Consider the following 56434-nt stretch of genomic DNA (forward strand, 5'->3'; position numbering starts at 1 on the left):
CCTGGCCATTGCACCCGCGCTGGCACGTGCTCGGGGGATGGCGCTTTTCCATGCTCGAGGATCGAACACTGGAGAGCTTTGGCGGTCTACAATATCGCGATTGTTGCTGGAGTGTTAGGGTGCTGGGGCGGTATTTTCGGGAGGAGCCGAACGTCGACGCAGAGCGCTCCATCATGGTGCAGTTCGAACTGCGCGGCCTGGGTTCGCTGGGAGACGACATCCAGGGCTTTCTTGAGGACTCCATCTTCGGATATGGCAGGGGGAGGTAACGGCGTTGAATGACAGGCAAGGCGCGCTTCGGCCAACGGGGCTGGGGCTGATTGTCATGCTGCTCACGGCGGTGCTCCTGACCGGCGCGCCACCTGCGGCCGCACAGACGCTCGAGCGCATCGTCGCCGTGGTGAACGAGGACGTGATTCTGGAATCGGAGCTGCGGGCTGAAGTGGCGAACGTAGAACAGCGCATGCGGGCACAAAACCGCCAACCGCCACCCCAGGACGCGCTGGTGAATCAGGTTATGGAACAGCTGATCATGGAGCGGCTGCAGCTCGCTCACGCAAACCGCATGGGCATTTCGGTGGACGACAACACGTTGAATGCGGCCATGCAGCGGATTGCCCAGCAGAACAACATGACGCTGCTTCAATTCCGCCAGGCTGTGGCCCAGGAGGGCATCGACTTCTCCCGTTTTCGCGAAGATTTGCGGACCGACATCAAACTGCAGCGCCTGCATCAGCAGCAGGTGCAGCGCCAGATCGACGTCACGTCGCGGGACATCGAGGAGTTCCTGGAAAGCCGTGTGGGACGCGAAGACGATACCGAATTCCGCGTCGCCCACATTCTGATCAGCCTGCCCGAGGCTGCCGCGCCGGAGGAGGCCGAGGCGGCGCAAGAGCGCGCGGAGGCGATTGTAAGCCGCTTGCGCGACGGCGAGGACGACTTCGCCAGGGTGGCCGCCGAAGTCTCCGATGCCCAGGATGCACTGGAAGGAGGCGACTTGGGTTGGCGCCAGGCCGGCGAGCTCCCCAGCATGTTTCAGGACGAGGTCATGAGCCTTAGGAGCGGCGAGATCGCGGGCCCGATCCGCAGTTCCAGCGGTGTCCATATCGTGAAGCTGGTGGATACCCGTGCGGCCGACCAGGAGATCGTTGAGCAGACCCGCGCCCGGCATATCCTCATACAGCCCAGCGAAGTCGTCAGCCGGCAAGACGCGCGCACGCGTCTTGAGAATCTGCGCGAGCGTATCGACCAGGGTGAGTCCTTCGGTGATCTGGCGCGCGCCCACTCCGATGATCGCGGCACGGCCTCTCAGGGTGGGGAGCTGGACTGGATCAACCCCGGGCAGCTGGTCCCCGAGTTCGAGGAGGTCATGGACAGTCTGGAGCCCGGCGAGATCAGCGAACCCTTCGAAACGCAATTCGGCTGGCACGTCGTGCAGGTCGAAGAGCGCCGCGAGCACGACGGTACTGCAGAGCGGCGACGAGCCCGGGCCGCCCAGCAGATCCGGGAACGCAAGAGCGAAGAAACCCTGGAGAGCTGGCTGCGGCAGCTGCGCGACGACGCCTATGTGGAAGTTCGTCTTGGTAACTGACCTCTGATGACCCGACAAGCCGTGATCGCATTGACTGTGGGCGAGCCTGCCGGCATCGGTCCGGATCTGGTGGTGATGTTAGCCGCCCGGGGTGGGTTATCCGACGTGGTCGCCGTCGGCGATCCGGACGTGCTGGCCTGCCGGGCTCGACAGCTCGGCATCGGTCACGTGCGGATTCGCACCCTGGCGACACCTGGGGAGGTCGGCGCGCCGGGAGCGCTCAATGTCCTGCCGGTCCCAGTTGCGAACCCGGTGTGTCCGGGGACCCTCGATTCGGCGAACGGACCGGCGGTGGTGGACATGCTCCGCCTGGCCGCAGAGGGGGTCTGGCAAGGCCAGTACGACGCGCTCGTCACTGCGCCAGTCCAGAAAAGCGTCCTCAACGACGCCGGAATCGCCTTCTCAGGCCATACCGAATTCCTTGCTGCCCTCACGGGCGCACCCATGCCGGTGATGATGCTGGCGACGCCGGCGCTGCGCGTCGCCCTGGTTACAACGCATCTCCCATTACGCGACGTGGCCGATGCCATCACCGTGGACCGTCTGACCCAGGTCACCACAATCCTGGCGCGTGATCTGCGCCGGACCTTCGGTCTCGCGCAGCCACGCATTCTGGTCTGCGGTCTCAACCCCCATGCGGGGGAGCACGGGCACTTGGGACGTGAGGAAATCGAGATCATCACCCCCGTGCTGGACGCCCTGCGCAACCAGGGACTGGACCTGAGGGGCCCGCTGCCGGCGGACACACTGTTCACCCCAGACAACCTCGCGCGGGCCGACGCCGTGCTCGCCATGTATCACGACCAGGGGCTGCCCGTGCTCAAGCACGCGGGTTTCGGCGAGGCGGTCAACGTCACGCTGGGACTCCCCATCATCCGCACCTCCGTCGACCACGGCACAGCGCTGCCGCTCGCCGGAACCGGCACCGCGCGCACAGGAAGCCTGCAAGCAGCCGTGCGTATGGCCCGTGAGCTGGTCGAGCGGGCCCGGCACGACAAGGCCATCGAGGCATCGTCATGACCAGCACACACCGGCCCCGCAAGCGGTTCGGGCAGAATTTTCTGCACGACCGCGGCACTATCGGGCGCGTTATCGGCGCGATTGCGCCGATGCCAGACGACCCGCTCGTGGAGATTGGACCAGGCCGCGGCGCGCTCACGGTCCCGCTCTTGCAGGCCTGCGGACGCGTGGAAGCGATCGAAATGGATCGGGACCTGCTCGACGGCTTGCGGGAGGTGTGTGCGCCGCACGGCGACATTGTGCTCCACCAGGGGGACGCCCTCACGTTCGACGTGGCCCAATGCCACCAGGGCGCCGGGTTGAGGCTCGTTGGCAACCTGCCTTACAACATCTCCACGCCGCTGATCTTTCGCCTGCTGGAGCAGGCCGAGCTCATCCGTGACATGCACTTTATGCTACAACGTGAGGTCGTCGACCGCATGATCGCGCCACCCGGGAGCCGGACATACGGCCGCCTGTCGGTCATGACGCAGTACCACTGCCAGGTCAAGCGGCTGTTCACGGTCGCCCCGGGTGCGTTTCACCCCGTACCGGCTGTGGAGTCCGCTATCGTGCGGCTCACACCCCATGCCCCCGGCCTCACCAGCCCCGAGGAAGCGGTGCAGTTGGCTCGCGTGGTTACGGAGGCCTTTGGCCAGCGCCGCAAGACCCTGCGCAAGACCCTCCGTGAGCTTGTGCCGCCCTCGGCATTTCCGGCTTGCGGCATCGACCCCGGTGCACGGCCGGAGCAACTCAGCCTTGCGGCATTCCGCTGCCTCGCGGCGGCACTCCGCGATGCGGACAGCCCAGAGCATTACACTGGTGCATGGAACCGTGACGGGAGATAACGGTGACGCCGTACAACACCATTCTCCTGGCTGTTGATTTTTCGGCGGACGCAAGTCTCATCGCCGCACGCGCGCGCGCGCTCGCCCACGCCAGCGAGGCGACGCTGCACCTGGTGCACGTCGTCGAAACCGTTCCCATCGATGTCGCGGGAGAATTCCTCGGGTCGCCGCAGAGCGACCTCCACGAGGAAATGATGGCAACGGCACGGGAGCGCCTGCGCACGTACACGCACAGCGAGCAACTCGGCCATGCGCAGCAGCACGTGGCCGCCGGTTACACCAAACAGGCGATTCTCGAGCACGCGGAGGCGATCGGCGCCGATCTCATCGTTGTCGGCAGCCACGGCCGCCATGGCCTGGCACTATTGCTCGGGTCCACCGCCAACGCCGTGCTGCATGGCGCCCCGTGCGATGTTCTCGCGGTGCGGCTCAACAACCCGTGATCCGCACCCCGACGCTTCCACCCGAACGAACAGCGGATCGGCCCGCGGGAGACGACCCGAGGGCGCCTGCTGTTACCGAAACAGGCACCCCCAGGGTGGCTCATTGATTGTTTGACGCATTCGGATTTCGAGTTTTGCGACTTGGCGCCGAGTCCCGGCTCTTTTTGGAGGGCGCGCAAACCGTTAGACTAGCGGATGCGGGAATGGCCGGACTTCAATTCCGGGAACCCAATCGCGACACTGATCCATTGAGGCAACAGCGTCCCCATGAGCACGAATTCGCTGAAACAGATTGGCCAGCTCGGGCAGAGCGTGTGGTACGACAACATCCACCGTGACATGCTCGACGCAGGCGAACTCGCACGGATGGTCATGGAAGACGATCTGCGGGGCGTGACGTCCAATCCGACTATCTTCGACAAGGCCATCTCCCGCGGTGACACCTACGATGCGGCCATAGCCCGGGCGCTCCAGGAGGAGCCATCGCTGTCGGCGGGGGAGCTCTTCAATCATTTGGCCGTGGCTGACATCCGCGACGCTGCGGATGTCCTACGCCCGGTATACGACCGCACGCAAGGCGTCGACGGCATGGTGAGCATCGAGGTCTCGCCAGCGCTCGCCCGTGACACCGACGCAACCATTGCGGAGGCGCGGCGGCTGTGGGCCTGGATCGATCGCCCGAATGTCATGGTCAAGGTACCCGCCACCAAACAAGGCGTGCCGGCGATCGAGACGCTGATTGCCCTCGGCATCAACGTCAACGTAACACTGCTGTTCTCAGTGCAACGCTACCTCGAGGTGGTGGATGCCTACCTGGCGGGGCTGCAGCAGCGCGCACGGCGCGGCGAGCGTGTGTCCCACGTGCGCTCGGTGGCGAGCTTCTTCGTCAGCCGCGTGGATAGCGCCATCGACCCGCAACTCGACGACAGCCTGGCCGAGCTGCGCGGCACCGCCGCCATTGCCAACGCACAGCGCGCCTACGCGCATTTTGAAGACATCTTCGATGGCAGGCGTTTCGCCGACCTGCGCGACCTGGGTGCGCGAGAACAACGCCTGCTATGGGCCAGCACCGGAACCAAAAACCCCGACTACAGCGATGTCCTCTACGTGGAGGCGTTGATCGGCGACCGCACGGTCAACACCCTGCCGCCGGCGACCTACGAGGCGTACAAGGACCACGGTGAGCCGCGGGCACGCATTCACGAAGGGATCGATCAGGCACCCCATATCCTCAAGCGCCTGGAGTCGGCTGGCATCGATATGGCTGCCGTGACGGCGCAGCTGGAGCGCGACGGCGTGCAGTCCTTCCTGGACTCATACAACAACCTGCTCCGGAGCCTGGAGGAAAAGGCCAGATCCCTGGCGGCCTGAACCCGGCGGATGAGCTCAATGATGGCGGAAATGACACAACACCAACGCTATAACATTGAAGTGGATGTGGAACCGGCTTACATGGATGACGAATCCGAGCCGGACGAGGAACGCTTCGTCTTCAGCTACACCGTCACCATTCGCAACATGGGCGATGTCTCCGCGCGCCTGATCAGCCGGCACTGGATCATTACGGATGCCAATGGTGACGAGCGGGAAGTCCACGGCGAGGGCGTGGTGGGCGAGCAACCGCATCTGGAGCCGGGCAAGGGCTTTCGTTACACCAGTGGCGCCATGCTGGAGACACCGATCGGCAGTATGCACGGGACTTACGAACTGCTCGCGGACGACGGCGTGACGTTCACGGCGGAAATCCCGCCGTTTACGCTTGCCGGCCCGCGCACGCTGCACTAGGGCCTGTTTGCGACGTGGCCGTATACTGCATTGGAGACATCCAGGGCTGCAACTCCGAGCTACAGCGACTGCTCGCCCAGTTGCGCTTCAACCCGCTGGAAGACGTCATCTGGTTCGTGGGTGACATCGTCAACCGCGGCCCGGAGTCACTCGACGCGCTGCGCTACGTCAAGTCCCTGGGCGATAGCGCCATCACCATCCTTGGCAACCACGATATCCACCTGCTTGCCGCGTGGCGCGGCCATGCCCAGCTCAAGCCGGCCGACACGCTGCAGGAGATTCTGGACGCCCCGGACGCAGATGAACTGCTGCACTGGCTTCGGTACCGGCCACTGCTGCACGAGGACCGCGAGCTCGGCTATGCCATGCTGCATGCCGGTCTGTACCCGCGCTGGACGCTGTCCGAGGCGAGGCCTCTTGCCCGGGAAGCGGAAACCATCCTGCGGGCCCCGGAAGCGGAGTTCGACGCCTTCATGGCCAATCTCTACGGGGATCACCCCAATCGCTGGTCTCCGGAGCTCACCGGCTGGGACCGGCTGCGCTTTATCGTCAATGCCTTGACGCGCATGCGCTACTGCGATGCCGAAGGCCGCTTGCTCATGGATTACAGGGGCTCACCGGAAACCCGCCCACACGGGCACGTGCCCTGGTTCCAGGTTCCCGGGCGCAAACCTGTGGGTGAGCCGCTGATCGTCGTCTGCGGCCACTGGTCCACACTGGGGTTCGCCGAAGGCGAGGGTTTCGTGGCCATTGACACGGGTTGCCTGTGGGGCGGCTGCCTAACCGCGCTGCGGCTCGATGGCAGCCGCGAACGAACCGCCTTCAAGTGCCCCGGCGCTTTGAAGCCCGGCGGTTGACCGGGACCTCGGCAGCGATCATCTCACCACGGCCGGACCTGCAGGGAGGCCTTGTCGCAGCCGCTCCCAGTCGAATGCCGGGCCGGGATCGGTCTTGCGCCCCGGCGCGATGTCACTGTGCGCCACGATGCGTTCCTGGGTGATGGCGGGAAACGCGGCCATGAGCCCCCGGCATAGCGGGCCGAGGACGTCGAACTGGGCATCGCTGTAGGGCGTCTCATCGGTTCCCTCCAGCTCAATGCCTAGGGAGTAGTCGTTGCAGGCGGGACGAGCGTGCCAGCTGGAGTGCCCGGCGTGCCAGGCACGCCGGTGAACAGGCACGTACTGGATCAGGGCGCCGTCGCGGCGCAGAAACAGATGGGCACTGACACGCATGCTGGCAATCCCCGCATAGAAAGGGTGGGCCGCGGGATCCAGACAGTTCGTGAACAGCGCGTGCACACCGCCGCCCCCGAACTCGCCCGGAGGCAGACTAATGCCGTGGAGGACAAGCAGATCGGGGACCACCCCCGCCGGCCGAGCGTCCTGATTCGGTGAGTGGGCCTGCAGTGCCCCGACCACCAGGCCTGTTTCGCGGTTTACCACCAGTCGATTCGGCATGCAGCCACTCCCCCGCTCCGCCGCCCTGTGAAATGTTACCATCCCCATCGAGACCGGCCGCTATGGGAGCGTTGCACCGCCGGCGGAGGATTCATGAGAAGCAGCCAACGCAACCGTCTCGCCGGGGCAACCAGCCCCTACCTCCAGCAGCACGCGAACAACCCCGTGGAGTGGTATCCATGGTGTGACGAGGCGCTGGAGCGCGCGCGCCGGGAAGATCGGCCGATTCTCCTGTCCATTGGCTATGCGGCGTGCCACTGGTGCCATGTCATGGCCCATGAGTCCTTCGAAGACCCCGAGGTGGCTGCGGTGATGAACCGCCTGTTCGTGAACATCAAGGTGGACCGGGAGCAACGCCCGGACCTGGACCGCATCTACCAGATTGCCCATCAACTCCTGACCCGTCGCGGCGGCGGCTGGCCGCTGACGATGTTCCTGACTCCGGACGATCAGGTGCCGTTCTTCGGCGGCACCTATTTCCCGCGGCAGCCGCGCCACGGCCTGCCGGGGTTTGCCGATCTGCTGGAGCGCGTCGCCGCACTCTACCGTGACCGGCGCGACGCGCTGCGCGAGCAGAATGCCGAAGTGCTCGCTGCGTTCCAGAAGATTAACGCCGCACCAGGCTGTGCCGACACCGAACTGGACGCGCATCCGCTCACCGAGGCACGCGAAGCGCTGGCCGCCGAGTTTGATGCCGACCACGGCGGCTTCGGTCAGGCGCCGAAGTTCCCGCAACCGAGCCTCTTGGACCGGCTGCTCAGGGACTACGCGGCGCAGCCGTCCGAGCGCCGGCAATCGCTGCACATGGCCTGCACCACGCTGCGCCGAATGGCCTTGGGCGGGATCAACGATCAGATCGGTGGCGGCTTCGCGCGCTATTCCGTTGACGACTACTGGATGATCCCGCATTTCGAGAAAATGCTCTGTGATAACGGCCTGTTGCTGGCGCTGTATACCGACGCCTGGCAGGCCACCGGCGATCACCTGTTTGCGCGCACGGCCCAGGAGACAGCGGCATGGGCCCTGCGGGAGATGCGCGCCCCCGAGGGGGGGTTCTACAGCGCCCTGGACGCCGACTCCGAAGGCGAGGAGGGCCGCTTTTACGTGTGGACGCGCGAGCAGGTGCGCGGGCTGCTCACGCCCGAGGAGTATGCCATGGTCGCGGCACGCTTTGGACTGAACGATCCCCCGAACTTCGAGGGCCGTTGGCACTTCCACGTGCACGCCTCCATCTCCGAGTTGGCCAAAGAACTGCGCCAGCCCCAGCAGGTGATCCGCGAGCGGCTGGACAGTGCCCGGCACAAGCTCTATCGGTCCCGCGCGAAGCGCGTGTGGCCGCTACGCGATGAGAAAGTGCTGACGAGCTGGAACGCCCTGATGCTCCGCGGGCTGGCCCGTGCCGGCCGACTGCTGGAGCGCGATGAGTACTCCCGCGCAGCCGCGGACGGCCTCGGCTTTATCCGCGTCGCGCTGTGGCGGGATGACCGCCTGCTGGCCAGTTGGCGCGACGGCACGGCAGAGCTGCCCGCCTACCTGGACGACCACGCCTTCCTGCTGGACGCCGTAATCGAGCTGCTCCAGTGCCGCTGGGAGGAAGACACCGCGGCGTTCGGCCACAGCCTGGCGCAACGCTTGCTCGACGGGTTCGAGGACCGCGAGCACGGCGGCTTTTTCTTCACCGCCGACGATCACGAAGCGCTGATCACGCGCAGCCGCCCGCTCACTGACGATGCCCTACCCGCCGGCAATGGCATCGCCGCGCGCGCGTTGCTCCAGTTCGGCCACTTGACCGGCCACCCCGAGTACATCACCGCCGGCGAGCGCGCCGTTCGCGGTGCCTGGCCGGCCATCAGCCGGCTACCCCACGCCCACGCAACCCTGCTCAGTGGCCTGGAGGCCGTGCTGCAGCCGCCGCGCATTATCGTTCTGCAGGGCGACGCTGACACCTGTCGCCGCTGGCAACAGGATCTCGAGCGGTCCTATGCCCCGAACCGGCTGATCGTCTGCGACCCGGGCGATCCGGGAACAGCGGTGACGGCGCAACTGTGTGAAGGATCGGTCTGCCAGGCGCCCATCACATCACTGGAGAGCCTCCGTGAGCGCCTGCACGGCCCGGAGGCGTACTAGCTTCCGTTCACTCAGGTTCCCTTTGTTGGCGAATGCCTGAGGCGTTAAGGCGAGCTGCCATCGCGATCGATGGCGCGATGGCCGATGTCGCGCCGATAATAAACGCCGTCCCAGTGGATGGCTTCCGCCAGCCTATAGGCGTGGGCCTGAGCATCCTGCACAGTCGCTCCGAGCGCACAGGCAGACAACACCCGGCCACCGCTGGTCACGATGTTGCCGGCGGCGTCGCGGGCTGTACCGGCGTGGAACACCTTGGCACGGGGCGATTCCCGCTCCGGCAACCCCTGAATTAAATCACCTTTGCGATAGCGACCTGGGTATCCGCCGGCCGCAAGCACGACGGCCAGGCTCGCCTCGGGCGTCCACTCCGGCGTTACGGTGTGCAGCCGGCCATCAATGGCCGCATCGCAGAGCTCCGTGAAGTCCGAGCGGAGCCGCATCAGCAGCGGCTGGGCTTCCGGGTCGCCCAGGCGGCAGTTGAACTCCAGCACCCTGGGCACGCCGTCGGGCGTAATCATCAGCCCGGCGTAGAGGAAGCCCGTGTAGGCATGGCCCTCCCGGGCCATGCCTCGAACCGCCGGTTCTATGATCTCCCGCATGACCCGCTGGTGCACCGCCGGAGTAATCACCGGCGCCGGCGAATAGGCGCCCATACCACCGGTGTTCGGACCGACATCGCCGTCATCCCGCGCCTTGTGGTCCTGTGACGTAGCCAGGGGCAGCACGTGCTCACCGTCCACCAACACGATGAAGCTCGCCTCCTCGCCCTCCAGAAAGTCCTCCACCACCACGCGCGCGCCGGCATCACCGAAGGCGTTCGCGTCCAGCATGCGCTCCGCCGCCGCGAGGGCGGCATCAATGGTATGCGCCACCACGACCCCCTTGCCGGCGGCCAGGCCGTCCGCTTTTACCACCAAGGGCGCATCACGCTCGGCGATGTAGTGATGCGCCTGCGTGGAATCGGTGAAGGTGGCAAACTGCGCCGTGGGGATATCGTGGTGGCGAAGGAATTCCTTGGCGAACGACTTGGACCCCTCCAGCTGGGCCGCCGCCGTAGTGGGGCCAAGGCACCGCAGCCCGGCATCGCGGAACGCATCCACCACACCCGCAACCAGCGGCGCCTCCGGCCCGACCACCGCCAGATCCACGGCGTAGTCCCGGGCCAACGCCACGAGTGCCGGCACATCCTCGGCGCCCACCTGGACGTTGGTGCATTTCGGCTCCAAGGCCGTACCCGCGTTCCCGGGTGCGACGTACACCCGCTCCACACGCTCCGAACGGGCCGCCGCCCAGGCCAAGGCATGTTCACGACCGCCACCGCCGATAATGAGTATGTTCATAGAGCGCCTGCGTCTACTTGCTCGATGGGTTCCGTACGCTTCGGCGGTCAGTGCCGAAAATGACGCATGCCGGTGAACACCATGGCCAGGCCATGCTCATCCGCCGCCGCAATGACCTCATCATCGCGCACGGAGCCGCCAGGCTGGATGACCGCGCGGATACCCGCCTCCGCCGCCTGATCGATGCCGTCGCGGAAGGGGAAGAAGGCGTCCGAGGCCATGACCGCGCCACGCACCTCGAGCCCGGCATCCACGGCCTTGTCACGCGCCAAGCGTGCGCTCCAGACGCGCGACATCTGCCCGGCACCAATACCGATGGTCTGTCCATCGCGGCCGTAGACAATCGCGTTGGACTTGACGAACCGCACCACCTCCCAGACGAAGCGCAGGTCGCGCAATGTATGGGCGTCGGGCCCCACCTGGCTCACCACCTGCAACTGCGCATCGGCTACGCGGGCACTATCACTATCTTGCACCAGCAGCCCGCCCGTGACGCGCTTGAAGTCCTGCTGCCCTTGGCGTTGCGCCGGCCACTGGGCGCAGCACAGCAGGCGCACATTCTTGCGTGCGGCGACGATTCCGGGCACATCATCGGCGACCCCCGGGGCGATGATCACCTCCACAAACTGGCGTTCGACGACCAGCCGGGCGGTGTCAGCATCGAGGGGCCGATTGAAGGCAATAATACCGCCGAAAGCGGATGTCGGATCGCAGGCGAAGGCGCGCCCGTAGGCGGTGCGCACATCCGTCGCCTCGGCGACCCCACAGGGGTTGGCATGCTTGACGATCACGCAGGCGGGCTGCTGAAAGCGCTTAACACACTCCAGCGCCGCGTCCGTGTCGGCGACGTTGTTGAAAGACAGCGCCTTGCCCTGGAGCTGACGCGCCGTGGCAACGCAGGGTTCAGCGGGCAGCTGCTCCCGGTAGAAGGCAGCGCGCTGGTGCGGGTTCTCGCCGTAGCGCATCTCCTGCGCCCGCAGGAACCGCAGGTTGAGCGTGGCAGGGTAAGCCTCCGGCGCCGGCTCCCGGTTCAACCGGGCCAGATAGGCGGCGATGGCGCCGTCGTACCCGGCCGTATGCTCGAAGGCCTTGACGGCGAGCTCGAAGCGCAGCGCAAAGGTCAGGCCGTCGTCGCGAGCCAGCTCCTCCAGCACCCGGTCATAGTCCCCCGGGTCCGTCACCACGGCGACGCCGTCATGGTTCTTGGCCGCTGCGCGGACCATGGCCGGTCCGCCGATATCGATGCTCTCCACGGCGTCGGCGAGGCTGCAGTCCGGCTGCGCCACGGTCTGCTCGAAGGGATACAGATTCACCACCAACAGGTCGATGGCAGCGATGCCGTGCTCGGTCATAACGGCGTCATCCGTCTCGCGGCGACCGAGTAGCCCCCCGTGGATCTTGGGATGCAGCGTCTTGACCCGGCCGGCCATGATCTCAGGGAAAGCGGTGACGTCCGCGACGTCCCGCACGGCCAGCCCGGCCTCCCGCAGGGCGCGGGCCGTGCCGCCCGTCGAGATGAGATCCACGCCGCGGCGAACCAGGGCACGGGCGAAATCGACAATGGCGGTCTTGTCGGAGACGCTGATCAGGGCGCGGCGGACGGGGCGCAGACGGGGAGAAGCACTCATTCCCAACGGAGTCCTCGCGGGTTGAACAGCACGGGGGTTGCAGTATAGCCGATCCGCAGGCGTCGGAATCAGGTGCTGATGTCGTAGTGCAGAAGCTTCTTACGCAGGGTGCCGCGGTTCAAACCGAGCAGCCGCGCAGCGCGCGTTTGATTGCCGTGGCAGTATTCGAGAACGGCCCGCAGCAGCGGTGGCTCCACTTCCGCGAGCACGAGATTGTGCAGATCGCTGCATTCATGCCCATCAAGCTGGAAGAGATAATCCCGTACCGCGCCATCCACACATGCCTGGATGGGCCCGACGCCGAGTTCCTCGTCGGCTTGCGCGTCGCCCTGCTGGAATCGACTGAGCTGCTCGTTCATTCCATCCATCACCTTGGATCACACTCTCGGCTCGTGAGCCTAACGGGGGTCCGCATCATACCCCAAAGGCCTGCCCCGAGAAATGGCCGGCCACCCTCCGGGGCATGCGGTCCAACATCAGCGCAGGTCGAACACGTACTGGTGTGCACCACTGCCCGGGTCTTCGAGCACCACTCGAACGCGCACCGCCACCCCTGGTACCATTCCGCGATGCCACCGATCGCGTTGCTCTGAATCCCCGAGGTAGTCCTCAGGATGGTACCAGCCTTCCCCGGCGACCTCCCGGCCATCATCCAGAAGCGTCAGCCCAAGCAACGGATAAGGTTGGCGGAAATCCGCTGCGTTGACCAGTGAGGCCGTGGCCACCAGCGCGCCCTCAATCTCCGCATGGGCGCTGACCTGCCCGTGCAGCAGCCGCAGCTGACCCACGTCCCGCATGAGGGGCAGTTGGCAGCCGGCCACCGTGCAGAGTGTGTCCACCCAGGGCCGCCAGCGTGGATCCATGGCCAGATCCTCGCGTTTGATGTAGGCCGCCTGCACAGCCAACGTGACCAGCAGCGCAACAATGCCCGCCAGCCAGAGCGGGTACCACCAGAGGCGACGCGGCGAGGCCGCAACCGGGGCGGCTTCGATCTCCTGGCGGTACAGCTCCTGCCAGTCCTCGGCGAGCCGGGCAGCGGTGTGCGCCGGCGCCTCCATAGGGTCATCGGCGGCCACAGCAGGGGCCGGCACGTCCGGCGTCTGGCCTGACGAGATGCGCGACGTGTCATCGGTACCGGGCGTGGCAGCCACACCGCGGCGGTGCGCATCGGCGTCACGCTCCTGCGGCCGGGGGGTTGAAGGCTGCGGGGGAGGCGCGCCGCGAGGGCGCCCGGGGACCACAGGTACCGGACCGGAGGTCCAGTCAATCTGCCGCTGCGGCCGGCGTTCGCGTGTCGCTGCCGGCTGCGGCAACCCGTCTTTCCCCGGCTCGGACCCCGGCTCGGAGGGGCCTGCTACCAGCCGGTCGCGGGCATCGAAGCGTTGTCGACAATGCCGGCAGCGCACCTGCGCGCTGGCCCCGGTGACCGCATCGTCCTCGATCCGGAACACCGTGGCGCACGATGGGCACTGCGTATACATACTAGTGTCCTGTAACCGCCCCGCTCGACCCGCGCCCGGCTACATTGCCCCGCTTCGCCGCACGCCCGGCAGTAATGTCCAGCCGTCCTTGAACCGAGGCCTGTCGAAGTCCACATGGTCGGCGTATGCGGCGGTGACGGCACCCGTCTGCTGTTCGAGAATACCGGACAGCGCCACCCGGCCACCGGGTCGTATGAGGGCCGTCAGGCGCGGCGCGAGTTCTATGAGCGTGCCCGAGAGGATGTTCGCCACCAGGACCTCCGCCACCGGCAGAGCAGGCTCCTCGGCACCGTGCAGAAACAGACGCGCCGAAACACCATTGCGCTGCGCGTTGTCGCGACTGGCCAACAGGGCCTGGCGATCGTTATCCACGCCATGGGCTTGCGCAGCGCCCAGGAGGAGTGCCCCGATGGCGAGGATGCCCGAGCCGCAACCGTAATCGAGCACGCGCGCACCCTCAAGCTGCTGGCGATCGAGCCAACTGAGGCATAGGGACGTGGTGGGATGGCTCCCGGTGCCGAAGGCCAGCCCGGGATCCAGCCGGATGGTGATGGCTTTAGGGTCGGGGGGCGAATGGGTGCTGGGGCAGACCCACAGCCGCTTGCCAAAGCGCATGGGCTCGAAGGCATCCATCCAGGCACGTTCCCAGTCCTGATCCGGAATTGTCTCTTCGCGCCAGTCCCTGATGATACCGTCGCCGAGGGTCTCTTCGAGCCGGGAGCGAATATGCGAGACGTTGGCGTCACCGTCGAATAATGCCATCACCACCACGGTATCCCAGAGGGGATTAGTGCCGAGATCGGGCTCCAGGATGGGCTCGCCGCCCGGATCCTGCAAGGTCACCGCATACGCACCCTGGTTGAGGAGCACGGGTTCGACGAAGGCACAGGCCTGCGCGGGCAGCGTGCACCGAATCTGGCGATGTTGCATGGACCGTCCTATTCGCCGCGTGCCACCAGATCCGCCGCCTGGGCGCGGGTAAAGAATTCGCCCTCGCGCTCGAAACCCGCCTCGAGTGAGGCCTTGACGCAGGTCACGTGGCCGCTGCTCCCACGCTCTGTCACGACCTCCGCCGGAAGCCCGTCGAGGCAATGAAACGGGCAGGGCGAACCCTTGGCGTTCAGCGAAGGATAGATCTCCCCCGTTTCGCCGTCCTTGAATGCAGGACGAAACCCCAGGCCGCGGTTGTTCTCGCTCACGCCGCCGGTGGCTCGATACGCCCGGTTTTCCTCTTCAAGACGCCGCTTGCCCATGACCTCTGCTGTTGCCATGAAGCCAACTCCGCCTACCGAATTGTGGGGCCGTGAGTCCATTTGAAGCCTTTAATCACCATCAATATGTTGCACTGCACGATGGCGCCAATTATAGGCTTGCTATTGCTCATGTCCACCCCCTGCGAAACTTTGTTCGCAGAACCTTCACCTCCCATGGCACCACAGCCGGCGACACAATGCACCCCCTCGATGGGGTCAATCACGCTCACTCGTGACCGCGGCCACAAATCGCAAACGGGCCCGTGGGCCGCGCACGGCCCTACCCGGCCTTGCTGTTGTGGCGCTCCACGGCGTCACGCAGCTCCTGGCGGGCCGCTTCGGCGCCCTTCCAGCCCTCAATCTTCACCCACTTGCCTTTCTCCAGGTCCTTGTAGTGCTCGAAGAAGTGCGCAATCTGATCCAGCACCAGCGGTGGCAGATCGGAGGGCTCCTTCACGTGGTCGTACAGCGGCGTGAGCTTGCTCACGGGCACAGCGATAATTTTCGCATCCTCGCCTGCCTCGTCGCTCATCTCCAGCACGCCCACCGGGCGAGCGCTGATCACCGAGCCCGGGATCAGGCCGAACGGTGCAATCACGAGCACGTCGGCGGGGTCACCGTCGCCACATAGCGTGTGCGGCACGTAGCCATAATTGCACGGATAGTGCATGGCCGTGTACATGAACCGGTCGACGAGCAGCGCGCCGCTGTCCTTGTCCACCTCGTACTTGACTGGATCAGCGTTCTGCGGAATTTCGATGATCACGTTGATGTCGTCCGGGACGGACTTGCCAGCGGGGATATTGTCAACATTCATAAGCGATTCCCTGTTGCGTCGTTGTCTCTAAGATGTGGACTGACGGCATGACCGTGGCAATTAACGAGTATTGTACAAAAAACTCAGATGTCGAATGGTGTCCCCAGCCGTTTGGGCACGGACACATTCTTAAGCGTAACGTATTCAGGCAGACCGTCCCGGTATGGCGGGTAGTCCTCGCCCTGGATGAGCGGCTGCAGGTAACGGCGCCCAGCCTCGGTAATGCCAAAGCCGTCCTGGCGGATGTAGGAGGCGGGCATCTTGCGTTCGACGTTGGCCACCTCGCTCAATGGCACCTCACCGATGTCCCACTGGTACGGGTGATCGGCCATGCGCACGATGGTGGGCATCACTGCATTGCGTCCGGCCAGCGCCATTTCCACGGCAGCGCGCCCGACGGCATAGGCCTGATCCACGTCCGTCTTGGAGGCAATATGGCGCGCCGCGCGCTGCAGGTAATCGGCGACGGCGCAGTGATGCTTGTAGCCGAGGGCATCTGTGCACATCCGCGCGATGACCGGGCCAACTCCACCCAGTTGGGTGTGGCCAAAGGCATCCTGGCTGCCGGCGTCGGAAATGAACCGCCCCTGCTCGTCCCGCAGCCCCTCCGAGACGACCACCACGCAATAACCAAAGCGCTCCACGCTATTCTTGACCGTGGCCAGGAAGGCATCGCGATCAAAAGGCACCTCGGGCAGGAGAATCACATGGGGCGGATCCCCCGGCTCCTGGGCGGCCAGCCCGGCAGCGGCCGCGATCCAGCCGGCATGGCGCCCCATAACCTCAAGCACGAAGAGCTTCGTCGAGGATTCCGCCATGGAGCGCACGTCCAGCCCAGCCTCACGGGTCGAGACGGCCACATACTTGGCGGCAGAACCGAACCCGGGGCAACAATCGGTGCCGGCCAGGTCGTTGTCCACCGTTTTGGGAATACCCAGGCAGGTGATCGGATACCCCATGTGCTCGCCGAGCTGTGAGACCTTGAGCGCAGTGTCCTGAGAGTCCCCGCCGCCGTTATAGAAGAAGTAGCCGATGTCGTGGGCCGCGAACACCTCGATCAGGCGCTCGTATTCCAGCCGGTTTTCCTCCAGGCCCTTCAGCCTGTACCGGCAGGATCCGAATGCGCCGGCGGGTGTGTACCGAAGCGCGGCAATGGCTTCGACGGATTCCTGACCGGTGTCGATCATGTCTTCCCTAAGGGCACCCATGATCCCGTAGCGGCCCGCGTATAGGTGACCGATCTGGTCCGGATGCTGACGTGCGGCTTCGATCACGCCGCAGGCACTGGCATTCACAACGGATGTGACGCCACCGGACTGGGCGTACAAGGCATTCCTTGGAGGCATAGGCTGGCCCTCGCTGGCTTAAACTGAGCGAACTCTCCCTGGGCGCCACAACAAGCTCAGGCATCCCACGTACGACCTTAGCATGGCAGCGTCGCGAGCATGAGTGGTAGCCCCGCAGACACTGGAAGCGCCGCAAGGATAGCTCAAACCGCAGCCTTGTCGAAATCCGGCCGGTCAAGCCATTAGCGGCTACGCTCTTGAGCAAAGGCCGGCACGATTCCGGGACACCGCCCGCGAACACTGCAGACGGCCCGTGAGAAGGTCGCCGAAAAGACGTCAACCGGGAACCGCAATGATGCAACTTGTCCACACCCTGATCCGTATTTGTCTGTTTCAGGAAGGACCGCAGGCCCTTCCCGCTGCCGCTGGCCTGTTGGCGGCGCTGGTCGCGCTGGGCTGGACCGCCAGTGTGCTGCTGCTCGACCAACTGGTCCCGGAAGGCATGGTGGCGGTGGAGGTCACCCTGGCGACGGGCTTCGCCCTGCTGTTCACGTGGCTGGCGCTAAGCCTGCGTGGCGGCACAGCGCGGTTTGTACAAACGGCGTCCGCGCTGTTTGGCACCGACCTGGTGGTGCTCCTGCCGGCGGCACCGCTGTTGCTCGCGACCGCCGATGGTGATTCGCCGGCCCTCCAGTTGGCGCTGCTGATTCTGTGGCTGTGGAGCATCGCCATCAAGGGGCATATCTTCCGCCATGCGCTGAACCTGCCCTTGGCCGGAGGTGTGCTGGTGGCGGTTGTCTATACCATGCTGTCACTGCTGGTCACCGGCCGCTGAGCCCGCCCTTGCGGGCGCTCTACCCAAGGCATGACAGCTCCGGTAGCCTCTAACACGGGCGGCGACGAGCTATTTTTGCCGGCGCGCCACAGGCACCTCATGACGCCCAGGCTTGATGCACCCAATGCCACGGAGGCACGCTCCCCGATGCACGTACACATTCTGGGCATTTGCGGCACGTTCATGGGCAGCCTGGCGCTGCTCGCGCGGGAGGCCGGGCATCACGTGAGCGGTTCCGACCGGGGCGTCTACCCTCCCATGAGCGACCTGCTGGCCACCCAGGGCATTGCCGTTGAGGCAGACGATGATCCGGGACAGCTGGAGCCGGCGCCGGATTGTGTCATCATCGGCAACGTCCTCTCCCGCGGCCATCCTCTGGTTGAGTCCGTGCTGGACCGCCGCATTGCGTATACCTCTGGACCGCAGTGGCTTGCCGACCACCTACTGCGGGGCCGCTGGGTCCTGGCCATTAGCGGCACCCACGGCAAGACCACCACGGCCGGAATCCTGGCCTGGCTGCTGGAAAACGCGGGGCTGGAGCCTGGGTTTCTCATCGGGGGCGTCCCCGGGAATTTCGATGTCTCCGCACGGCTGGGCGGCGGCCCGTTTTTTGTCGTCGAAGCGGATGAATACGATAGCGCCTTTTTCGATAAGCGCTCCAAATTCGTCCACTTCCGGCCACAGACACTGGTGATCAACAATCTGGAGTTCGACCACGCGGACATCTTCCCCGATCTCGCAGCCATCCAGCGCCAGTTCCACCACCTGGTGCGCACCGTCCCGCCGAGTGGCCGCATCATCGCCCCGGTGCAGCATCCCGGCGTGCGCCCCGTGCTGGATATGGGCTGCTGGAGTGAGCTGGAAGCATTGGATGACCCCGCCGGCTGGCACCTGCAAGCCGCGGATGGCGGCTACGCGGTAGCCCAAGGGGAAGTCCTCCACGCCCCGATGCGGTGGTCACTTCACGGCCGCCACAACGCATCCAACGCCCTGGCCGCGCTGCTCGCCGCGCGTCACGCGGGGGTACCGCTCGATCAGGGGCTGAAATCGCTGGCCGGGTTTCGGGGCTTGCGCCGACGCCAGGAGCTGCGCGGGGAGGTCAACGGCATCCAGGTGCTGGATGATTTCGCCCACCACCCGACAGCCATTCGCGCCACGCTGGAGGCGCTTAAGCCGGCTCGGCCGGGCCGCTTGCTCGCCGTGCTGGAACCGCGGTCGAACACCATGCGCCTGGGCACCCAGCGGCGCGCTATTCCGACGGCCATGGCAGCGGCGGACGCCGCCTTTTTGTTTCAGCCGCCGGGGATCGACTGGTCGGTCAGCGAGCTGCTCGACGCCATGCCGATGCCCACAGCCTGGGCCACGGAGCTGGATACCCTGGTGATGCACATCGTCGACGCGGCGCGACCGGGCGATACCATCGTCGTCATGAGCAACGGCAGCTTTGGCGGCATCCACAACAAGCTCCTGGATGCCCTGGCCGCGTATCACCAATTGCCAGTGGAGCACTGCGGATCATGAGGCTGCGCGAGCACGGCGTAACCCTGGCGTTCACCGGCGCATCCGGTGCGCAGTACGGCTTCCGGTTGCTGGCCTGCCTGCTGGCCGCGGATCGGCCGGTGCAACTGCTCATCTCGGATCCGGCCCGCGTGGTCATCGGCACGGAAACCAACGAACAGCTCCCGGGCCGCAACCGTGACGCCGAACGCCTGCTCACGCAGCGCTACGGCGCCCACGATGGACAACTGCGCGTGCTCGGGCAAAACGAGTGGACCGCCGCCTGCGCCTCCGGTTCCGGCGCACCGCGGCGCATGGTCATCTGCCCCTGCACCACGGGCACGCTGGCAGCCCTGGCCGCCGGCACCAGCAACAATCTCATCGAACGCTCGGCAGATGTCGTCCTCAAGGAACGCGGCGACCTGATCCTCGCTCCACGGGAGATGCCGTTCTCCACCATCCACCTGGAGAATATGCTGCGGCTGAGCCGCGCCGGGGCCACGATCATGCCGCCAAACCCTGGTTTTTACCATCAGCCCCAGCGCATCGAGGATCTCGTGGATTTTGTCGTCGCCCGCATCCTCGACCACTTGCATATCTCCCAGGATCTCATGCCACGCTGGGGCGAGGCACGGGGACCCACGCAGTGACGCTGCAGCAGCCGGTGGTCCGGGACGCGGTGCCCATATTTCCCCTCAGAACGGTGTTGTTCCCCGGTGGCCCGCTGCCGCTGCGCATCTTCGAGGCGCGCTACGTGGACATGGTCAGCCGCTGCCTGCGTCAGGACACCACCTTCGGCGTGTGCCTGATTCGTGAGGGGAGCGAAGTGGGAGAAGCGGCCACGCCGCATCTGCTGGGCACGCTGGCGCACATCGTGGACTGGGAGCAGGGGCAGGACGGGCTGCTGGGTATTCTCGCCCTGGGCACCGAGCGATTTCGCATCAGCCGCACCTGGCTGGCACCTGACCGGCTGCGCCTGGCGGAGGTCCATGTGGCGCCGTCAGCGGCAACCGCGCCGCTACCCCCGCAACCCGAGGACATCACCATGCTCCTGGAGCGCATCATGGCCATGAGCGAGCTGGGCTACGATCACTGTACCCGCAACGATCAGGACGCCGAGTGGCTCAGCGGGCGCCTGGCGGAGGCTATGCCGATCACACTGGGACGCAAACAGCAGCTCCTGGCCATGGACAACCCCATGGACCGTCTGCTTGCGCTGCGAGCGTTGCTCCCGCAGCTCTGCCTGCCGTGAACCGCGGAATCACCCCCGCAGCTGCTGAAACACCTTCGCCGCCATATCCAGCGTCAGCTCAATGACACCGTCGTCATGGGCGGTGGAGACGAAGCTCGCCTCGAACGCCGCCGGCGCCATATACACCCCGTACTCCAGCATGCCATGAAAGAAGCGCCCGTAACGCGCCGTGTCGCTGTCCACCACCTGCTGATAGGTCCGCACCGGGCCATCCTCCGTAAAGAACAGGCCCAGCATGCTGCCCATCTGGTTGACCTGGAGCGCAATCCCGGTCTGCCCTGCCCGTTCCCGCAACCCCTCGGCCAGGGTACGCGTGCTGGTTTCCAACGCCTCGAAGGTGCCCGGCCGCGAGAGCACTTCCAGGGTCTTCAGCCCCGCCGCCATGGCCACGGGATTCCCCGATAGCGTGCCGGCCTGATAGACCGGGCCCAGGGGGGACAACTGTTCCATGATCTCCCGGCGCCCACCGAACGCCCCGACGGGCATGCCGCCGCCGACAACCTTGCCGAGACAGGTCAGATCGGGCGTCACGCCGTACCGGGTCTGGGCGCCGCCCAGATGCACACGGAACCCGGACATGACCTCGTCGAAAATCAGGACGCTACCGTTGCGGGTGCAGTGCGCTCGAATGCCCTCAAGGAATTCCGCCTCCGCCGGTACCAGATTCATGTTGCCGGCAACGGGCTCCAGGATGACGGCCGCGATGCCGTCACCGTATGCCTGAAATGCCGCCTTCACGGAGTCCAGATCATTGTAAGTGAGCGTGATGGTGTCGGCGACCACCGCCGCCGGCACACCGGGCGAGGTGGGGTTGCCCAGGGTCAGCGCCCCGGAGCCGGCTTTCACCAGCAGTGCGTCCACGTGGCCATGGTAGTTGCCCTGGAACTTGATCACCTTGTCACGGCCGGTATAGCCGCGCGCCAGGCGCAGGGCACTCATCGTCGCTTCCGTGCCGGAGCTGACCATGCGCAGCATCTCCATGGACGGGACATGGGCCTTGATCTGCTGCGCCATGCGCGTCTCGGCCTCGGTCGGCGCACCGAAACTCAAGCCGTGCGCCGCGGCCTGCTGCACGGCCTCTACCACTTCCGGATGCGCATGCCCGAGGATCATGGGCCCCCAGGAGCCGACATAGTCGATGTAGCGCTGGTAGTCTTCGTCGTAGAGGTAAGGGCCCTGGGCGCGTCGCATGAATACCGGCGTGCCCCCGACACCGCGGAAGGCGCGCACCGGCGAGTTCACCCCCCCGGGAATGTGCTGGCTAGCGGCCGCAAACAGGGTCTCGGAGTGTTTCATGGGCTTGTCTTCCTCCCGCGCTGCAGCATTAAACGGCGAATCATCGGACCCAGGTCAGCCGGCCCGCTTGCCAAGGGCAGGCGCCCCCGGGAGGTCAGTGTATCAGGCATCGGATCGGGCCTACGGTTCCCGCTGGTACAACGCCGCAATCCGGCAAGCCGCAATCTGGGGATCCGCGGCGGCGAAGACACCGCTGATCACCGCCAGGGCATCGACCCCCAGCGTCACCAGCGGCGCCGCATTGTCCGGCGAAATGCCTCCGATGGCCACCACCGGCTGGGTATAACGGGAGACCGCCGTCGCCAACGCCTCCCAGCTCACGGGCGGCGCATGTGGTTTCGTGGGCGACGGGTACACGCGACCGAATGCGAGGTAGTCGGCGCCGGCGGCCGCCAGTCGATCGGCCCGCTCCAGCGAGCCGTTACAGGAGACGCCGAGGAGCACCCCCCGCCCGAGTCGGGCGCGCGCGGCCGCGAGCGGGGCATCACCCGCTCCGAGGTGCACCGCCCCCGCCCCGATGTCAGCGGCCAGCGCCACGTCGTCGTTGACGACGAACAGCACATCGTAATCCCGGCACAACGCTTGCAACGCCGCCGCCTCTCGAGCGCGGAGGGCGAGGTCCCCACCCTTGTCGCGATATTGCAAGACGGCCGCACCACCACGGAGCACCGATTCCACACGGGCCAACAGATGATCGGGCGGCTGCAGCCTGGCGTCGGTGATCGCGTACAGCCCCCGGATGGCGCTCGCCTCTGCCATGGTTCACCTCGCGCAGTGCCCTGCACCTCGCCCGGGATTGGAGCAAGATGCCGGACCGGGTAGAGTATGCGCCCCTCACCCAAGCATCAGGGCGACAGCAATGGAATACAAGTCTTACATGTGCGTGGTCTGTGGCTGGATCTACGAAGAAGAAGACGGCCTGCCCGAGGAGGGCATTGCAGCAGGCACGCGCTGGGAAGACATCCCCGAGAGCTTCACCTGCCCCGAGTGCGGTGCGGGCAAGGAAGACTTCGAGATGATCGAGATCTGACGCAACCCCAGACGAGCCTGGTCGGGGCACCGTTGAAGACCGTTAAGACATGACTCCGAGATACCAGGCGCTGCCAGCGCCGAGCGCGCCCAACACGGTCAGGAGTGCAGCAACCGCCGGCCAGTGGCTTCGCCGGCGCACCACCGCTTGTCGCGACCTCCTCTCCTGAACCCGCGGCTGACGGGGCACTGGTGCGCTCGCACCCGTCGAGCCCAAGCGCGCCTGCTGCAACTCAGCCTCAGCAACCACAGCCGGTTTTGGCCGCGACGCGGCCACGTGGCGGCGGTGCTCCTCGGCTTGTCGCCGATCCTCTGCTTCCACCTGCTGCTGCAAGCGCTCGAGTTTGTGCCGATCCAGCGAGGTATCGGCCTGAATCAGGCGGAACTCATCGGCGAGATCCGCATCGAAGGCAAACGGACTCCCGGCCCACGCATCGGCCTCGGCCGTGTTGCCACTCTCCGCAGCAGATGACGCCTGCGCGCCACTGAGCACCGCATTGGCTTCGCTGAGGTCCACCTGGACCGGGTTGCTGGTGCCGCCCGAGTGCCCAGTCCGGCCACGGCTGAAGGCAGGCCTGTTCGGGACCTGCGGCTCGGCCTGCATCGTGACGAGTTTTTCGGCGAGACTCACTGCGCGCTTATGGGCCTGCTGGCGCCCGCGCTCGGAGAGGTTCAGGGCTTTCTTCAGGGCCGTCACTTCCCCCAGCAACGCCGCCTGTCGATCCTCTTCGCCCGCCCCTTCCAGGCTCTGCATACTCCCCAGGGTCTCCTCCAGCTGCCTGGAGCGCTCCTGCTCCTGCGCCAGGCCACGCCGCGCCTCCGACAGCTCGGCTTCCATGGCTGCGAGTTCCTCTTCGGCGCTCTGCCAGGCATCTCTGGCGGCGATCCGCGTCTGGGCCACCTGCTCCTCGGCATTCAGACGGGCCGAAGCCTCCAGTAGCTGATACTGCCGATCGAGCTCCTCGTGCCGTCGTCGCAGGCGTTCGGCCTGCTCCCGCACCTGGCGCAATTCGCTCTGGGTTCGCGCAAGCTCATCCTCCACTTCACGGCGACGGGCAACCTCCTGGGCATGAACCCGGAGCTGCTCACCCTGCACACGCTGCCGAGTCGTTTCCGTCTGGGCCCGATAGTAGGCAACCTCCTCCTCCAGGCGTTGCTGCACGGCAGCCAGCTCCCGCTTCAGCCGCTCGACTTCAACTCCGGCGTCCTGACGCCGCGCTTCCCTTGCGCACATACGCCCTCCATTCGCCCGCGCGCGCCCACCCTGCTACCGGGCCGGCATCCACCAACCACCCAACGGGCGGCTGGGTGTTACACCCCACCAATTGCCGCCGTCAATACCCCGCCACGCCGAGGTCCAGCCCGGCGGGCACCTCGTTCAGTCGCTCAACGCCGGTTTGTACGCTGCCATCAGGACTTAGCACCAGCCAACGGTATCCAGGCGGGCGTGGATCGATACGGAAGTCATCGCTTTGCGGCTGAAACTGAACACAGGTACTCGGGCTCGCCAGCAATCTGACGCTGCCCCGCCAGCTGTCAAACTCCTGGTGCACATGCCCCCAGATCAGCGCGCGCACCGGAGTGTGCCGGTCCAAGACCTCGAACAAGGCATCGGCATTATCGAGCCCGATCCGGTCGATCCAGCCACAGCCCACGGGCAACGGCTGGTGGTGCAGACACACCACCGCGTGCCGGTCCGGGTACGCAGCGAGGCATCTGTCCAGGCGCACAAGCCGCTCGGCGGACAGATGGCCGCCGGTGGTCCCCGGCACCGTGGAATCCAGCATGAGGAACAGCCAGTCCCCGGCAATGAAATGATCGCGGCGCTGCACCGGGCCGTTGCGGAATACGCGCGCCAGTCGCTCGGCATCGTCATGATTGCCGGGAATCACCAACCCCGGCACACCCAGCCCATCGAATTGCCGCTTCGCCTCCCGGTAGGCGGCATCCGTTTCCGTGGCACCGTCGTGAACCAGATCGCCAGTGAGCAATAGCAGGTCAGTACACGCGGCGCGCTGACGCACAGCATCGATGACGGCGCGGCATGTCGCCTCCGTATCCACACCGGCCAACCGCCCGCTATCCCCATACAGGTGGGTGTCTGTGATTTGCAGAACCCGCAAGGGCCGACCCCGCGGCAAGTCCGTGGACTCCATACTGGAATTCGCTCTTGGATGCTGCCATGCGCTGAGATTGCTATCATGCTAGCTTCGCGCTGTTTCGGCTAGTTTTCTGCCGCAGCCGTCACATATCGCCTTCCCGGGCCAGACCGCGTGCGCCATTACCAGCGCCAAGTACCGTCACATGACCGAACAAACATTACAGCTGGATTCAACGCTCCATGACTACCTGCTCTCAATCGTGCCGGCTGAGACCCAGGTCGAGCAACGGTTGTGCGCACGCACGGCTCAATACGAGGCGCCGCAGATGCGCATTGGCCTGGAGCAGGCACGCTTCATGCGCGTTCTGGCGCGTGCCATGGGTGTGCGCCGCGCGCTTGAGGTAGGCACCTTTACCGGCTATTCGGCACTGGCGGTTGCCCAGGCATTACCACCGGACGGACGGCTTATCACGCTGGACAAGGATCCGCACAGCACAGCCGACGCCCGCCGATTCTGGCAGGAGGCCGGCGTTGCCGATCGCATCGAGCTGCGGCTCGAAGACGCAGCCGACGGACTCAGGGCCTTGTTGGAAGAATACGGAACGGGAACGTTCGATTTCGCATTTCTCGACGCGGACAAGGAAAACTACACCGTCTATTATGAGCTTGCTCTGGAGCTGATTCGCCCGGGCGGCCTGATCGCCGTGGACAATGTCCTCTGGTCAGGCGCGGTGGCGGACCCCAACGACGACCGGCCCAGCACCCAGGCCCTGCGGCGTTTCAATCAACGCCTGGCGGAGGATCCACGGGTCGATGTCAGTGTGGTACCCATCGGCGATGGCGTCACACTGGCGGCCAAGCTCCCCTGACGCGCCTATGCGACGCTCGATGCCCCAGGCAGGATACAACTCAACGGGAGATGACACGGATGCAAAAGCTGTTCATGGCGCTTATGGCCGCCATGCTCCTCACCGCGTGCGCCGGAACGGGTGCGCCTGGCGATTCCGAGCGATTCAAACAGGGCCGAGACGCCTACCTGAGCGGTGATTACGGTGAGGCCTTCGAACGCCTGATCACAGAAGCCGACGCCGGCAACCCCGACGCCCAATACACGATCGGCTACATGTACTACGAGGGCCTGGGCGTCAGCCGTGACGAAGAGCGGGCGCTGAGCTGGATCCGCCGGGCTGCGGATAACGGCAGCCGCAAGGCGCTCGACGCCTTGGGGGAACTCGCGAGCATGGGCGGCAACCGACCGGGCTCCAGGACTGAACCGGCCGAGGCACCCCCCGAGGGCAAGCAACCACTGCCTTCCGACCCGGTGCCAGATGCAACCGAGGAGGAGATCCGCGATGAGCTACCCCGGGAATTGACCGACGACGAGACCTAAGCCCATTGCCTGACCGCGCGGGATCGTCCCCGTTGCCTTGCGAAAACGCCGACCTACTCCCCGAGCCGCAGTGCCTTGATAAAAACCTGGGACCGGCGTTTCAGATTATACAGTGACTGTCGCTCCACCGGGAGATCCTGCAGCCGGGCAGGCTCGAATCCCCGCTCCCTGAACCAATGGGCAGTGCGCGTCGTCAGCACGAACAGGTGCTCCAGACCCCGCGTGCGGGCCTCCCGCTCCACATGGCGCAATAGCGTATCGCCCCGGTTGCCTCCTCGGTACTCGGGGTGGATGACGAAACATTCCAGCTCGGCCATGCCGGCGCTGCGATGGGGGGACAGCGCCGCGGTGGCGATAATCATGCCGTCACGTTCCACCACCAGGTAGTCACCAATGCGCGTCTCCAGTTCTTCCCGGGAGCGACGCACCAGCACCCCTTCGCGCTCCAGCGGCTCGATCAACCGCAGAATCCCCCCCACATCGTCCGCGGTGGCGGGTCGCAGCGATTCAAACGGATCACCGGCGACCAGCGTGCCGACGCCGTCGCGGGTAAACAGCTCCAGCAGCAGCCCGCCGTCGCGCTCGCGATTAACCAGATGTACGCGTTGCACGCCCTGGCGACACGCACGCACCGCCGCATCCAAAAGGCGCAGCCGTGCGGTACCGTCGCATTGCCTCCGCAAGGCCTCCAGGTGCCATCCGGCCTCTTGGAGGTCCAACTCGCGGATCAACTCGCCGGCCTCGTCGAGCAGCACGTCGCCGTCGGTGAGATAAAGCAGCTTGTCCGCCGCGAGCGCGGTGGCCGAACACAACGCCACGTCCTCGGCGACCAGATTGAACACCTCCCCCGTGGGGGAGCACCCCAGGGGCAGGACGAGCACGATATTACCGGCGGCGAGGCGCTCGCGAATGGCAGTGGTGTCTATGCGGCGGACTTCACCCGTGTGCTGGTAGTCGACGCCGTCGCGCACGCCGAGTGGTTTGGCCGTGACGAAATTTCCGGAGGCGACGCGCAAGCGGAACCCAGCCATGGGCGAATTGGCCAGGCCCATGGACAGCAGTGCCTCGATTTCTACCCGCAGGGCGCCCACGGCTTCCTTGACCGCCTCGAGCGCCGCGGCGTCGGTAATGCGGTAGTCACCGTGGTAGCGCAGCTCCACGTTTCGCAGCCGCAGGCGTTCCTCAATCTGAGGCCGGGCACCCGGCACCAGCACCACGCGAACGCCGAGGCTGTTGAGCAGGGCGATATCCTGCAGGAGCGCCGCCGCCCGCTCGCCTCGCAAGGCACCGCCGCCGACACTGACCACCATTGTGCGTCCGCGGTGGGCGTTGATGTACGGCGAGCTGCGCCGGAACCACTGGACGAAGGCAGCAGTGTCACGCGCCATGCGCCTGGCCTCCGCCAGCGACGCAAAAGCGGCGAATCAGCTGGCGCAGCAATTCCACCGTCGGCTGCAGCCGGTCCACGTCAAGATACTCATTCGGCTGGTGCGCCTGATCGATATCTCCTGGCCCGAGTACCACCACATCCATACCCAACTCGCTGAAATACGGCCCTTCGGTCCCGAACGCCACGGCCCGTGACCGCGCGCCGGTCATCTCCTCGGCGGCCTGTACGATGGCCGCGTCAACCGGCGTTTCCATGGGGGGCAGTCCCGGGAACAGCGATTCCATCTCCACATCCAGCCCGGTTTCCCCGAGGACGCGGGGCAGGCGTTGCGCCAGGATGCCCCGCAGCTCCTCTAGACTCATGCCGGGCAAGGGTCGGATGTCGATATGCAGCTCGCAGTGCGCACAGATCCGGTTCGGATTGTCGCCACCGTGGATATAGCCCAGATTGAGCGTGGGCACGGGCACCTGGAAGCGCTTGTCGACGTTGCGCGACTGCAGCTGCTGACGCCAGGCCAGCACGTCGTTCAGCACCCGGTGCATCCCCTCCAGCGCGCTATTGCCAAGGGCCGGGTCACTGGAATGCCCGGAATGCCCCCGCACCCGGATCGCCTCCATCATCATGCCCTTGTGCAGATGGACCGGCTGCAAACCGGTCGGCTCACCGATCACGGCGTGACGGCCCAGGCGACGCTCGGCATCCACCAACGCCTTGGCGCCGGTCATACCACTCTCCTCGTCAGCGGTTGCCAGCACCACCAGGGGTTGCTGCAAATCCTCCGGGCGCAGGTCCCGCACCGCCTCTACGATCAAGCCCAGGAAGGACTTCATATCCGCCGTGCCCAACCCGTAAAGCCGCCCAGCACGCGCGGTCAGTAAGAAAGGGTCCGTCTGCCAGCCTGTCTCGTCGTAGGGCACCGTGTCGGTGTGACCGGCAAGCACCAGACCGCCCTCACCGCGGCCCAGAGTGGCGATGAGATTCGCCTTTGTCTGCTCGCCCGGCACGGGCTGGATCTCAACACCGAACCCGAGACCATCCAGCCATTCCGCGAGGCGATCAACCACCGCCCGATTCCCCTGGTCCAGCATCGGGTTGACGCTGCTCACCGATGGCAAGGCGATGAGCTCCTCGAGCATCTGCATGAGCCTGGGCGGCTGTTGTGACATGGGCGAATCTCCCGTTCTATTGCCCGATCTGGAGCGGCGCCAGAGCTAGCGACGCCGGACCTCCCCACCCCGGAAGGACGAGCGGCCTGGCACCAATGTTCAGGGCGTCGGCTTCAAGGATGGATTCTGGATAAACGCACGCCGGGGGGCAAACCGGTGAATACGGACGATCCGCGGCCCGATGCCGTCTAGCGTCCCGCTAGAGTCGACCGCTGCTCCAGCTGGATCGTCGACGCCAGCGCAGTCGCGGCAGGATCAGACCGGCGAAGATCCCCGCCGCCAGCACCGACGCGCCGGCCACGAACCAGCGTTGGTCGTCGCGCTCGCGCAAGCGCTCACGCTCGTGCTCGAGATCCTGAATCGTGCGCTGCAAATCGATGACCTGCTTTTTAAGGTCCTCATTTTCCTGGTAGAGATCCAGACCCTGTTCGGCCTGCTCGATCCGCTGCTCAAGGGTCTCGCGCTCAGCCACGGAGGTGGCAAGTCGGCCCTCCAGCTCGTCGACGCGCTCACGGGCCTCGGCGAGACTTGTCTCCAGTTCCCGATTGTCGCTCTGGACATTCTCCAGCGCGCTCTCAGCGCGACTGAGCCGGGCACGGGCACTGGGCTGATCCGAGAGCAGGCGTGTCAACACCCAGCCCTCAAGTCCATTGTCCAACCGGACTTGGGTCCAGCCCGAGTCCTCACCCAGTACCTCCACGGGCGTGCCTGCGGGAACCATGCGCTGTATACGATACTGGTTACCCGGACCGCTACGCAGATCCAGGGCCAGCTCGTCGCTGATGTACCGCTCTTGAGCCATGGCGCCACCGCAGAGCAGCCAAACCATCAGAGCGACAATGGCGCAACATTTCGCAGCAACAGACACGAACCAGTCTCCAGTCAGGGGCAGGTCATTGCGGGCCGAGAATTTTAGCGCCAGCACCCGGATTCACAAGGGGCGCGGGCACACTGCGGAACCCATGGCGGATGTCAGCATAGCAGCATACGCCGGCACCCCCCAGGCCCTCCGACCAGCAAGGCCCTAAGGCGTACCCGCTTGCTGTGCTGTTAGACTCTCGAGCCTGACCAGCCAGGGGGAAGCGGCCCATGACCCAGACACCTTCACCCTTGTTCATGAAACGCGGCGAGGAGCGTCGCCTCCGGGCGGGGCATCTCTGGGTGTTCAGCAACGAGATCGACCGTGCACGCTCCCCGCTCAAGGCGTTCACGCCAGGCGACCAAGTCATCCTGCGCGACCACAGCGGCCGCGCACTGGGAAGCGCCTACGTCAACCCGAACTCGCTGCTGTGCGCGCGCCTGATCAGCCGTGATGCCGAGCGGAACCTGGACACGTCATTGCTGGTGCACCGCCTCAACATGGCCCTGGCGCTGCGCGAGCGGCATTTCCCCACACCCCATTACCGCCTGGTGCACGGCGACGGCGACGGGCTCTCGGGACTGGCGATCGACCGTTACGGCGACACCTGCGTGGTCCAGCCCAATACCGCCGGCATGGACCGGGCCCAGGAGGCGATCGTGGACGCCCTGCAACGGGTGGTTCGTCCGGCACATATCCTGATCCGCGGCGACAGCCCCGTGCGCGGCCTGGAAGGCCTTGATCCCCGCGTGGAATGGGTGGGCGGCAACGGCCCCGATGAGTTGGACATCGTCGAGAACGACCTTGCCTTCCAGGTACCCGCCACCTCCGGGCAGAAAACCGGCTGGTACTTCGACCACCGGGCCAACCGCGCCCGTCTTGCCCCCCACGTCGCCGGGGGGCGCGTACTGGACGTATTCAGCTACGCCGGCGCCTGGGGCCTGCAGGCCCTGGCCGCTGGCGCGCGGCAACTGACCGCCGTTGACAGCGCCTCCCAGGCCCTGGACGCGCTGGCGACCAACGCCAAGCGCAACGGACTGGCCGAGCAGGTAACCGCCATCGAAGGCGATGCCTTCGAAGCGCTCCGCGCCCTGCGGCAGGAAGGCGAACGCTTCAACACCGTCATCCTGGACCCGCCGGCCTTCGTCAAGCGCAAAAAAGACCTAAAGGCCGGGCTGGCGGGCTATCGGCGCCTCAATCAGCTCGCCCTACAGGTCCTGGAGAAAGACGGCACCCTGATCACCGCCTCCTGCTCCGCCCACGTGGAGGAGAGCGCCTTGCTCAAAGAAGTTCTCGCCGCGTCCCGCCACGTCGACCGTTCTCTGCAGCTCGTCGAGCGCGGCGGCCAAGCGCCCGACCACCCGGAACATCCAGCCATTCCGGAGACTCGATACCTGAAAGCCTTTTTCATGCGCGTGGCCCCGGCATGGAGTACGCCGTAGTCTTGCTAACAGCACACGCTCCCCCATTGGACACACGGCCCACGGCCCTCGATGAGGACGTGCGGAGTTCCGATTGCATAGGTACCATCGCAAATCATGTTGACCTATCCTGACATTGACCCGGTCGCCATCAATCTGGGCCCCATCGCCATCCACTGGTACGGGCTTATGTACCTGGTGGGCTTTCTCGGCGCCTGGCTCCTCGGCCGCTGGCGCGCACGCCGCGACGACAGCCCCATCCGCCCCGAACACATGGAAGACCTGCTCGTATTCGGCGCCCTCGGCGCCATCCTCGGCGGGCGCATCGGTTACGTCGTATTTTATGACCCCAACCTGCTCGCCACCGACCCGCTGGCGCTGATCCGCATCTGGGAAGGCGGCATGAGCTTCCATGGCGGGCTGCTGGGCGTGCTGGCTGCGCTGTGGCTATACAGCTGGCGCCGGGGCTGCGGTTTTCTGCGCCTCGCCGACTTCACGGCACCGCTGGTCCCGATTGGCCTGGGCGCAGGACGGATCGGCAACTTCATCAACGGCGAACTGTGGGGACGCACAAGCGACCTGCCCTGGGCCATGGTCTATCCACCCATGGGGCCGGATCCGCGCCACCCTTCACAGCTCTACCAGTTCTTGCTCGAGGGGGTGGTTCTGTTCATCGCGCTGTGGCTGTTCTCACGCAAGCCCAGGCCTACCATGGCTGTCTCGTCCCTGTTCCTGATCCTCTACGGGTCATTCCGCTTCATCGTCGAATTCGTGCGCCTGCCCGATGAACAGATCGGCTACCTCGCCTTCGGCTGGCTTACCATGGGGCATGTGCTCTCGATTCCCATGATTATCCTTGGTGGTGTTCTTTTCTACCTTGCCTATCGCGGGCGTCGGTCGACCCGCTAAGGGGGAGGGGACATTGCAGCACACTCGCCCGGAGTCACGCGCGGCCACCGCGATATCGGCGTGCGCAGGAACAACCGCATCGGGGCTGGCGCACCGTGCGTGTCGCCTTGCGAGCTGGAGGGCGAGGCCATGAGGGCCTACTTGGACTTGTTACGGGATGTGCTGGATAACGGCTCCGACCGCGGCGATCGGACCGGTGTCGGCACACGGTCGGTATTCGGCCGGCAGGTGAGATTCGACTTATCGCGTGGATTTCCCCTCCTGACGACCAAGAAGGTTCACATCAGGTCGGTCATTTACGAACTGCTTTGGTTTCTGCGCGGCGATACCAATACCGGGTACCTGAATGCCCACGGCGTGAGTATCTGGGATGAATGGGCAACCAAGGACGGAGACCTCGGTCCAGTGTACGGCAAGCAATGGCGTTCCTGGGGCGGTCCAAACGGCGAAACCATCGACCAGATTAGCGAAGTCATTCATTTGATCGCCACTGACCCTACGTCGAGACGCCTGCTTGTCGGCAGCTGGAATCCCGCTGAACTCCCCCTCGACGGCCTCGCCCCCCAGGACAACGTCCGCCACGGTCGGATGGCCCTTGCGCCCTGTCACTGCTTGTTCCAGTTTTATGTGGACAACGGCAGGCTGAGCTGCCAGCTCTATCAACGCAGCGCGGACCTGTTCCTGGGGGTGCCTTTCAATATTGCGAGTTATGCCCTTCTAACGCACATGATTGCCCAGCAGTGCAATCTCGAACTCGGAGAGTTTATCCACACGTTCGGCGACCTGCATCTCTACAGGAACCATCTAACCGATGATATCGTCTACGAGCAGCTTCGTCGCGAACCGCGCCCGCCACCGCGCTTGACGATCAAGCGCAAACCCGTGTCGATATTTGACTACGCATTCGAGGATTTCGCGTTTCACGGGTACGATCCGCATCCGGCCATCAAGGCTCCTATCGCCGTGTGACTGACCGGAAGACCGGGGCAGCGTCACCGCCTCAACACCACCGCTGTGCGGGGTTGGATTGGATCGGGCGCCGGTGCCATGCTGTCCCGCCAGCGTAGCCTCTTGCGTCCGCGCCCGCCCGAATCCGGCCAGGATGACGAAGAGCTGCCGGTGCCGCCCGTCGGATCCGGCCACGGCTGGCATACTATCCGTCCAAAACGGATGGTCGCATCAGTATTAGGTAATACCCGCATCAATGTAGGGGAACACTCGTATCAATATGGGGGGATCCCGAATAATGAAACATGGTAGCATCGACGGATACAGGCTGGCGGACACTGCTCCCCTTGGCTTACGGGTGTCGTTCTGATCATCGCGGTGACTGGGCCGCCGGCTTGCGCGGGCAACGGACCGCCCTGGCCCGCAACTCGGCAATCTTGGCGGATGGGACCATGCCGGATAAGCAACGCCCTCTCGACCCGCAACGGCTGTTGGTACTCCGGGCACTGCTCGTATTCACGGTTTTCGGCTGCCTGTTTTTCGCCATACTGAACCTCTCGCGTGGCGTCTACCCGCTCGCTGCCATCGAGCTCGTCATCGCCGGCTTTTCGGCCTGGCTCTACTACTGGATCGAGCGCACGCCCGTTCCCCAGCGGTGGCTGATGATCTATCTGGTGCTGTTTTTCGGCACAATAATGGTCGCGATCGGTACCCCCAGCGGAACAGCGACCATCTTTGTCTGGGTGTTCCTGATTCCGCTCATTGCTCACCTGCTGCTCGGGCGCGCGCGCGGTCTGGCGGTGTCGGTGGTGTTCCTGGCCCTGGCGGCGACCCTCTACTTCTATCGCATGCACGGCCACAGTGAACTGATGGAGGTGATCGCGATCGCCAACGTGGTCATCTGCGCGTTCGTCATCACGGGCTTGTCGTACGCCTATGAAGCGGGGCGGGAGCAAACCGAGCGCCGCCTCCAGGAGTTGGCCTCCACCGACGCGTTGACCGGGTTGCCGAACCGCGGGGCGCTGGAGCCGATCCTGCGGCACAAACAGGCGGAAGCCCTGCGGGATGCGTCGGAGTTTGCCGTGTTGTCCATGGATCTCGACTATTTTAAGGCAATCAATGATGACTATGGTCATCAGGTGGGGGATCGCACCCTGGTGGTATTCGCGGAGCTACTCAGGCAGCGGCTTCGAGCCAGTGATGTGCCGTGCCGCTGGGGTGGCGAGGAGTTCCAGGTGCTGCTCAGTGGCACCGGGCGCGCGGGCGCGGCACGCATCGCCGAAGACATCCGCAATGCCCTCGCCACGACTGAGATCACGGCCGAAGACCACTGTTTTCGCATGACCATCAGCGTTGGCGTTGCCGTCTACCCAGAGGATGCCAGCGACACGCCGGAGTTGCTGCTCGTCGCGGATCGACGGCTTTATCAGGCAAAGACACAAGGCCGCAACCGGGTCGTCGACGGCAGCGCTGATGGACAGGCCAGGTACGTGCGCATGGGTGAGCCCCCTGGTGTCGATGCTCAGCGATCCCGCAAAAAAACCCTCAGGGCCCACTAACCCTTCAATACGTACGGCCAGTCATCAGCCGCCTGGGCGGCCTCTTCACGGGTATAGAATCGGCCCCGGCGGACGAATCCCGCGACAACTGACGCCTTCACGGAAACCACTTTCCCCGTGTCGGAACGTTCCAGGACCCAGTCCTCGGGCAAGCCGTCAAGCAGGTGCATCGGTGCCGGCAAACCGTCCCTGTCGCGCGCGAGCGCCACGACACCCGAGGCCTCGTCCCGGAAGGCAGCCCGGAATCCCTGTTCCCGGTTATTTCCGCTAACGCCACAGCTGCCCATGTACTTGATGTTGTCCTGGATCAGTTGGTCTCCATCCAGCGGGCGAATCGCGGGCTGCGCGTTCTCGGAAGTGTCACATTGTTTTACATGCTGGCTGCCACCCGCACCCAGCGACGTGCTCATGCGCGGTTCTTTCATCGACAGGCCCATGGCAGGCCTCCTCCCACTCACACCGGTAATGCGCCCATGCTGAATATGAAAGCATCACTCATGCCACATGCGTGAGCTCTCAAACCGCGCGCAGCCCCTTCGCGCACGCCCCGTCAACAGCGATCGGGCGGTCTGCCCGGCGCAACGGACCCGAGGCGGGGGGACGGCAACTGCGGTGACGCGACCCACGACTAAGTGGCACATATGATGCTTGTTTTTGTATGTCGCGACTTCATAGGTGGCTTCGTTATGGACAAGACGCAGGACACGATCAAATTGCACGGAGGCGGTCCGAATATGCCGGAGGCCAGGGTTCAGCAATCAGCGTTCGATTTTTTGACGCTCACACTCGAAGTGAACCGGCACTGTATGGACGCTTGGTTCCAGGTGCTTCTATGGCCCTGGGGGTTGCAATGGACGCAACCCGCCGTCCCCGGGGAAAGCGATAATGTTATCAGACCGACCTTTGGTCGCCCCCAGTTCTGGCGACGACCGGGAGTGGCACCGGTGATCCCCTTTCGCTCCAAAACGAATCCGCGTCAAAGCGGTAGGCCTTAAGGGGCCTCGCACCGATCCCTGGCGCCGGCATGCTCAAGCCCCCTCGCTGCGTCAGGGTGTCGGGTGTCCATTGCAGTGCCGCGATGGCGCCGCCCCTCATCACCTGCAACATGTGTGTCGGCGTGCTTTACACCGCAAGGGGTGCCTAGGGCATCCCTTTTTCATGAGGCTTGACGTCAGCGTGGTCGAATGGACCACACCACCACAAGCGCAATCGCTAATGGCTTGGCAAGCGCCGTGAGGATTCGCGAATGGGTGTGGATCCTCCTGTCGGCATGACTCAGGCCTTCGGTTGAACTCGAACATCGGCGCATGCCCGAATAGGCTGACAAAGTGATAGGCTACGTGACGTATTGCGAAAGCCGCGGAAGAGCTGCGAGCGGCGGAAGGGTTGTTTGTGTCTAGTCAATGGCCGTTCGCCGAGGCCGCGGGTTGAGGCGTCGCCGTGGTTGAGCCGTGGTTCGTATGATTTCCATGATTGCCGCACTCACGCCGGGTTACGTCATCGGCCAGGGGAACGATCTGCCCTGGCGCATCCCCGATGATCTGCGTCACTTCAAACGCTCGACCCTCTGCAAACCGGTCATCATGGGTCGCCGTAACTATCGAGCCATCGGCCGGCCGTTACCGCACCGGCAGAACATCGTCATGAGCCGTCAGCCCGATTTCCAGGCCCCCGGCTGCCAAGTGGTTGGCGACGCGCAAGCGGCGCTGGAGGCCACCGCAGAGGCACCCGAGATCATGATCATCGGCGGAGCCGAGATCTACCGCGTGTTTCTGCCGCGGGCGGACCGCCTGTATCTCACTTGGGTGGCCACCGAGCTTGTCGGCGACACCTGGTTTCCGAAGTTCGACCCCGAACTGTGGACCGTCACCGCCGAGCACTGGCAACCTGCCGGGGAGGGCACCCCCTACCCTCTGCATTTTCAGACGCTGGACCGCCGATAGGGGCGCGCGCACCGGGACACCATCGGCGGCGGGTGCACAAGCAGAATAAAGTGATACAATAGCTGTACAATCGGCGTGGCGATTCACCGCGGCGGCCCACAGGAGTGAGCGCATTGAGTAAAGGGCTTTACCCGATACGAACCATTTCATCCATGACGGGGGTGAATCCGGTGACGCTGAGGGCCTGGGAGCGCCGCTACGGACTGATCCGCCCGGAGCGAACACCAAAAGGGCATCGTCTCTACACAGAGCGCGACATTGACCGCATCAAACAGATCCTTGTCCTCCTCGACCGCGGTATCCCCATCAGTCAGGCCCGCCAGGTGCTTGACGCGCACGAGCCCACCACCCCGGAACCCCACACCGGCGCAGGCACCACAGAGGCGGACGAGGATGTCTGGAGCGGGTTTTTGACACACATGCGCACGGCGGCAAGCGTCTACGATGACCAGACGCTCGACGAGGTGCTCGACGAGGCGCTGTCGTTATTCCCGGCGATCCAGGTGCAGCGGCGCCTCCTGGCGCCCCTTCACCGACGCCTCGCCGCTGCCGAGAGCGCGGACGACCGCGCCGTGCATGCATTCTTACTCGGGTGGCTGCGCACTGTGCTGTCCACCCGCTTACACCACCGCAGCCGCCGGGCCACGGGTCCGCGTTTGCTCATCGCCAGCCAGGACACCCCGGGGGACGACATTCCCTTGCTGCTGCTGGCGCTGGAAGCCATTGAACGCGGCTACCGCACGCTGCTGCTCGCCGGGAGCGTATCCGGCGAGGCGCTGAGCGCGGCGGCCCGTGACAGCGGCCCCGAGGGGTTGCTGCTGTGGAGCGAACAGCACGCGCCGCCTGGCGGGGTCTCTGCACCCGCGGTGCCGGAGGGGTTACCGGTATTCCTGGCCGGCGCCGCCGCGCAGTGGCGCCTGAACGCCACCAACACCACGGCCCTGGAAGGGGACACCGCGCAAATGCTCGATGGTGTCGACGCCCGCTATCGCGGCTGTCATACCGTATGACACCGGTGGTGGTGTGGTTTCGCCGCGACCTGCGCCTCGCAGACAATCCAGCGCTGTGCGCCGCTGCCCAGGCAGGGCCTGTCCTTCCCGTCTACATTCACGCGCCGGAAGAGGAGCAACCCTGGCCCCCCGGCGGCGCCAGCCGCTGGTGGCTGCACCACAGCCTGATTGCCTTGGAGCGAAGCCTGGCTGAATACGCTCTGCCACTGATTACCCTGCGCGCCCCATGCAGCCTGGACGCCCTGCGGCGCGTCATCCGTGACACGGGCGCCCAACAGGTCGTCTGGAACCGGCTCTACGACCCGGCCATCACCGCGCGGGACAGCGCCATCAAAGAGAGCCTCCACAGTGAGGGGATCAATGCGAACAGCTACAACGGCGCTCTGTTATGCGAGCCTTGGGAGGTGGGCAAGGTTAGCGGCGGTCACTACAAGACTTACACCCCGTTCTGGCGCACGCTGCGCCGGCTGGTGAATCCCGCAAAGCCCCTGCGCGTGCCCGAGGTGCAACGGCCGGATAGCATCCCGGAACATGTCACCGTCGCCGATCTGGCGCTGCTGCCCCGCATCCCCTGGGACCGCGGTTTTCATCCCGTATGGTCACCCGGCGAGGCCGGTGCCCTGCAGCGCTTGAGCACCTTTCTGGCGGACCGCTTGCGTGGCTACGGCAATAACCGTGAGCTGCCTGCAGTTGCCGGCACGTCCGGTTTGTCGCCGCACTTGCATCACGGCGAGATCAGCCCGCGCCAAATCTGGACGGCAACGCAATCAGCCGCTGCGGCCGGCGAAGGCGATGACGCCGAGACCTATTTGAGCGAACTCGCCTGGCGCGAATTCGGCCATCACCTGCTGTTCCATTATCCGGACATGCCGCACGACCCCATCGATACGCGCTTTCGGGCATTCCCCTGGAGCGCACACGCCGAAGAGGCCCTGGTGGCCTGGCGCGCGGGCCGCACTGGCATCCCCATTGTGGATGCCGGCATGCGCGAGCTCTGGACCACCGGCTGGATGCACAACCGCCTGCGTATGGTCGTGGGCTCGCTGCTTACCAAGAACCTGCGCGTTCCTTGGCAGCTGGGCGAGGCCTGGTTCTGGGATACCCTGGTGGACGCCGATCTCGCCAACAACAGCATGGGCTGGCAATGGATCCAAGGCTGTGGCGCCGACGCCGCGCCCTACTTCCGCATCTTCAACCCCGTGCGCCAGGGCCAACGCTTTGACCCCGACGGCGCCTACGTGCGCCGGTGGCTGCCCGAGCTCGCACACCTGCCGGCGCGGCACATCCACGCGCCTTGGCAGGCGCCGCCGGGCGTCCTCCACCAGGCGGGCGTACGCCTTGGTCGCACCTACCCCCGGCCCACTGTGGACCTGGCGGCGTCGCGAAAGGAGGCGCTGGAGGCATATCGCGCCATCCGGTGACCTACGGCAACCTTGGCGGACCCCACGGCGGTTCCGGTATGATTTGCAAGCAGTCGCCCCTGAGTGGACCCCTGCCATGACGCAGCCGCCCGCGAGGCTCTACGAGACCACACTGCAGAGCCTGCCCATGGTCCGGCGGGGCAAAGTGCGCGACATCTACGCCGTCGGCGACGATCACCTGCTGATCGTCGCCACCGACCGGCTGTCGGCCTTCGACGTCGTGCTGCCGGACCCGGTGCCCGGCAAAGGCGCTGTGCTGACGCGGGTCTCCAGTTTCTGGTTCCGCCGGCTCCGCTCCATAATTCCGAACCATATGGCGGCCGTTCCCCTGGCGGACGCGGTGCCGGACCGGGCAGACCGAGACCAGGTGGAGGGCCGCGCCGTGGTCGTGCGCCGGTTACGCCCGCTGCCGGTGGAGGCCATCGTGCGCGGCTACCTCAGCGGCTCGGGCTGGAAGGACTACCAGCGCAGTGGCGTGGTGTGCGGGATCCGCCTGCCCGATGGGCTGCGGCAGGCCGAACAACTGCCCGAACCCATTTACACGCCCTCGACCAAGGCCGCCGTGGGCGACCACGATGAAAACGTCGCCTTCGACGTCACGGTGGAGGCCCTAGGTCAGCCGCTGGCCGAGCGGCTGCGTGCGGTATCTCTGCAGCTCTACCGTGAGGCGGCCGCCTACGCCGCCTCCCGCGGCATCATTATCGCCGATACCAAGTTCGAGTTCGGCCTGGATGAGAACGATCAAGCGACGCTCATCGACGAGGCCCTGACCCCGGACTCCTCGCGATTCTGGCCGGCGAGCGAGTACCGTGTCGGCACCTCGCCCCCCAGTTTCGACAAGCAGTTCGTGCGGGATTACCTGGAGACGCTCGATTGGGACAAGACCGCGCCCGGCCCGCGGTTGCCGGAGGAAATTATCCGCAAGACAGCGGCCAAGTACCGGGAGGCGCAACGGTTGTTGGTGGGGGAATAGCGGGCGCCACGGACGTCGCAGCACCGTCAGCGCGATCAGTTTGGCGGCGGATCATGCCCGGATCATATGCACGAATCATGGAGGGGTCGTTCGGTAGCGGGGGTGTCCGGGGTGGGCTCCGGCGCTTCGCCTTTTTCCGTCCCTCCGGCCTGGCCGGCTTACAGCACATCCCTGTGCTGGGCGCCGGTGGCCGCATCCCTGCGACCACCCTTCGGGCCGGACGGCCTGCGGGCCGGAGCTCCGCGAGTCGCCCACCCCGGACACCCCCGCTACCGAACGACCGGCTTTGATGGACATGGTGCCTTCGTTCAAATGGTGGTACGGCCACGTAGACATCCTGATCCGCTGCCAAACCGATCGCGGCGACAGCACCCAGCATCACACGGCGGCCCGTTCCTCGAGAATCGCCACCGCCGGCAGCACTTTACCTTCCAGGAACTCCAGAAACGCCCCGCCCCCGGTGGAGATGTAGGAGATCCGGTCAGCAACGCCGTACCGCGCCACGGCGGCCAGGGTGTCGCCACCGCCGGCGATGGAGAAGGCGTCGCTCGCGGCGATGGCCTCGCTCACGGCACGGGTGCCGCCGCCGAACTGCTCGAACTCAAACATGCCGAGGGGGCCGTTCCAGACGACGGTGCCGGCCTGCCGCAGCAGGGTCGCATAGTGAGCCGCGGTCTGCGGGCCGATATCGAGGATCAGGTCGTCATCGTCCACCTGATCGACGCCCTTGGTGGTGGCCTCGGCGTCCTCGGCGCAAGTCTTGGCAGTGACCACGTCCGTGGGTACCGGAATCTCGCCACCCCGGGCGCGGGCAGCGTCCATCAGGCGCTTCGCCTCGTCCACCAAGGCCGCCTCGTACAGGGAGTTGCCGACGGGGTGCCCGGCGGCGGCGATAAAGGTGTTGGCGATGCCGCCACCGACGATGAGCTGATCCACCACGCCGGAGAGGGATCGCAGCACCGTGAGCTTGGTGGAGACCTTGGAGCCGCCGACGATGGCGATCATGGGACGCTCCGGGGCCTCCAGGGCCTTGCCCAGGGCATCCAGCTCCGCGACCAGCAGCGGGCCGGCGCAGGCCACCGGAGCGTACCGCGCGACGCCGTGGGTCGAGGCCTGGGCGCGGTGGGCCGTGCCGAAGGCGTCCATGACAAAGACGTCGCACAGGGCGGCCATGCGCTGCGCCAGGGCATCGTCATTGGCCTTCTCGCCGGTGATAAAGCGCACGTTCTCGCACAACACCAACTCACCGTTCTCCAGGGCAACGCCGTCGAGCCAGTCCGTGGCCAGCCGCACGGGCTGGCCCAGCAGCGCACCCAGACGCTCCGCCACGGGTGCCAGCGAAGCCGCGGGATCCGGCACCCCCTCCTTGGGCCGACCGAGATGGCTCATGAGCATCACCCGCGCGCCGGCGTCGAGGGCATGGCGGATCGTCGTCAGGCAGGCGCGCAAGCGCGTGTCGTCGCTGACGCGCCCGCCAGCGTCGACGGGCACGTTGAGGTCTTGTCGAATCAGGACGCGCTTGCCGGCCAGATCGAGGTCGGTCATGCGGAGCACGGGCATCGGTCATTTCCTTCCAGGTTGCGGTAACACAGGCCAAAGTTCGCCGGGCCAAAGCGCGAAGCGCTGGCGCCTGGCCGGACTCAGCACGCCATGCACCAGCGTTCCGCCACGTCGAGCATGCGGTTGGCGAACCCCCATTCATTATCAAACCAGAGCATCAGGTGGGCGAGATCGCCACTGACCCGCGTCTGCGTTCCGTCGACGATGCCGGAGCGCGGATCGTGGTTAAAATCACACGAGGCATGGGGTTGCTCGCTGTAACCCAGAACGCCTGCGAGCGAGCCCTCCGCGGCGTCATGGAACAGCGCGTTGAGCGCCTGCACATCGCCTCGGGCGCGCAGCTGCAGGCTCACATCCATGGCCGAGACATTGAGGGTGGGCACGCGCAGGTGCTGGGCATGAATGCGCCCGGCCATCTCCGGCATGAACCGCTCGATCCCGCGGGCGAGCCCGGTGGAGACGGGCACGATGGAACCCAGTGCCGAGCGGGTGCGCCGCAGGTCCCGGGCGTGGTAGCCGTCCACCAGCGGCTGGTCGTTCATCACCGAATGCACGGTGGTGACGCTTGCCGCCTCAACGCCGAAGTGATCCTGCATCACACGCAGCACTGGCAGCAGGCAGTTAGTGCTGCACGAGGCGTTGGAGACCAGCCGCTGCCCTGGGCCCAGGGCAGCGCCGTTCACGCCCAGGACCACCGTGAGATCCACGTCCAAGGCATCGCGCATGGGATGGGCGATCAACAGCCGCGGTGCGCCGGCGCCCAGGTGGCGCTCTGCCTCCACCCGCTCATCAAAACTGCCCGAGCACTCCAGGACCAGATCCACCCGGTGCGCCGACCAGTTCGCCCCCTCCGCGTCCCGGGCATGGCTGACGCTGATGCGGTCACCGTCGACCAGCAGATCGCGCCCATCCACGCTCACGGCACCCGGGAACGGGCCGTGGGTTGAGTCGTAGCGGGTGAGATAGGCGATGCTCTCCAGGTCGGCGGGCTCATTGATCGCCACGATGGCCATGCGGTCCCTGCGCGCACCTTCGTGCAGCGCCCGGAGGATGCAGCGCCCGATCCGGCCGTAGCCGTTGATCGCCAGGCGCAGCACATCAACTCCCCAGTACGGTGCGCGCCTGGGCGAGGACGTTCTCGGTGGTAAAGCCGTAGTACGCGAACAGATCGCCCGCCGGCGCGGACTCGCCGAAACCGGTCATGCCCACGACGCGACCCTGGGGGCCGACAAACCGGTACCAGTATTCAGCGGCAGCGGCCTCAACGGCAACGCGTCGGGTGCAGGCCTGAGGCATAACGGCCTCCCGGTACTCCGCGTCCTGCGCCTCGAACACATCCACCGCCGGCATGGAGACAACCCGCGCGGGCACACCGTCGGCGCGCAGCTGGTCCCAGGCCTCCACGGCCAGAGCCACTTCCGCCCCGGTGGCGATCAGCAGCAACTCCGGCGTGGCGTCACAGTCCCGCAGAATGTAACCCCCACGCCGGATGGCCTCCAGCTGCCCGCTGGTGCGCTCCTGGTGAGGAAGGCCCTGGCGGCTCAATACGAGCGCCGTCGGGCCCTCCTTTCGCTCCAGGGCGGCACGCCAGGCGACCACCGTCTCAACCGCGTCGCAGGGCCGCCAAAGACTCAGGTTGGGAATCATCCGCAGCGCGGGGAGGTGTTCTATGGGCTGATGCGTGGGTCCATCCTCGCCCAAGCCTATGGAATCATGGGTGTAGACGAGCACATTGCGCTGTCCCATCAGCGCTGCCATACGTACCGCATTGCGGGCATAATCCGAGAAAACCAGGAAGGTGCCTCCGTAGGGAATAAACCCGCCGTGGAGCGCCAGCCCGCTCTGGATGGCCGTCATGGCAAATTCCCGCACACCGTAGAAGACGTAGTTGCCATCGCCGTCGCGCGCCGTCACAGGGGTACACCCGGACCACTTGGTATTGTTGGAGCCGGTCAGGTCAGCGGAGCCGCCAATGAGTTCCGGCAGGTACGGGCCGAACCCCTCCAGGGCCTGTTGCGAGGCCTTGCGGCTGGCCACGGTTTCGCCGGCGTCGGCCGCCTTGCGCAGGAGCTCGTCGGCATGTTCTCCGAACGTGCGCGGCAGCTTACCCCTCATTCGGCGTTCGAACTCCGCCGCCAGTTCGGGGTGGGCGCGGCGGTAATCCGCCAGCACCTGCCGCCAGGCGTCCTCGGCGGCCACTCCCGCCTCGCGGGCATCCCACCCCCGGTAGATCGCCTCGGGGACCTCAAACGGCGCATGCTCCCACTTGAGAAACTCACGAGTCGCCTGAATCTCGTCATCCCCCAGCGGTGCACCGTGGACGCTGTGACTACCGCAGGCATTGGGCGCGCCGAAACCAATCACGGTCTTGCAACAGACCAGGGAGGGTGTATCCGTGACTTCGCGGGCCGCGCGGATGGCGGTATCGATGGCCTGACTGTCGTGGCCGTCCACATCCGCGATGACATGCCAGCCGTAGGCGCGAAAACGCCCGGGCGTATCGTCCGTGAACCAGCCCTCGACCTTGCCGTCGATGGAGATGCCATTGTCGTCGTAGAAGACCACCAGCTTACCCAGGCCCAGGGTTCCCGCCAGGGAGCAGGCCTCGTGGGAAATTCCTTCCATCAGGCAGCCATCTCCGGCGAAACAGTAAGTAAAATGATCAATCAACGTGTGCCCAGGGCGGTTAAACTGCGCCGCGAGCACCTTCTCCGCCAGCGCCATGCCCACGGCATTGGCGAGCCCCTGTCCGAGCGGGCCGGTGGTCGTCTCCACACCCGGGGTATAGCCGTACTCCGGATGTCCGGGTGTGCGTGAGTGGAGTTGCCGGAACTGTCGCAGGTCATCCAGCCCCAGTTCGTAACCGCTCAGATGCAGCAGACTGTACAGCAGCATGGAACCATGACCATTGGAGAGCACGAACCGGTCGCGATTCCACCAGCCCGGATTGGCGGGATTATGGCGCAGATAATCGTTCCACAGAACCTCAGCGATGTCCGCCATACCCATCGGCGCGCCGGGGTGGCCCGATTTCGCCCGCTGGACAGCATCCATGCTCAGGGCGCGGATGGCATTGGCAAGTTCGCGACGAGAGGGCATCGGTGATGGTCTCCGGGTAGCAAGTAGGGACGGCAGCAGCTGTGGCGGCCGCCGGGCGCTCTGAAAGCCGTGAATTGTCCCGAAATTTGATGGCTCCGGCAAGGCGGCCCCGGGCCCGCCGACCGGCCGCCGGATGGAGTGAAATCTCCATGGCGGATTGGCGTCGCAGGGGCAAAGAAGGTTGAAATCCTCGCAGAACACGATACGTTAGGGGGAAGCAAATGACGCGGAGCAGCACGTAAAGATAGAGATGTCGCAAGCCTTTCGCCCCGCACTGGCGCTCGTCATAGCACCTGACGTCCCGTGCGTGGGCTCAACGCACCGCATTGGCAAGGCAATGGCGTTGCGTGCCTTCGGGCCGCCGGAGTCGGATAACCTGCATCCCCAGGTGTTCTCATCCTTCTCTGCGGCCAACTAACCAAGAGTTCTTGTAGTGCGGTTGGCTTCTAGCATGAAGCACCGTGAAATGTCCGCAGACTGCACACCGCCAGCGCAGTCTGTGCCACGTGCTGTGCAGCTGCTGCAAGGCGAGTCTGCAGGTTGGAGGATGACGAGATGTGCTCCAAACGCTCCGGACCGAGGGCTGGCTACGGGCGCCAAGATCATCGGGACGGCCGGGCTCGGGCGTGCTGCGCGTACTTTATCCCTGGACGGTGGGAGGTAACACCATGGTTTCAACAGCAACAGATCAGTCTTTCGGCCCGAGGCCGGAGGAGTGTCGTGACACAGACCATTACGTTGAAGAGTACAATTACGGCTTCGTCGACAAATGGGATGACCTGATCGACTGGGACAGCCGCGCCGAGAGCGAGGGCGACTTTTTCATCCAGATGCTCAAGGAGCGGGGCGTCAAGCGCGTCCTCGACGTCGCCACCGGCACCGGCTTCCACTCCGTGCGCCTGATCGAGGCGGGCTTTGACGTGGTCAGTGCCGACGGCAGCGCGGAAATGCTGGCCAAAGCCTTCGAGAACGGTCGCCGCCGCGGGCACATCCTGCGGACCGTACAGTCCGACTGGCGCCGTCTCAACCGGGATGTCCACGGCCGTTATGACGCCGTCATCTGCCTCGGCAACTCCTTCACCCACCTGTTTAGCGAGAACGACCGCCGCAAGTCGCTGGCGGAGTTCTACTCCGCACTCAACCACGACGGCGTATTGATCCTGGACCAGCGCAACTACGACTCGATCCTGGATCACGGCTACTCGAGCAAGCACACCTACTATTATTGCGGCAATGATATCTCGGTCTACCCCGAGTACGTCGATCCGGGGCTGACCCGTTTCCGCTATGCCTTCCCGGACGAGTCCGTGTTCCATCTGAATATGTTTCCGCTGCGCAAGGCGTACACCCGCCGTCTCATGCGCGAAGTCGGGTTCCAGGATGTGCAGACCTACGGCGACTTCAAGGAAACCTACCGCGACAGCGAACCGGATTTCTTCATTCACTTCGCCGACAAGAGCTATACGGAGAACGCCTAATGAGTACCCAGAGCTATACCGGTGCCGTCGCCACGGCCCGGGAGTACTACAACAGCAACGATGCCGACCGCTTCTATCACAATGTCTGGGGCGGCGAGGACATCCACATCGGCCTGTACGAGGACGACCAAGAACCCATCGCTGACGCCAGCCGGCGCACGGTGGCCCACATGGCCGATCTGCTGGGCGAGTTGGGGCCGGATCATCGCGTGCTGGACCTGGGTGCCGGCTACGGCGGTTCCGCCCGCTACCTGGCCACCACCTTCGGCTGCCCAGTGGTGGCGCTCAATCTCTCGGAAGTGGAAAATGAGCGCGACCGGGAGATGAACAAGGCGGTCGGCTTGGATCACCTGATCGAGGTGCTCGATGCCAGCTTCGAGGACGTCCCATATGCGGACGGTCACTTTGACGTGGTGTGGTCGCAGGACTCCTTTCTGCACAGCGGCGACCGTGAAAAGGTCGTCCAGGAGGCGGCACGCGTGCTGAAACCAGGCGGCGTGCTGATCTTCACCGATCCGATGCAAACAGACGACTGCCCGCAGGGTGTGCTGCAGCCCATTCTTGATCGCATCCACCTGGAGACCCTTGGCTCACCGGCCTTCTACCGCGAGACGGCGAAGAAGTACGGGCTGGTGGAAATCGGTTTCGAGGATCACTCGCACCAGCTACCGCGACACTACGGGCGCGTGCTGCAGGAAACCAAGGCCCGCGAACCCAGCCTCGAGGGTCTGATCTCCGCGGAGTATATTGAGCGAATGAAGACCGGACTGCAGCATTGGGTCAACGGTGGCAACAACGGTTACCTGGCATGGGGCATCTTCCGTTTCCGCAAGGCGTAATGCCGCGGGGCGCGCCGGTGTTCCGGTGCCGGCGCGCCATGCTGGTTGTTTGTAACGGATCACTCACAAGAGAGGAGCGACAATGAGCAAGTCCTTCATGTTTACCTCGGAATCCGTCTCCGCCGGCCATCCGGACAAGATGGCGGACCAGATATCCGACGCCATCCTGGATGCCATCCTGGAACAGGACCCCCGCGCCAAGGTGGCCTGCGAGACGCTGACCACGACCGGCATGGTGATTCTCGCCGGGGAGCTGAAAACCTCGGCCAATGTGCCTTACGAGGACATCACCCGCGCGACCGTCAAGCGCATCGGCTACACGTCCTCGGACATGGGCTTCGACGCCGAAACCTGCGCCTTTATTAATGCGCTGGGCAAACAGTCCCCGGACATCAACCAGGGCGTTGAGCGCAAGCTCCCCGAGGAGCAGGGTGCCGGCGACCAGGGCATTATGTTTGGCTACGCCTGCGACGAGACCGACGTCTACATGCCTGCGGCCATCAACTATGCCCATCGCCTTGTGGAGCGGCAGGCCAAAGTGATGAGCAACGGCGCGCTTCCGTGGCTGCGCCCGGACGCCAAGAGCCAGGTGACCCTGCGCTACGAAGACGGCAAGGCCGTGGGGGTGGAGGCCGTGGTGCTCTCCACCCAGCACTCACCGGAGGTCAGCGATAACGAGATCCACGAGGGGGTTATCGAGGAAATCATCCGGCCGGTGCTGCCGAGCCAGTGGCTCAGCAAGCACACCCAGTATTTCATCAACCCGACCGGGCGCTTCGTCACCGGCGGGCCGTTGGGTGACTGCGGGCTGACCGGGCGCAAGATCATCGTCGACACCTACGGCGGCATGTCGCGCCACGGCGGCGGCTGCTTCTCCGGCAAGGACCCCTCCAAGGTGGACCGGTCCGCCGCCTACGCCGCACGTTACGTCGCCAAAAACATTGTCGCCGCGGGCCTGGCCGCGAAGTGCGAGATCCAGCTGTCCTACGCCATCGGCGTGGCCGAGCCCACCTCTGTCATGGTCGAGACCTTCGGCACCGCGAAGGTGGATGAGAGCCGCATCGAGCAGATCGTGCGCGATCAGTTCGACCTGCGTCCCTACGGCATCGTCAACATGCTGGACCTGCTGCGCCCGATCTACTCCAAGACTGCGGCCTATGGTCATTTCGGCCGCGAGGAAGAGGAGTTCACCTGGGAGCGCACCGACCGTGCCGCTGCACTGCGGGATGCCGCCGGCCTCTGAGCCGCGGCATTTCGAGCGCTCGCGGCTGCTGTGATGCACTGCCACAAGCGGGCACGCGAAGCTGTTAGTATCAACGTGTGGGGGCTTTGGGACCCCACCATGGACTGACCGGCTGCGCAAGCGGCCGACGATCCGGCTGAGGAGCGTTGCAACAGGCCCATGGTCTGCCAGGCTCAGCCGGATCCCAATTCACATCAACGGCGCTCAGCGAAATCGGAGTCAGCACCAATGAATGCCGTCGTAGAGAGTCAGAACGACTACATCGTGCGTGACATCGGCCTCGCTGAATGGGGCCGCAAGGAAATCGAGATTGCCGAGACCGAGATGCCCGGCCTGATGTCGGTGCGCGAGGAATTCCGTGCCAAGCAACCCCTGAAGGGCGTGCGTATTGCCGGGTCGCTGCACATGACCATCCAGACCGCCGTGCTCATCGAGGCCCTCGTGGAACTGGGCGCGGACGTTCGCTGGGCCTCGTGCAACATCTACTCCACCCAGGACCACGCCGCCGCCGCCATCGCCAAGCGCGGCGTGCCGGTGTTCGCCTACAAAGGCGAGACCCTGGACGAGTACTGGGAGTACATCCACCGCATCTTCGACTTCGACCAGGGCGCGAACTCCATCCTCGATGATGGTGGCGACGCCACAACCCTGCTGACGGTCGGGGCCAAGGCCGAACAGGACCCCTCCTTCCTGGACCATCCGGGGAGCGAGGAGGAAAAGGCCCTGTTCACCAGTATCAAGGCGCGGCTTGAGACCAATCACGGCTGGTACAGCAAGCAGCTGAGCCAGATCCAGGGTGTCACCGAGGAGACCACCACTGGCGTTGCCAAACTGCTGCGCATGGAGCGGGCCAACGCGCTGCCGTTTCCGGCCATCAACGTCAACGACTCGGTCACCAAATCCAAATTCGACAACCTGTACGGTTGCCGCGAGTCGCTGGTGGACGGCATCAAGCGCGCCACCGACGTGATGATCGCGGGCAAGATTGCCGTGGTGTGCGGCTACGGTGACGTCGGCAAGGGCTCTGCGCAGAGCCTCAAGGCCATGGGTGCCACAGTCTGGGTCACCGAGATCGACCCGATTTGCGCCCTGCAGGCCATGATGGCTGGCCTCCAGGTCGTCACAATGGACGACGTCGCCGACAAGGCCGACATCTTTGTCACCGCCACCGGCAACTACCACGTGATCACCCACGAACACATGCTACGGATGAAGCACAACGCCATCGTTTGCAACATCGGTCACTTCGACAACGAAATCGACGTAGCGAGCTTGCGCAACTACGAGTGGGACAACATCAAGCCGCAGGTCGATCACATCACCTTGCCGAGCGGCCACAAGATCCTGCTGCTGGCCGAGGGCCGCCTGATCAATCTCGGCTGTGCCACGGGCCACCCCAGCTTCGTAATGTCCAATTCGTTTACCAACCAGGTGCTCGCACAGATCGAGCTGGCGCAGAATCGCGACAGCTACGAACATAAGGTCTACGTGCTGCCCAAGCACCTGGACGAGAAGGTGGCAGAGCTGCACCTGAAGAAGCTCGGTGCCAAACTGACGCAACTGTCCAAGGAGCAGGCCGAGTACCTTGATCTGGACGTGAATGGCCCGTTCAAGCCGGACACCTACCGGTACTGAGCGAGCGCCTTTCGGTCCTTCGGCCCACCCGGCGCGGCGCTGGTGACAGCGCCCGGGACGGGTGGCGCGCCGGTGCGCGAACAACCCGCCCGCGCACCGGCGGTACTCGCGATACGGGGGTGATGATATGGAATCCCAGAAGAAACACTCACCGGTCTACAGTTTCGAGTTCTTTCCGCCCAAAAATGAGGAGGGCGAGGAGCGGCTGCGCCGGACCCGCGAGCGCCTCACCGCACTGGGGCCGCGGCTGTTTTCCGTCACGTTTGGCGCAGGCGGATCCACGCGCGAGCGTACGTTCGAGACGGTTTTGACCATTCAGAGGCGCTCCGGCATTGATGTGGCGCCGCATCTGTCGTGCATTGACGCCACACCTGCGAGCATCCGTGAACTGCTGCAGCGCTACCGCGACAACGGCGTTCGGAATATCGTCGCCCTGCGTGGCGACATGCCCTCCGGCACCGGCGGTGGCCCCGGCCACTTCAAGTATGCCAACGAGCTCGTGGAGTTCATCCGCCAGGAGCACGGCGACTACTTTCACATTGAAGTGGGCTGCTATCCGGAGATTCACCCGGACGCGAAGGACGCCTTTGCCGATCTCGAGAACTTCCGACGCAAGGTCAATGCAGGCGCCGACAGTGCGATGACCCAGTATTTCTATGCGCCTGAAGCCTACTTCCGGTTTGTCGACAGCTGCGAGAAGATGGGCGTCGACATCCCGATTGTTCCGGGCATCATGCCGATCGTCAATTTCAAGCAGCTGGCGCGTTTTTCCGACGCCTGCGGTGCCGACATTCCGCGCTGGCTGCGCAAGCGGCTGGAAGCGTTCGACGACGACGACAAGGCGTCCATGCAGGCCTTCGGTATCGATGTTGTCACCCAGCTATGCTCGGACCTCCTCGAGGCCGGCGCCCCGGGGCTGCACTTCTATACCCTCAATCAGGCCAAGGCCAGTGAAGCCATTTGGCATAATCTCGGCCTCACCCGGCGAATGGCCAAGGCCGATTGATCCGGCCCTGTCGGGGCGCTAAGGTGCCAGACGCGTTTTCGGGGGACGGCCCAATGCCCCCGAAAACCTCATCACGTTCAGCACCGTGGCGAAGCACGAAGCCGGAGTTGCCGTCATGAACAATCGCGACATCATCGCCCGCGACCTCAATGCCGTCTGGCACCCCTGCACACAGATGAAGGACCACGAATGGTTGCCGCTGGTGCCCATCAAGCGGGGCCAAGGGGTGTGGCTGGAGGACTTCGACGGCAATCGCTACATCGACGCCATCAGCTCCTGGTGGGTCAACCTGTTCGGCCACGCCAATCCACGGATTAATCAGGCCCTCAAGCAACAGCTCGACGAGCTGGAGCACGTCATCCTGGCCGGTTTTTCCCACAAGCCCGTGGTGGACCTCTCAGAGCGCCTGGTCGACATCACGCCCGCGCCGTTGAGCCGCTGCTTCTACACCGACAACGGCTCCAGTGCCGTCGAAGTGGCTTTGAAGATGAGCTACCACTACTGGAAGAATTGCGGCGATGCGGGCAAAACCAAATTCATCACGCTGAGCCAGAGCTATCACGGCGAGACCCTGGGCACACTGGGGGTCGGTGATGTCGCCCTTTACAAGGAGACCTACAAGCCGTTGCTGATGGAGGCCATTACGGTGCCGTCGCCGGACTGCTTCCATCGGGCGGACGGCGAGAGCTGGGAAAGCCATACCCGCCGAATGTTCGAGCTGATGGAGACGGCCCTTGAGGCCCACGCCCATGAGGCGGCGGCGGTTATCGTCGAGCCGCTGCTTCAATGCGCCACCGGCATGCGTATGTACCACCCCGCGTATCTGGAGTTGCTCCGCGAGGCCTGTGATCGCCACGGCGTGCACCTGATTGCCGATGAGATCGCCACGGGGTTCGGGCGCACGGGCACGATGTTCGCCTGTGAACAGGCCGCGATTTGCCCGGACTTCCTGCTGCTTTCCAAGGGACTCACCGCCGGCTACCTGCCGCTCGCCGTGGTGATGACGAATGACACCGTCTACCAGGCATTCTACGATGATTTCGCGACGCTGCGCGCGTTTATGCACTCGCATAGCTACACCGGCAACCCCCTGGCCTGCCGCGCCGCGCTGGCAACCCTGGACATCTTCAAACAGGACCAAGTCATCGCGCGCAATCGCAGCCTGGCGGAGTACATGCGCCAGGCCGTGTCGCACCTGGAGAGCCACCCGCATGTGGGCGAGATCCGCCAGCACGGCATGGTGCTGGCCATAGAGATGGTGAAGGACAAGGCGAGCCGCGAACCATTCCCCTGGCAGGAGCGGCGCGGGCTGCGTGTCTACCAGCACGCGTTGACCCGCGAGGCGTTGCTGCGACCGCTCGGCAATGTGGTCTATCTCATGCCGCCTTACGTCATCCACGAGGCGCAGATTGACCATCTGGCCACGGTCGCCAGCGAGGGTATCGAGCTGGCGACCCGAGATTGAAACGGGTCGTCGTGCTGGTGCTGCTCAACCGCGCCTGGGCGCCGCGCGCCGGCTTCGGCCCGTCACGCCAGATCCCCCCATAGCGTTTGTAACGCGGCGAGGACAGCGACACCGGCGGTCTCGGTGCGCAGCACGCGCGGGCCGAGACGCACGGGCTCGAACCCGTTCTCCCTGGCGCCGGAGGCCTCCCGCTCGTTGAGCCCACCTTCCGGGCCGATCAGCAATGTGCAGCCCGCCTCCCCGGGGGGTGGCAGATCACTGACCCGGCAGCCCCCCTGCGGATTCAGAAACAGCCGCACCCCGCCGGGGAATTCGGCCCATCGCGAGGACAGGGGGCGGGCATCGTCCAGGGCCGGAAGGAGATTCCGGCCGCACTGCTCGCAGGCACTGATGACGATACTGCGCCAATGATCAACCTTTTTTTGCAGGCGGGCGGGTTCGGTGTTGATGACACTGCGGGCCGTGATCACGGGGATGATCCGGCTGACCCCCAGTTCCACCGCCTTCTGAATGGTCCAGTCCATGCGCTCGCCCTTGCTGATGCCTTGGATCAGCACGGTGTGCAGCGGCGATTCCACGCCGCCGTCGCGGGCCCCCGTCAGGAGGATTGCCACGCGCCGCCGCTCCACGGCAATGACCTGGGCATCATGACTGCCACCCCGACCGTCAAAGGCGACCAGGGGGTGGCCGGCGCGCAGCCGCAGTACCCGGAGATGGTTGGCTGCCGCCCCTTCCAGAGTCAGTTCCACTCCTTCCGCGAGCGGCCCCGGCACGTGGATCCGCGGGATTCGCATGGCGTAACCCTAACAGGATGCTGAAAAAAGGCCATCCTGGCGCTGTTCCAGCTCGCTGCGCCACGGCACATGTCCGCGAATTGCTAGTAGGCCTGCTCAAACGGATTCTCAGCGGGCTGCCAGTCGAACAAGGCGCGGTGGGTCTGGGCCTCGATGTAATCCAGATCGGGGATCAGCGCCGGCTCGCCCTCGGCCAACACCGCCTGCCGCACGACCGGACCCTGACCTTCCGCTTCCTCCACCGGCTCCAGAGCCCGCCGATGGACATTCACCAGCCGCGGAATGCTGCGGGTGCGAACGGCGACGTACGGCATACCGGCGCGTCCGCCCACGGCCTTGAGCACCACGGTCCGGGCCCGTGAACCGGCATCCGCGACGGGCAGGCCATTCAGGGCCTCGAGGGCAACGCAGGGCAAGTGCTGCCCCCGCCACGGCACGAGTCCAAGCAGCCAGTGCGGCTGTTCGGCGTCCCTTGAGCCCTTGGGGGTGGTGTAGTCCACCACCTCCGCAACGATCGTCTCGGGGAGCAGCAGGTTGCTGTCTTCCAGGGGCAGCAGCAGACTGCGCATCGAGTCATCTGTGTCCGGCATCGATCCGTCTCTCATACTCTTAGGCCCGTCGTGCGCGCGGACACGCGCAGACGCAATCAGGCCTGTTGCTGTTCCGGGTGCGTGGAGTGCAGCAGCGCCCGGGCCAATTCCTCGGGGTTGCCGCGCCAAGCGACCACTCCGGTTGCGGCAGCGCGATTCGGCATGCTGCTGATGGCACAGCTGGCCGCGTCCTGCGCCCAAACCGTGCCGCCCGCTGCAGCCACGGCCTGCGCCCCCTCGGTACCATCGTCTCCCATGCCGCTGAAAACGATAGCGCCCGCGCTCGGACCATAGACCCGGGCGACCTCTCGCATGACCCCATCGATGCTGGGGCTGCAACGCCGGCCAGGTGCTGGTTCAGCCCGGAGCTCGACCCGCTTCATGTCCGAGAGGTACAGGGCATGGTTCACCGGCATCACGTAGACCCTTCCGAGGTGCAGATCCACGCCCTCAGACAGGGGCTCGACATGTAACCGGGTGGCGCGGTCGAGCTGGGCGGCCAATAGATCGACGAAACCGACACCGATGTGCTGAACCACAATGAGCGTGGCCTCCGGCACTACCGGAAAGGCGCCAAGAAAGCGCTTCACCGCCTGGGGACCGCCGACGGACGAGCCCAGCACCCACAAACGGGGGCCAGCCGCCATTTCCGGTACCGGTGTCTCGAGGGCAATGGCATCGCCGGTCGCGGCGGGCGCGACCATGCCCAAAATTTTTCCAGCAAGCCGGCGAATCCAGACATGCTGGTGATGCGCCGGGGCCTCCTCGTGGAAGAGGACGGGGGGAAGGTCCTCGCCATCCAGCAATGTATTGAGCGCATCCAGATCCCGATCTCCCGCAGTACGCATGTCCACGACAAGGGCCTGAAGGTCCGCTCGGGACAAACCCGCCAGGACGTTCGCGAGATCCGTTTCCAGGGCGACCTCGAGCCCGTGCTGCGCCAGCCCCTCCCGTAGCACGGCGCGCATGGCCACATCCGCGCCGACGAGCCCGACCCGTACCGCACCCCACCCGGGCCTTGCCAATGTATCAGTGGCCCCCATGGCGTGTTGTCAGCAACTCCTCCAGATTTCCGAGAAGATCCGACTCCTGGTAAGGTTTGCCCAGATACCGGTCGACGCCGAGATTGAGCGCGCGTTGGCGGTGCTTCTCGCCGGTGCGTGACGTAATCATCACAATCGGCACATCGCGCAGCCGGGCGTCATTGCGCATGTGCATGACCAGCTCGTAACCGTCCATACGCGGCATTTCGATATCCAGCAACATGGCATCCGGGACCGTGTCCTGCAACTTGGCCACGGCATCCACCCCGTCGCTGGCCGTTACGACCTCCATGTGATTGCGCTCCAGCAACCGCGCCGCCACTTTGCGCATGGTGATGGAATCATCGACCACCATGACGAGTGGCTCCGCAGCCACGTCGAGCGCAGGCAGGCTTTCCGTACCGACATCCTCCAGGGCGTCGTCTGCAAGACCAGCCACCGCACCCTGGCGCATGAGAGCGCTCATCTCAAGAATGAGCACGACGCGACCGTCGGCGAGAATCGTCGCGCCGTAAATGCCGGGCACGGTGCTAATCTGCGGGCCGACCGACTTGACAACAATCTCGCGAGATCCGATCAGCTCATCGACATGCATGGCCAGCCGGTAATCGCCACTGTGGAGCAGGACGAGGGGGACGTGATCGTCGTGCCCGGCCAGGCTGGGTTCGCCGTCGCCGAGCATCAGCGACAGTGCTGTCACCTGGTAGTCGTGACCCAAGTAGTGATACTTGGCCTCCTCGCCCTGGGAAAGATAGGTCCGCATCTGGTCACGGGGCACCCGCACCACACCGCTTATGCTAGTCAGCGGGATGGCGTAGGTCTGCTCGCCGGTGGCACAAAGCAGTGCCTGGTTCATCGCGAGCGTAAACGGCAGGCGGACGATAAACCGTGTACCTTTGCCGCGCTCGGATTCGATCTCGAGGGTTCCGCCAAGCTGCTTGATTTCCGCGTTCACCACGTCCATGCCGACCCCACGGCCGGCTACCTGCGTCACTTCCCGGGCCGTACTGAAGCCTTGTTCCAGGACGAACTGCATCACTTCGCGATCCGTGAGCTCGCCGGCCTCCCGCAGCAAGCCGCGCTCATGCGCCTTGCGCCGGATAGCTTCCAGGTTCATGCCGGCGCCGTCGTCGGCCACCCAAAGCACCACTTCGGCTCCTTCCCGGTCCAAGGTCAAGGTGATCTGACCGGCCTCGGGCTTGCCGGCCGCCTGTCGCTCTTCAGGGGACTCGATCCCATGGGCAACGGCGTTGCGCAGCATGTGCTCGAGCGGCGCCACCACCCGATCCAGCACGCTACGGTCCATCTCCCCTTGCGCCCCCTGGACCCGGATCTCGGCCTTGCGGCCCAGCTCGCCGGCAGTCTGGCGAACGATCCGCCGCAGCCGCGGCACCAGGCTGGCAAAGGGCACCATGCGGGTTCGCATGAGGCCGTCCTGGAGTTCGGTATTCACTCGGGATTGCTGCAGCAGCAGGGTTTCCGACTCGCGCGAGAGCTGGTCCAGCAGGGATTCAATGCTGGACAGGTCGTTGACCGATTCCCCCAGGCGCCGCGAAAGCTCCTGCATGCGCGTAAAACGATCGAGCTCCAGGGGATCGAACCCTTCCTCCTGATCCTGACCGCCCGCC

The 56434-nt window shown here is 65.1% G+C and carries 53 protein-coding genes, 1 pseudogene and 1 riboswitch (1 of these 55 cut by a window edge); of the genes and pseudogenes, 30 read left to right on the top strand and 24 right to left on the bottom strand.

From position 1 onward, the window contains the following. The 8 genes and pseudogenes from QZT63_RS10635 to QZT63_RS10670 form a co-directional block, all read left to right on the top strand. Window positions 1-269, top strand: a pseudogene (locus QZT63_RS10635) (LPS-assembly protein LptD); the annotation flags it as partial. Window positions 270-316: 47 nt separating this feature from the next. Continuing rightward, window positions 317-1591 (top strand): peptidylprolyl isomerase, encoded by a 1275-nt coding sequence (locus QZT63_RS10640; RefSeq protein WP_366636746.1) that lies wholly within the window; start codon window positions 317-319, stop codon window positions 1589-1591. Between the two features lie 6 nt (window positions 1592-1597). Beyond that, the gene (gene pdxA / locus QZT63_RS10645; RefSeq protein ID WP_290651017.1) at window positions 1598-2611 is read left to right on the top strand and encodes a 4-hydroxythreonine-4-phosphate dehydrogenase PdxA; all 1014 of its coding nucleotides are present in this window, start codon (window positions 1598-1600) and stop codon (window positions 2609-2611) included. Next, a complete protein-coding gene (gene rsmA / locus QZT63_RS10650; protein WP_290651019.1) occupies window positions 2608-3438 on the top strand; it encodes a 16S rRNA (adenine(1518)-N(6)/adenine(1519)-N(6))-dimethyltransferase RsmA in 831 nt (276 codons plus the stop codon). Before pdxA ends, rsmA begins: the two co-directional genes overlap by 4 nt. A gap of 2 nt (window positions 3439-3440) precedes the next feature. Next, window positions 3441-3881 (top strand): universal stress protein, encoded by a 441-nt coding sequence (locus QZT63_RS10655; protein WP_290651021.1) that lies wholly within the window; start codon window positions 3441-3443, stop codon window positions 3879-3881. Between the two features lie 267 nt (window positions 3882-4148). Beyond that, window positions 4149-5252: a transaldolase gene (gene tal, locus QZT63_RS10660; RefSeq protein WP_290651023.1), complete on the top strand. Its 1104-nt coding sequence runs from the start codon at window positions 4149-4151 to the stop codon at window positions 5250-5252. A 30-nt stretch (window positions 5253-5282) separates the two neighbouring features. Further along, a complete protein-coding gene (apaG, locus tag QZT63_RS10665) occupies window positions 5283-5666 on the top strand; it encodes a Co2+/Mg2+ efflux protein ApaG (RefSeq protein ID WP_290651025.1) in 384 nt (127 codons plus the stop codon). Window positions 5667-5680: 14 nt separating this feature from the next. After that, window positions 5681-6523: a symmetrical bis(5'-nucleosyl)-tetraphosphatase gene (locus QZT63_RS10670; RefSeq protein ID WP_290651027.1), complete on the top strand. Its 843-nt coding sequence runs from the start codon at window positions 5681-5683 to the stop codon at window positions 6521-6523. An 18-nt stretch (window positions 6524-6541) separates the two neighbouring features. On the opposite strand, the gene ampD is transcribed toward QZT63_RS10670, so the two are convergent. Then, window positions 6542-7123, bottom strand: coding sequence for a 1,6-anhydro-N-acetylmuramyl-L-alanine amidase AmpD (gene ampD, locus QZT63_RS10675; protein ID WP_290651029.1), 582 nt, complete (start codon window positions 7121-7123; stop codon window positions 6542-6544). A 93-nt stretch (window positions 7124-7216) separates the two neighbouring features. Here ampD and QZT63_RS10680 point away from each other — a divergent pair, with 93 nt between their 5' ends. Next, complete coding sequence (locus QZT63_RS10680; protein ID WP_290651031.1) at window positions 7217-9250, top strand: thioredoxin domain-containing protein; 2034 nt, start codon at window positions 7217-7219, stop codon at window positions 9248-9250. A 44-nt stretch (window positions 9251-9294) separates the two neighbouring features. On the opposite strand, the gene purD is transcribed toward QZT63_RS10680, so the two are convergent. From purD to QZT63_RS10720, 8 genes are all read right to left on the bottom strand, one after another. After that, a complete protein-coding gene (gene purD / locus QZT63_RS10685) occupies window positions 9295-10590 on the bottom strand; it encodes a phosphoribosylamine--glycine ligase (RefSeq protein ID WP_290651033.1) in 1296 nt (431 codons plus the stop codon). Between the two features lie 47 nt (window positions 10591-10637). Beyond that, a complete protein-coding gene (gene purH / locus QZT63_RS10690) occupies window positions 10638-12218 on the bottom strand; it encodes a bifunctional phosphoribosylaminoimidazolecarboxamide formyltransferase/IMP cyclohydrolase (protein WP_290651034.1) in 1581 nt (526 codons plus the stop codon). 68 nt (window positions 12219-12286) lie between these two features. Then, complete coding sequence (gene fis, locus QZT63_RS10695; RefSeq protein WP_290651036.1) at window positions 12287-12577, bottom strand: DNA-binding transcriptional regulator Fis; 291 nt, start codon at window positions 12575-12577, stop codon at window positions 12287-12289. A 117-nt stretch (window positions 12578-12694) separates the two neighbouring features. Continuing rightward, entirely contained in the window at window positions 12695-13699 is a 1005-nt protein-coding gene (locus tag QZT63_RS10700) for a DUF3426 domain-containing protein (protein ID WP_290651037.1), read from the bottom strand. Between the two features lie 39 nt (window positions 13700-13738). Further along, the gene (gene prmA / locus QZT63_RS10705) at window positions 13739-14629 is read right to left on the bottom strand and encodes a 50S ribosomal protein L11 methyltransferase (RefSeq protein WP_290651039.1); all 891 of its coding nucleotides are present in this window, start codon (window positions 14627-14629) and stop codon (window positions 13739-13741) included. A gap of 8 nt (window positions 14630-14637) precedes the next feature. Further along, window positions 14638-14970 carry a hypothetical protein gene (locus QZT63_RS10710; RefSeq protein WP_290651040.1) on the bottom strand — a complete coding sequence of 111 codons (333 nt, stop codon included), beginning with the start codon at window positions 14968-14970 and terminating at the stop codon, window positions 14638-14640. A gap of 262 nt (window positions 14971-15232) precedes the next feature. Further along, complete coding sequence (ppa, locus tag QZT63_RS10715) at window positions 15233-15769, bottom strand: inorganic diphosphatase (protein ID WP_290651041.1); 537 nt, start codon at window positions 15767-15769, stop codon at window positions 15233-15235. Window positions 15770-15852: 83 nt separating this feature from the next. Beyond that, entirely contained in the window at window positions 15853-17115 is a 1263-nt protein-coding gene (locus QZT63_RS10720) for a 6-phosphofructokinase (RefSeq protein WP_290651042.1), read from the bottom strand. A 292-nt stretch (window positions 17116-17407) separates the two neighbouring features. Here QZT63_RS10720 and QZT63_RS10725 point away from each other — a divergent pair, with 292 nt between their 5' ends. The 4 genes from QZT63_RS10725 to QZT63_RS10740 all read left to right on the top strand — a co-directional run bounded on the left by QZT63_RS10725 (window position 17408) and on the right by QZT63_RS10740 (window position 20639). Then, window positions 17408-17890 (top strand): hypothetical protein, encoded by a 483-nt coding sequence (locus QZT63_RS10725; protein WP_290651043.1) that lies wholly within the window; start codon window positions 17408-17410, stop codon window positions 17888-17890. A gap of 147 nt (window positions 17891-18037) precedes the next feature. Next, complete coding sequence (gene mpl, locus QZT63_RS10730) at window positions 18038-19411, top strand: UDP-N-acetylmuramate:L-alanyl-gamma-D-glutamyl-meso-diaminopimelate ligase (RefSeq protein ID WP_290651045.1); 1374 nt, start codon at window positions 18038-18040, stop codon at window positions 19409-19411. Further along, window positions 19408-20037 (top strand): flavin prenyltransferase UbiX, encoded by a 630-nt coding sequence (locus tag QZT63_RS10735; protein ID WP_290651047.1) that lies wholly within the window; start codon window positions 19408-19410, stop codon window positions 20035-20037. Before mpl ends, QZT63_RS10735 begins: the two co-directional genes overlap by 4 nt. Continuing rightward, on the top strand, window positions 20034-20639 hold the full coding sequence (locus tag QZT63_RS10740) for an LON peptidase substrate-binding domain-containing protein (protein WP_290651049.1): 606 nt from the start codon (window positions 20034-20036) through the stop codon (window positions 20637-20639). Before QZT63_RS10735 ends, QZT63_RS10740 begins: the two co-directional genes overlap by 4 nt. Before the next feature lie 9 nt (window positions 20640-20648). Here QZT63_RS10740 and hemL read toward each other — a convergent pair whose 3' ends face one another. Both hemL and thiE read right to left on the bottom strand, forming a co-directional pair. Beyond that, window positions 20649-21935, bottom strand: coding sequence for a glutamate-1-semialdehyde 2,1-aminomutase (gene hemL, locus QZT63_RS10745; RefSeq protein ID WP_290651051.1), 1287 nt, complete (start codon window positions 21933-21935; stop codon window positions 20649-20651). A 120-nt stretch (window positions 21936-22055) separates the two neighbouring features. After that, the gene (gene thiE, locus QZT63_RS10750) at window positions 22056-22694 is read right to left on the bottom strand and encodes a thiamine phosphate synthase (protein WP_290651053.1); all 639 of its coding nucleotides are present in this window, start codon (window positions 22692-22694) and stop codon (window positions 22056-22058) included. A 100-nt stretch (window positions 22695-22794) separates the two neighbouring features. Here thiE and QZT63_RS10755 point away from each other — a divergent pair, with 100 nt between their 5' ends. Beyond that, window positions 22795-22965 (top strand): rubredoxin, encoded by a 171-nt coding sequence (locus QZT63_RS10755; protein ID WP_290651055.1) that lies wholly within the window; start codon window positions 22795-22797, stop codon window positions 22963-22965. Window positions 22966-23007: 42 nt separating this feature from the next. Here the strand turns inward: QZT63_RS10755 and QZT63_RS10760 are convergent, their stop codons facing one another. Both QZT63_RS10760 and cpdA read right to left on the bottom strand, forming a co-directional pair. After that, the gene (locus QZT63_RS10760) at window positions 23008-24198 is read right to left on the bottom strand and encodes a hypothetical protein (protein ID WP_290651057.1); all 1191 of its coding nucleotides are present in this window, start codon (window positions 24196-24198) and stop codon (window positions 23008-23010) included. A 100-nt stretch (window positions 24199-24298) separates the two neighbouring features. Then, entirely contained in the window at window positions 24299-25120 is an 822-nt protein-coding gene (gene cpdA / locus QZT63_RS10765; protein WP_290651059.1) for a 3',5'-cyclic-AMP phosphodiesterase, read from the bottom strand. Between the two features lie 148 nt (window positions 25121-25268). Here cpdA and QZT63_RS10770 point away from each other — a divergent pair, with 148 nt between their 5' ends. Together QZT63_RS10770 and QZT63_RS10775 are read left to right on the top strand one after the other, a co-directional pair. Continuing rightward, complete coding sequence (locus tag QZT63_RS10770; RefSeq protein ID WP_290651061.1) at window positions 25269-25934, top strand: class I SAM-dependent methyltransferase; 666 nt, start codon at window positions 25269-25271, stop codon at window positions 25932-25934. A 59-nt stretch (window positions 25935-25993) separates the two neighbouring features. Further along, the gene (locus QZT63_RS10775; RefSeq protein WP_290651063.1) at window positions 25994-26455 is read left to right on the top strand and encodes a hypothetical protein; all 462 of its coding nucleotides are present in this window, start codon (window positions 25994-25996) and stop codon (window positions 26453-26455) included. Window positions 26456-26508: 53 nt separating this feature from the next. On the opposite strand, the gene argA is transcribed toward QZT63_RS10775, so the two are convergent. From argA to QZT63_RS10790, 3 genes are all read right to left on the bottom strand, one after another. After that, a complete protein-coding gene (argA, locus tag QZT63_RS10780; protein WP_290651065.1) occupies window positions 26509-27843 on the bottom strand; it encodes an amino-acid N-acetyltransferase in 1335 nt (444 codons plus the stop codon). Further along, window positions 27833-29011, bottom strand: coding sequence for an acetylornithine deacetylase (gene argE, locus QZT63_RS10785; RefSeq protein WP_290651067.1), 1179 nt, complete (start codon window positions 29009-29011; stop codon window positions 27833-27835). Before argE ends, argA begins: the two co-directional genes overlap by 11 nt. A 199-nt stretch (window positions 29012-29210) precedes the next feature. After that, window positions 29211-29813, bottom strand: a complete 603-nt coding sequence (locus QZT63_RS10790; RefSeq protein ID WP_290651069.1) for a TIGR04211 family SH3 domain-containing protein — start codon at window positions 29811-29813, stop codon at window positions 29211-29213. Between the two features lie 287 nt (window positions 29814-30100). Between QZT63_RS10790 and QZT63_RS10795 the strand changes: the two genes are divergently transcribed. From QZT63_RS10795 to QZT63_RS10810, 4 genes are all read left to right on the top strand, one after another. Continuing rightward, entirely contained in the window at window positions 30101-31312 is a 1212-nt protein-coding gene (locus tag QZT63_RS10795) for a class I SAM-dependent rRNA methyltransferase (RefSeq protein ID WP_290651070.1), read from the top strand. A 96-nt stretch (window positions 31313-31408) separates the two neighbouring features. Continuing rightward, a complete protein-coding gene (gene lgt, locus QZT63_RS10800) occupies window positions 31409-32200 on the top strand; it encodes a prolipoprotein diacylglyceryl transferase (protein WP_290651071.1) in 792 nt (263 codons plus the stop codon). Window positions 32201-32329: 129 nt separating this feature from the next. Next, window positions 32330-33169, top strand: a complete 840-nt coding sequence (locus tag QZT63_RS10805; protein WP_290651073.1) for a thymidylate synthase — start codon at window positions 32330-32332, stop codon at window positions 33167-33169. A 431-nt stretch (window positions 33170-33600) separates the two neighbouring features. Next, window positions 33601-34707 carry a GGDEF domain-containing protein gene (locus tag QZT63_RS10810; RefSeq protein WP_290651075.1) on the top strand — a complete coding sequence of 369 codons (1107 nt, stop codon included), beginning with the start codon at window positions 33601-33603 and terminating at the stop codon, window positions 34705-34707. Here QZT63_RS10810 and QZT63_RS10815 read toward each other — a convergent pair. After that, the gene (locus QZT63_RS10815; protein WP_290651077.1) at window positions 34704-35144 is read right to left on the bottom strand and encodes a hypothetical protein; all 441 of its coding nucleotides are present in this window, start codon (window positions 35142-35144) and stop codon (window positions 34704-34706) included. The genes QZT63_RS10810 and QZT63_RS10815 overlap by 4 nt on opposite strands. Before the next feature lie 1023 nt (window positions 35145-36167). Here QZT63_RS10815 and QZT63_RS10820 point away from each other — a divergent pair. The 4 genes from QZT63_RS10820 to QZT63_RS10835 all read left to right on the top strand — a co-directional run bounded on the left by QZT63_RS10820 (window position 36168) and on the right by QZT63_RS10835 (window position 40054). After that, a complete protein-coding gene (locus QZT63_RS10820) occupies window positions 36168-36650 on the top strand; it encodes a dihydrofolate reductase (protein ID WP_290651079.1) in 483 nt (160 codons plus the stop codon). A 113-nt stretch (window positions 36651-36763) separates the two neighbouring features. Continuing rightward, on the top strand, window positions 36764-37660 hold the full coding sequence (locus tag QZT63_RS10825; protein WP_290651081.1) for a MerR family transcriptional regulator: 897 nt from the start codon (window positions 36764-36766) through the stop codon (window positions 37658-37660). Continuing rightward, complete coding sequence (locus QZT63_RS10830) at window positions 37657-39081, top strand: deoxyribodipyrimidine photo-lyase (protein WP_290651083.1); 1425 nt, start codon at window positions 37657-37659, stop codon at window positions 39079-39081. The genes QZT63_RS10825 and QZT63_RS10830 overlap by 4 nt, the downstream gene beginning before the upstream one ends. 76 nt (window positions 39082-39157) lie before the next feature. Next, complete coding sequence (locus QZT63_RS10835; RefSeq protein WP_290651085.1) at window positions 39158-40054, top strand: phosphoribosylaminoimidazolesuccinocarboxamide synthase; 897 nt, start codon at window positions 39158-39160, stop codon at window positions 40052-40054. A 378-nt stretch (window positions 40055-40432) separates the two neighbouring features. On the opposite strand, the gene QZT63_RS10840 is transcribed toward QZT63_RS10835, so the two are convergent. The 3 genes from QZT63_RS10840 to tkt form a co-directional block, all read right to left on the bottom strand. After that, window positions 40433-41614, bottom strand: coding sequence for a phosphoglycerate kinase (locus QZT63_RS10840; RefSeq protein ID WP_290651087.1), 1182 nt, complete (start codon window positions 41612-41614; stop codon window positions 40433-40435). Between the two features lie 80 nt (window positions 41615-41694). Beyond that, complete coding sequence (locus QZT63_RS10845) at window positions 41695-42711, bottom strand: glyceraldehyde 3-phosphate dehydrogenase NAD-binding domain-containing protein (protein ID WP_290651089.1); 1017 nt, start codon at window positions 42709-42711, stop codon at window positions 41695-41697. 1 nt (window position 42712) lies between these two features. Then, the gene (gene tkt / locus QZT63_RS10850; protein ID WP_290651091.1) at window positions 42713-44713 is read right to left on the bottom strand and encodes a transketolase; all 2001 of its coding nucleotides are present in this window, start codon (window positions 44711-44713) and stop codon (window positions 42713-42715) included. 668 nt (window positions 44714-45381) lie between these two features. Here tkt and QZT63_RS10855 point away from each other — a divergent pair. The 6 genes from QZT63_RS10855 to QZT63_RS10880 all read left to right on the top strand — a co-directional run bounded on the left by QZT63_RS10855 (window position 45382) and on the right by QZT63_RS10880 (window position 52379). Then, window positions 45382-46191 carry a class I SAM-dependent methyltransferase gene (locus tag QZT63_RS10855; protein ID WP_290651093.1) on the top strand — a complete coding sequence of 270 codons (810 nt, stop codon included), beginning with the start codon at window positions 45382-45384 and terminating at the stop codon, window positions 46189-46191. After that, window positions 46191-47030 (top strand): methyltransferase domain-containing protein, encoded by an 840-nt coding sequence (locus QZT63_RS10860; RefSeq protein WP_290651095.1) that lies wholly within the window; start codon window positions 46191-46193, stop codon window positions 47028-47030. The genes QZT63_RS10855 and QZT63_RS10860 overlap by 1 nt, the downstream gene beginning before the upstream one ends. An 82-nt stretch (window positions 47031-47112) precedes the next feature. Then, a complete protein-coding gene (gene metK, locus QZT63_RS10865; RefSeq protein ID WP_290651097.1) occupies window positions 47113-48273 on the top strand; it encodes a methionine adenosyltransferase in 1161 nt (386 codons plus the stop codon). A gap of 132 nt (window positions 48274-48405) precedes the next feature. Then, a riboswitch (S-adenosyl-L-homocysteine riboswitch) is annotated at window positions 48406-48486 on the top strand. A 15-nt stretch (window positions 48487-48501) separates the two neighbouring features. Beyond that, window positions 48502-49908, top strand: coding sequence for an adenosylhomocysteinase (gene ahcY, locus QZT63_RS10870; protein WP_290651099.1), 1407 nt, complete (start codon window positions 48502-48504; stop codon window positions 49906-49908). Between the two features lie 127 nt (window positions 49909-50035). Beyond that, entirely contained in the window at window positions 50036-50914 is an 879-nt protein-coding gene (gene metF, locus QZT63_RS10875) for a methylenetetrahydrofolate reductase [NAD(P)H] (RefSeq protein WP_290651101.1), read from the top strand. Between the two features lie 115 nt (window positions 50915-51029). Continuing rightward, window positions 51030-52379 (top strand): adenosylmethionine--8-amino-7-oxononanoate transaminase, encoded by a 1350-nt coding sequence (locus tag QZT63_RS10880; RefSeq protein WP_290651103.1) that lies wholly within the window; start codon window positions 51030-51032, stop codon window positions 52377-52379. A gap of 62 nt (window positions 52380-52441) precedes the next feature. On the opposite strand, the gene QZT63_RS10885 is transcribed toward QZT63_RS10880, so the two are convergent. The 4 genes from QZT63_RS10885 to QZT63_RS10900 all read right to left on the bottom strand — a co-directional run. After that, window positions 52442-53173: a 16S rRNA (uracil(1498)-N(3))-methyltransferase gene (locus QZT63_RS10885; RefSeq protein ID WP_290651105.1), complete on the bottom strand. Its 732-nt coding sequence runs from the start codon at window positions 53171-53173 to the stop codon at window positions 52442-52444. Window positions 53174-53256: 83 nt separating this feature from the next. Then, window positions 53257-53763 carry a chemotaxis protein CheW gene (locus tag QZT63_RS10890; protein WP_290651107.1) on the bottom strand — a complete coding sequence of 169 codons (507 nt, stop codon included), beginning with the start codon at window positions 53761-53763 and terminating at the stop codon, window positions 53257-53259. A 56-nt stretch (window positions 53764-53819) separates the two neighbouring features. Continuing rightward, window positions 53820-54731, bottom strand: a complete 912-nt coding sequence (locus tag QZT63_RS10895) for a chemotaxis protein CheB (RefSeq protein WP_290651109.1) — start codon at window positions 54729-54731, stop codon at window positions 53820-53822. A gap of 61 nt (window positions 54732-54792) precedes the next feature. Continuing rightward, a protein-coding gene (locus QZT63_RS10900; RefSeq protein ID WP_290651111.1) for an Hpt domain-containing protein crosses the window boundary here: on the bottom strand, window positions 54793-56434 show its 3' end. Its footprint extends 4280 nt past the window's final position; 1642 of the gene's 5922 nt are visible here — the last part of the coding sequence; the start codon falls outside the window, past its right edge; it ends in the stop codon at window positions 54793-54795.

The sequence above is a fragment of the Aquisalimonas sp. genome (genome assembly GCF_007120195.1).
Taxonomy (GTDB): Bacteria; Pseudomonadota; Gammaproteobacteria; order Nitrococcales; family Aquisalimonadaceae; genus Aquisalimonas.

What these genes read in the sequence shown, in the direction of transcription:
- pdxA (WP_290651017.1), top strand. Translation starts at nt 1,598, where the DNA reads ATGACCCGACAAGCCGTGATCGCATTGACTGTGGGCGAGCCTGCCGGC.
- rsmA (WP_290651019.1), top strand. Translation starts at nt 2,608, where the DNA reads ATGACCAGCACACACCGGCCCCGCAAGCGGTTCGGGCAGAATTTTCTG.
- tal (WP_290651023.1), top strand. Translation starts at nt 4,149, where the DNA reads ATGAGCACGAATTCGCTGAAACAGATTGGCCAGCTCGGGCAGAGCGTG.
- apaG (WP_290651025.1), top strand. Translation starts at nt 5,283, where the DNA reads ATGACACAACACCAACGCTATAACATTGAAGTGGATGTGGAACCGGCT.
- ampD (WP_290651029.1), bottom strand. Translation starts at nt 7,123, where the DNA reads ATGCCGAATCGACTGGTGGTAAACCGCGAAACAGGCCTGGTGGTCGGG.
- QZT63_RS10680 (WP_290651031.1), top strand. Translation starts at nt 7,217, where the DNA reads ATGAGAAGCAGCCAACGCAACCGTCTCGCCGGGGCAACCAGCCCCTAC.
- purD (WP_290651033.1), bottom strand. Translation starts at nt 10,590, where the DNA reads ATGAACATACTCATTATCGGCGGTGGCGGTCGTGAACATGCCTTGGCC.
- purH (WP_290651034.1), bottom strand. Translation starts at nt 12,218, where the DNA reads ATGAGTGCTTCTCCCCGTCTGCGCCCCGTCCGCCGCGCCCTGATCAGC.
- fis (WP_290651036.1), bottom strand. Translation starts at nt 12,577, where the DNA reads ATGAACGAGCAGCTCAGTCGATTCCAGCAGGGCGACGCGCAAGCCGAC.
- QZT63_RS10700 (WP_290651037.1), bottom strand. Translation starts at nt 13,699, where the DNA reads ATGTATACGCAGTGCCCATCGTGCGCCACGGTGTTCCGGATCGAGGAC.
- prmA (WP_290651039.1), bottom strand. Translation starts at nt 14,629, where the DNA reads ATGCAACATCGCCAGATTCGGTGCACGCTGCCCGCGCAGGCCTGTGCC.
- QZT63_RS10710 (WP_290651040.1), bottom strand. Translation starts at nt 14,970, where the DNA reads ATGGCAACAGCAGAGGTCATGGGCAAGCGGCGTCTTGAAGAGGAAAAC.
- ppa (WP_290651041.1), bottom strand. Translation starts at nt 15,769, where the DNA reads ATGAATGTTGACAATATCCCCGCTGGCAAGTCCGTCCCGGACGACATC.
- QZT63_RS10720 (WP_290651042.1), bottom strand. Translation starts at nt 17,115, where the DNA reads ATGCCTCCAAGGAATGCCTTGTACGCCCAGTCCGGTGGCGTCACATCC.
- QZT63_RS10725 (WP_290651043.1), top strand. Translation starts at nt 17,408, where the DNA reads ATGATGCAACTTGTCCACACCCTGATCCGTATTTGTCTGTTTCAGGAA.
- mpl (WP_290651045.1), top strand. Translation starts at nt 18,038, where the DNA reads ATGCACGTACACATTCTGGGCATTTGCGGCACGTTCATGGGCAGCCTG.
- QZT63_RS10735 (WP_290651047.1), top strand. Translation starts at nt 19,408, where the DNA reads ATGAGGCTGCGCGAGCACGGCGTAACCCTGGCGTTCACCGGCGCATCC.
- hemL (WP_290651051.1), bottom strand. Translation starts at nt 21,935, where the DNA reads ATGAAACACTCCGAGACCCTGTTTGCGGCCGCTAGCCAGCACATTCCC.
- thiE (WP_290651053.1), bottom strand. Translation starts at nt 22,694, where the DNA reads ATGGCAGAGGCGAGCGCCATCCGGGGGCTGTACGCGATCACCGACGCC.
- QZT63_RS10755 (WP_290651055.1), top strand. Translation starts at nt 22,795, where the DNA reads ATGGAATACAAGTCTTACATGTGCGTGGTCTGTGGCTGGATCTACGAA.
- QZT63_RS10760 (WP_290651057.1), bottom strand. Translation starts at nt 24,198, where the DNA reads ATGTGCGCAAGGGAAGCGCGGCGTCAGGACGCCGGAGTTGAAGTCGAG.
- cpdA (WP_290651059.1), bottom strand. Translation starts at nt 25,120, where the DNA reads ATGGAGTCCACGGACTTGCCGCGGGGTCGGCCCTTGCGGGTTCTGCAA.
- QZT63_RS10770 (WP_290651061.1), top strand. Translation starts at nt 25,269, where the DNA reads ATGACCGAACAAACATTACAGCTGGATTCAACGCTCCATGACTACCTG.
- QZT63_RS10775 (WP_290651063.1), top strand. Translation starts at nt 25,994, where the DNA reads ATGCAAAAGCTGTTCATGGCGCTTATGGCCGCCATGCTCCTCACCGCG.
- argA (WP_290651065.1), bottom strand. Translation starts at nt 27,843, where the DNA reads ATGGCGCGTGACACTGCTGCCTTCGTCCAGTGGTTCCGGCGCAGCTCG.
- argE (WP_290651067.1), bottom strand. Translation starts at nt 29,011, where the DNA reads ATGTCACAACAGCCGCCCAGGCTCATGCAGATGCTCGAGGAGCTCATC.
- QZT63_RS10790 (WP_290651069.1), bottom strand. Translation starts at nt 29,813, where the DNA reads ATGGCTCAAGAGCGGTACATCAGCGACGAGCTGGCCCTGGATCTGCGT.
- QZT63_RS10795 (WP_290651070.1), top strand. Translation starts at nt 30,101, where the DNA reads ATGACCCAGACACCTTCACCCTTGTTCATGAAACGCGGCGAGGAGCGT.
- lgt (WP_290651071.1), top strand. Translation starts at nt 31,409, where the DNA reads ATGTTGACCTATCCTGACATTGACCCGGTCGCCATCAATCTGGGCCCC.
- QZT63_RS10805 (WP_290651073.1), top strand. Translation starts at nt 32,330, where the DNA reads ATGAGGGCCTACTTGGACTTGTTACGGGATGTGCTGGATAACGGCTCC.
- QZT63_RS10810 (WP_290651075.1), top strand. Translation starts at nt 33,601, where the DNA reads ATGCCGGATAAGCAACGCCCTCTCGACCCGCAACGGCTGTTGGTACTC.
- QZT63_RS10815 (WP_290651077.1), bottom strand. Translation starts at nt 35,144, where the DNA reads ATGGGCCTGTCGATGAAAGAACCGCGCATGAGCACGTCGCTGGGTGCG.
- QZT63_RS10820 (WP_290651079.1), top strand. Translation starts at nt 36,168, where the DNA reads ATGATTTCCATGATTGCCGCACTCACGCCGGGTTACGTCATCGGCCAG.
- QZT63_RS10830 (WP_290651083.1), top strand. Translation starts at nt 37,657, where the DNA reads ATGACACCGGTGGTGGTGTGGTTTCGCCGCGACCTGCGCCTCGCAGAC.
- QZT63_RS10835 (WP_290651085.1), top strand. Translation starts at nt 39,158, where the DNA reads ATGACGCAGCCGCCCGCGAGGCTCTACGAGACCACACTGCAGAGCCTG.
- QZT63_RS10840 (WP_290651087.1), bottom strand. Translation starts at nt 41,614, where the DNA reads ATGCCCGTGCTCCGCATGACCGACCTCGATCTGGCCGGCAAGCGCGTC.
- tkt (WP_290651091.1), bottom strand. Translation starts at nt 44,713, where the DNA reads ATGCCCTCTCGTCGCGAACTTGCCAATGCCATCCGCGCCCTGAGCATG.
- QZT63_RS10855 (WP_290651093.1), top strand. Translation starts at nt 45,382, where the DNA reads ATGGTTTCAACAGCAACAGATCAGTCTTTCGGCCCGAGGCCGGAGGAG.
- QZT63_RS10860 (WP_290651095.1), top strand. Translation starts at nt 46,191, where the DNA reads ATGAGTACCCAGAGCTATACCGGTGCCGTCGCCACGGCCCGGGAGTAC.
- metK (WP_290651097.1), top strand. Translation starts at nt 47,113, where the DNA reads ATGAGCAAGTCCTTCATGTTTACCTCGGAATCCGTCTCCGCCGGCCAT.
- ahcY (WP_290651099.1), top strand. Translation starts at nt 48,502, where the DNA reads ATGAATGCCGTCGTAGAGAGTCAGAACGACTACATCGTGCGTGACATC.
- metF (WP_290651101.1), top strand. Translation starts at nt 50,036, where the DNA reads ATGGAATCCCAGAAGAAACACTCACCGGTCTACAGTTTCGAGTTCTTT.
- QZT63_RS10880 (WP_290651103.1), top strand. Translation starts at nt 51,030, where the DNA reads ATGAACAATCGCGACATCATCGCCCGCGACCTCAATGCCGTCTGGCAC.
- QZT63_RS10885 (WP_290651105.1), bottom strand. Translation starts at nt 53,173, where the DNA reads ATGCGAATCCCGCGGATCCACGTGCCGGGGCCGCTCGCGGAAGGAGTG.
- QZT63_RS10890 (WP_290651107.1), bottom strand. Translation starts at nt 53,763, where the DNA reads ATGCCGGACACAGATGACTCGATGCGCAGTCTGCTGCTGCCCCTGGAA.
- QZT63_RS10895 (WP_290651109.1), bottom strand. Translation starts at nt 54,731, where the DNA reads ATGCGCGCCGTGCTACGGGAGGGGCTGGCGCAGCACGGGCTCGAGGTC.